Source organism: Herbaspirillum sp. Her3, assembly GCF_057961275.1.
This window is the reverse complement of record NZ_CM176328.1, coordinates 2,498,149-2,555,819: the sequence shown is the minus strand read 5'-3', so window position 1 is coordinate 2,555,819 and position 57,671 is coordinate 2,498,149. Positions and strand designations below refer to the sequence as shown.

Below are 57,671 nucleotides of genomic sequence, written 5' to 3'. Positions count from 1 at the left end.
GACCATGATCTGCTGTTCCTTGGCCGGATACATGTAGCCCTGGCAGCGCACCACCAGTTCCGCGCCCTTCATGGCACAGTCGCGCCAGATTTCGGGATAGTTGCCGTCGTCGCAGATGATGAGGCTGATCTTCAGGCCCTTGGGACCGTCGCACACATAGGTGGTATCACCCGGATACCAACCCTCGATGGGCGTCCACGGCATGATCTTGCGGTACTTCTGCACGATCTCGCCCTGGTCGTTGATGAGGATCAGCGTGTTGTAAGGCACCTTGCGCGGATGCTCTTCGTGGCGCTCGCCGGTCAGCGAGAACACGCCCCAGACGCCCGCAATGCGGCAGGCTTCGGAAAAGATGGCAGTCTCGTCACCCGGGATGGTGGCTGCCGTCTCGAACATCTCTTCACGGTCATACATGATGCCGTGCGTGGAATACTCCGGGAACACCACCAGGTCCAGCCCCGGCAGTCCCTGCTTCATGCCGACCAGCATGGCGGCGATCTTGCGTGCATTCTCCAGCACCTCGCCGCGCGTATGCAGGCGCGGCATCTTGTAGTTCACCACGGCCACGCCTACGGCGTCGCGGCTACTTGAAATGTCTCCATGTCGCATGGGCTTGCTCCTCTCAAAAGACGGTCAGATCAGACCGACAGATACTTGCTGATGGTGGGCGCATCGACGTTCTCGCGCGTGTCTTCGTAGACGAAGCGACCCTTGTCGATGACCAGGAAACGATCGGCAATCTCCAGCGTGAAGCTCAGCACCTGCTCCGACACCACGATGGTGAGCGCACGGATCTTGCGGATTTCCTTGAGGCTCCGGGCGATGTCCTTGATGATGGAAGGCTGGATGCCTTCGGTCGGCTCATCCAGCAGCAGCACCCGCGGATTGGTCGCCAGTGCGCGCGCAATGGCCAGTTGCTGCTGCTGGCCGCCGGAGAGATTGCCGCCCTTGCGGGTGCGCATGTCGTAGAGCACCGGGAACAACGAATACAGTTCATCGGGCACCTTGCCCTTGGCCGAGGCGGGCAGGCCGGTCTGGATGTTTTCCAGCACCGTCATGTGCGAGAAGATCATGCGCCCCTGCGGCACATAGGCCACGCCGCGCTCGACGCGCTGGTGGCTTTCCAGGCCGCCCAGTTCCACGCCATCGATGCTGATGCTGCCGCCGCGCAGCGGCAGGATGCCCATCAGGGTCTTGAACAGCGTGGTCTTGCCCATGCCGTTACGGCCCATGACGGCGACGATTTCTTCCTTGGCCACCGACAGATCGACGTCGTGGATGACCTTGCTCTGGCCGTAGCCGGAAGCGAGTTGCGAGACTTTGAACATGGCAGGCTCCGAGGGTGATGGGCGTTCAGTGACCGAGATAGACATCGATCACCTTGGGATCGGACTGCACCTTCTCCATGCTGCCTTCGGCCAGGATTTTTCCCTGGTGCAGCACGGTGACCTTGTGCGCGATGCTCTTGACGAAATCCATGTCGTGCTCGATCACCACCACCGAACGGCCCTGGCTGATGCGGCCCAGCAGCTCGGCAGTCTTCTCGCGTTCGGACACGCTCATGCCGGCCACCGGTTCATCCAGCATCAGCAGCTCGGGCTCCTGCATCAGCAACATGCCGATTTCCAGCCACTGCTTCTGGCCGTGCGAAAGCAGGTCGGCTTGGGTATGCAGTTGCTCTTCCAAAAAGATGTCGGCAGCCACCGCCTCCACCCGCGCCACCACATCCGGCGAACGCTTGAAGGTCAGCGCGCCGAACACCTTGCGGCCACGCGGGAAGGACATTTCCAGGTTCTCGAACACGGAGAGGTTCTCGTAGATGGAAGGCGTCTGGAACTTGCGCCCTACCCCCACGCGCACGATGGCGTGCTCGCTCATCCTGGTCAGTTCGTGGTTGTTGAACTTGATGCTGCCGGAGGTGGCGCGGGTCTTGCCGCAGATCAGGTCCAGCACCGTGGTCTTGCCCGCACCGTTGGGGCCGATCACCACGCGCACCTCATTGCGCTGCACGTAGAGATTGAGCTTGTCCACGGCCTTGAAACCGTCGAAGGAGACGGTCAGGTCTTCGATGGCCAGGACCGGGTGGGCATCCGATTCGAAACCGATGGGGTTCTCGCTCATTTGCTGGCCTCCATGGTGGCGCCGGGCTCGATGCCGTCGCGCTTGGTTTCAGGGGTGGATGGACGGGCCGCAGTCTTGGGCGGCTCGGCAGTAGCGGGCGCCACCGGCTTGGGTTCGCCACGCAGCTTCGCCATCAGGCGCTTGCCTTGGGTCTGCCAGAGACCCGCCAGGCCATTGGGGAAATACATCACCACCGCGATGAAGAGACCGCCCATCAGGAACAGCCACAGTTCCGGGAAGGTCTCCGAGAAATACGTCTTGCCGAAGTTCACCAGCAGCGTTCCATACACCGCGCCCAAGAGCGACATACGGCCACCCACTGCAGCAAAGATCACCATTTCGATGGAGGGCACGATCCCGACGAAGGACGGCGACATGAAGCCCACCTGCAGCGTGAACATGGCCCCGCCGATGGCCGAGAACATGGCCGCCGCGCAGAAGACGAACACCTTGAAACTGGCCACGTCATAGCCCGAGAAGCGCACCCGTTCTTCCTTGTCGCGCATGGCCACCAGCAGGCGGCCCAGCTTGGAACCCAGCACATAGCGGCCGAACAGGATGCAGCCGAACAGCAGGCCGGCATTGACGAAATACAGCACCAGCTTGGCGTGGTCGGTACGGATATCCCAACCCATCAGGGTCTTCAGGTCAGTGATGCCGTTCACGCCGCCGGTCAGGCCCTGCTGCCCAATGATGAGGATGGACAGAATGGCGGCGATGGCTTGCGTGACGATGGAGAAATACACGTCCCCCACGCGCCGCTTGAACATCGCCAGACCAATCAGCATGGCCAGCAGGGTTGGCACCACCAGCACCGCAAGGATCGTGAAGGCAAAACTGTGGAACGGCTCCCACATGGCCGGCAAGGCGGTGATCTGGTTCCAGTCCATGAAGTCGGGAATACCCGGTGTGGACTGGATCTTGGTGCTGATGGGGTCGGAGGCTTCGAGCTTCAGGAACATGGCCATGCAATAGCCGCCCAGGCCGAAGAACACGCCCTGCCCCAGGCTCAGGATGCCGCCGTAGCCCCAGCACAGCACCAGGCCCACGGCGACGAAGGCATAAGACAGGTACTTGCCCACCAGGTTGAGCCGGAACATGTCCAGCGTCAGCGGGAACACCACCAGCAGCAGCGCCGCCATCACCAGCAGGCCGAGCGCACCGGAGCGGCCGCCCAACAATTTTTCATAGGCTGCATTCATCATCGGACCTCGCACGTGTTGTTTGATCTGTAGGAAGCGGCCATCACTTGCGCACCTTCACCGAGAACAGCCCTTGCGGACGCAGCATCAGGATCACGATCACCGCCGACAAGGTAAGCACCTTGGCCATGGAACCGGTCAGGAAGAACTCCGCCGTGGATTGGGTCTGGGCAATCGAGAAGGCCGAGGCGATGGTGCCGATCAGGCTTTGCGCGCCACCGAAGACCACCACCAGGAAGGTATCGACGATGTAGAGCGAACCGCTGGTCGGCCCGGTGGAACCGATGGTGGTGAAGGCCGCGCCAGCCACACCGGCCACGCCGCAACCGAGCGCGAAGGTGGTACGGTCGACCTTGCGGGTATTGATCCCCACCGCTCCGCTCATGACCCGGTTCTGCATCGTCGCGCGCACCTGCAAGCCCCAGCGCGAACGGAACAGCAGCACGAAGATGGCACCGGTCAGCAAGACCGTCAGGCCCATCATGAACAGGCCGTTCAGAGGGATGTCGATGGCATCGGTAGGCTTGAAGGAACCCATGAGCCAGTCCGGCAAGGTGGCGCTGACTTCCTTGGCGCCGAAGATGGAGCGGAAGGTCTGCTGCATCGCCAGCGACAGGCCCCAGGTAGCCAGCAGCGTATCGAGCGGACGCTTGTAGAGGCGGCTGATGAGCAGCAGCTCGGTGAGATAGCCCACGCCATACGCCACCGCAAAGGACAGCACGATGGCCGCGAAGAAATAGAACGGCTGCAAGGCCGGTGCATAGGTGGTGGTCAGGTGCGACAGCAGGTAGGTGATGTAGGCACCGATGGTGAGGAATTCACCATGGGCCATGTTGATCACCCCCATCTGCCCGAAGATGATGGCCAGGCCCAGCGCCATCAGCAGCAGCACGCAAAAGACCGAGAGGCCATTGAAGCCCTGCATGGCGAAGATGGCGCCGAATTCGGATAGAGAAACCATGTTGACTCCCGACGGGGCAGAGTTGGAGAGAGGACGAAGGGGCGGCAGCGCCCGCATGTCACAACAGACGCCGCCGCTTTGCTGCACAGAAGGTCGAGGCAAGCCGCGACCGCTTGGGTCGGCATGGCAAAATCACACGCCCACCATTCGGACTGAGTAGCGGCACCAGCCGCGTATCGAAGACGAGAGAACGAAGCGCTCCTTCGACAAGCTCAGGACAGGCTTCGATACGGCCCTGCGGGCCTGCTCAGGACGAACGGGGATGCGACGATTCCACCCAGTTGCCGGACCGCCTTACTGGTAGCCCTTGGGGAAGGGGTTCGGCTCGATCAGCTCGGACTCGTAGACCACCTTGAACTGGCCATCCTTCTGCGCCTCGCCGATGCGGGTCTTGCTCCAGAGGTGATGGTTTTCGTGGACCTTGACGTAACCTTCCGGCGCGGTCTTGAGTTCGATGCCGGGCGAAGCGGCCACCACCTTGTCGACGTCGAAGCTGCCGGCCTTTTCCACCGCTGCCTTCCACAGCCAGGGGCCGAGATAGGCCGCCTGGGTGACGTCGCCAATGACCGAATTGGCGCCGAACTTGGCCTTGAACTCGGCCACGAATTTCTTGTTGTTGGGGTTGTCCAGGCTCTGGAAATACTTCATGGACGCAAAGAACCCTTCCACGTTCTCGCCACCGATGCCCAGCATTTCATCCTCGGTCACCGAGATGGTCAGCAGGTTCTGGGTCTTGGCGGTCACGCCGGCAGCCTTCAACTGCTTGTAGAAAGCCACGTTGGAGCCGCCCACCACGTCGGCGAAGATCACGTCCGGCTTCTTCAGCTTGATCTTGTTGATCAGCGAACCGAACTGGGTATTGCCCAGCGGGTAGTACTCCTCGCCCACCACCGAGCCCTTGAGCACGTTTTCGATGTGCTTGCGGGCGATCTTGTTGGAGGTGCGCGGCCAGATGTAGTCCGAGCCGACCAGGAAGAAGGTCTTGGCCTTCTTTTCCTTGGCCACCCAGTTCAGGCCGGCCAGCACCTGTTGTGTCGCCTCCTGCCCGGTATAGAACACGTTCTTGGATTGCTCCAGGCCTTCGTAGAAGGTCGGGTAGTACAGCAGGCCGTTGTCCTTCTCGAACACCGGCAGCACCGCCTTGCGCGAGGCCGAGGTCCAGCAGCCGAAGACAGCTGCCACGCGGTCGTTCTCCAGCAGTTTCTTGGCCTTCTCGGCGAAGGTCGGCCAGTCGCTGGCACCGTCTTCCTGGATGATCTTGATCTTGCGGCCGAGGATGCCGCCCATGGCATTGATCTGGTCGATGGCCAGGCGTTCAGCCTGGATCGAACCGGTCTCGCTGATGGCCATGGTGCCGGTAGCCGAGTGCAACTGGCCCACCGTGACTTCGGTATCGGTGATGGCCAGCTTGGTGGTATTGACCTTGGCGGTCGGATACTGCTGGGCCGAGGCCATACCCGGCAGGGCCGCTGCTGCCGCACCGGCGGCCAGGCCCATCAGGATCTTGCGGCGCGGGAACGAGGGAGGGTTGGAAGACGAGGAATGCGACATGCGGTACTCCTTTCGGGCGTTGTTGTTGGACTCGGTCTGGGCCATCGTGGCGTCATGCAAGCGATGAAACGAAGGCCCCGGCGAGGGACTGCCCGCAAGGTGAGAAAGATGCGTACCGCACCTGCCGTCTGCCCTTCGTTCTGGGAGGCAGAATAGGTTCGCCGGTGCAGCGCAACAATACGTTGTTTGACGTAAGCCCCCTACTGGTGCGGCACACCGGCCTGCACAGCTTTCGCCCATGGCTTGCCTGCTGTTGGTGCGCACTGCCGACGCACGGCGTCGGGATGCAGCGACAGCGCTTGCAAAGGTCGCTACGTTTTGGTGAATTCCCATGCGATGCCATGCGGCATCTACGTCATTTGACGTATGCCCTCGCGCTGCGAATGGTTTGAAAATTGCTTGACCATAAACACGTGCAACGCAGACCGTGTGCGCCGCAACGAGCCTGACAAGGCACTGACGACAACGACCTTCCGGATCCCTGACCTCACCAAGAGCCAACGTGACCCTTCCCGCCACACAACGCATCGTCAAGGTCCGGCGCGACTACAACACCTGGGTCGCCAACGAGACCCTGGAAGACTACGCGCTGCGCTATACGCCGCTGTCCTTCCGCCGCTGGTCGGAATTCCGCCTGGCCAACACGGCCCTGGGCGCGACCTCCTTCCTGGCGCTGGAAGCCATCAGCGGCGCCATCACCCTGAGCTACGGCTTCACCAATGCCTTCTGGGCCATCCTGTGCGTGATGGTCCTGTTCTTTGCCACCGGCCTGCCCATCAGCTACTACGCCGCCCGCTACGGCGTGGACATGGACCTGCTCACGCGCGGCGCCGGCTTCGGCTACATCGGCTCGACCATTACCTCGCTGATCTATGCCAGCTTCACCTTCATCTTCTTCGCGCTGGAAGCGGCCATCATGGCCCAGGCCATCGAGATCTATTTCGGCCTGCCGCTGGTGTATGGCTACGTGCTCTGTTCGCTCATCATCATTCCCATGGTGGCCTACGGCATCACCCTCATCAACCGCCTGCAAATGTGGACCCAGCCGCTGTGGCTGGTGCTGCTGGTGCTGCCCTACGCCTGCGTGCTGTACAAGGAGCCGGAAGCGCTCTCCAACCTGGTGAGCTTTGCCGGCCGTGCCGAGGAAGGCAGCTCCTTCAATCTCACGCTCTTCGGCGCGGCCGCCACGGTGGCCTTCTCGCTGATCGCACAAGTGGGTGAACAGGTCGACTTCCTGCGCTTCCTGCCACAGAAGACCGCCGCCAATCGCGGCCGCTGGTGGAGCGCATTGTTGCTGGCCGGCCCCGGCTGGATCCTGCTGGGCGGCGCCAAGATGCTGGGTGGCACGCTCCTGGCCTTTCTCGCCATCCAGCATGAGGTGCCGATGGCGCGCGCGGTCGAGCCCACCCAGATGTACCTGATCGGCTACCAGTACGTATTCGGCAACCCGGCCCTGGCGCTGGGTGCGGTGGTGCTGTTCGTGGTGGTCTCGCAGATCAAGATCAACGTCACCAACGCCTATGCCGGCTCGCTGGCCTGGTCCAACTTCTTTGCGCGCCTCACGCACAGCCATCCGGGCCGGGTGGTGTGGCTGGTCTTCAATGTGTTGATTGCCGTGCTGCTGATGGAACTGGGCGTCTTCAATGCGCTGGAACACGTGCTGGCGCTCTACAGCCTGGTGGCCATCTCATGGATCGGTGCGGTGGTGGCCGATCTGGTCATCAACAAGCCGCTGCGCCTGAGCCCGGCGCACATCGAATTCAAGCGCGCCCACCTGTATGACGTGAACCCGGTCGGCGTGGGCTCAATGGCCGTCGCCACCCTGCTCTCCACGCTGGCCATGTCGGGCGTGCTGGGCAAGACGGTGGCGGCCATGGCACCCTTCATCGCCCTGGGCACCGCATTGGTGACGGCCCCGCTCATTGCCTGGGCCACCGGCAGCCGCTACTACATCGCCCGCCGCGATACGCTGTCCGAACAGAACTATCGCCCCGTCACCCCCGGCCAGGCACAACCGGTGCTGGCCTGCGTGATCTGCGGCAATGCCTTTGAAACCCCGGACATGGCGCACTGTCCGGCCTACCAGGGCGCCATCTGTTCGCTGTGCTGTTCGCTGGATGCGCGCTGCAAGGACCGCTGCAAGACACCGCGCGCGCGACTGCCCAATCAGATCCTGCACACCCTGCGCCAGCTGATCCCGGCGCGCTTCGCGGTCAAGCTCAATACCCGCCTCGGCCATTACCTGAGCGTGTTCGGCCTGCTGGCGGGTGGCCTGGCGATTGTGTTGTGGATGCTGTATTTCCAGCAGATGGCCGATCTCTCCGGACTGACGCTCTCGGCCCCGGACTCGCTGCGGGGCGTCTTCATCAAGCTGTTCTGTCTTTTGCTGGTGGTGGTCGGCGTCGGTGCCTGGTGGCTGGTGCTGACCAACGAAAGCCGCGCCGTCGCCCAAGAAGAATCGGAACGCCAGACCAATCTGCTGCTGCAGGAAATCGAAGCCCACAAGCAGACCGACGCCGAACTGCAGCGCGCCAAGGAAGCCGCCGAGTCCGCCAACCTGGCCAAGAGCCGTTTCGTGGCCGGCATGAGCCACGAATTGCGCACCCCCTTGAACAGCATGCTCGGCTACGCCCAGATCCTGCACGTGGACGCCACCATTCCGCCCGCCCGCAAGGAAGCCATCGCCATCATCCGCCGCAGCGGCGAACATCTGCTGAGCCTCATCGACGGCTTGCTCGACATCGCCAAGATCGAGGCCGGCAAGATGCGCCTGGCCTCCGACGAACTGGCGCTGGAAGCCTTCCTGGAACAGATCGTCGGCATGTTCGCCCCGCAGGCCGAACAGAAGGGCCTGCAGTTCCGCTTCGAGAATAGCGGGCGCCTGCCTCAGATCGTCCATGCAGACCAGAAGCGGCTGCGTCAGATCCTCATCAACCTGCTGGGCAACGCCGTCAAGTTCACCGACCATGGCGGCGTCACGCTCAAGCTGCGCTATGCCCGCGAGATCGCGTATTTCGACGTCATCGATACCGGCATCGGCATTGCCGACGACGACCTGGAACGCATCTTCCTGCCCTTCGAGCGCAGCAGCGCGGCCAACCTGCGCGAAGACATCGGCACCGGCCTGGGCCTGGCCATCAGCCGCATGCTGGTGCACATCATGGGTGGCGAACTGAGCGTGCAGAGCCGGGTCGGCCAGGGCAGCAGCTTCCATCTGAAGATCTACCTGCCCGAGGTCCACGTACCGCGTCCACGGCTCAAGCTCGAAGACCAGATGTCCGGTTACACCGGCCCCTCCCGCCACATCCTGGTGGTGGATGACCAGGCCTCGCAACGCCGCCTGCTCAAGGACATGCTCATCCCCCTGGGATTTACGGTGAGCGAAGCCGACAGCGGCCTGGCCTGCATGGAGCGGCTGGCCCACGACGTACCGGATCTGGTCTTGCTGGACATCGCCATGCCGCAGATGGATGGTTGGAGCGTAGCGCGCGCCATCCGTGCGCGCGGACTCACGCAACTGCCCATCCTGCTGGTCTCGGCCAATGCCTTCGAGAACCTGCATGAGCGCAACGAACCGCCGCTGGTGAACGACTTCGTGGTCAAGCCGGTGTCCTACAACGAATTGCTGGCCAAGATCAGGCAGCATCTGCAACTGGATTGGGTGGCCACGGCCGAACCCGCCGCGCAAGCGGACACGGTACAGCCACCCGCCACACCAGCGGCGCAGCCACTGATGCTGGTACCCGCGCAAGACAAGCTGGCCGCCCTGCTGGAACTGGGCAGCATCGGCTACGCCAAGGAAATCCTGCGCCAGCTCGACGCCATGGAGCGCCAGCACCCCGCCTACCTGCCCTTCACCACCGAGCTGCGGCAACTGGTCAAGCAATTCCGATTGAATGAATACGTCACCCGCATCAAGGAGCTGATCCGACATGATCTCAACGACGTTCGATAGACACGTGGTGCTGATCGTCGATGACATGCCCGACAACCTGGCCATGTTGTCCGACGCGCTGGATGAAAGCGGCCACATCGTCCTGGTCGCCACCGATGGACTGGCGGCGCTGGAGCGGCTGGACCACATCACGCCCGACCTGATCCTGCTGGACGCCATGATGCCCGGCATCGACGGCTTCGAGACCTGTCGCCGCATCAAGCTGGTCAAGCGCGTGACGCACGTACCGGTGGTGTTCATGACGGGACTGTCAGAGACCGAGCACGTGGTCCGTGGCTTCGAGGTCGGCGGCATCGACTACGTGACCAAGCCGATCCGCCCGCAGGAGGTGGTGGCGCGCATCGGCGCCCACATTCGCACCGCGCGCATGATGACGCAAACGCGCGGCATGCTGGAACATGCGGCCCATGCAGTGATCGTGCTGGGCGGCAATGGCTTGCCGATGTGGCAGACCAGCAAGGCCTCGCAATGGCTGGAAAAATATTACGGCCCGGCCGCACCCACCAGCCACAAGCTGCCTGCGCCCTTGCAGGTCTGGCTCAACGAACAGCTGGTGCGCCAGCGCCAGGGCGAAAGCCTCGACCAGGTGCCGCCGCTGATCGTGCGGCACCAGCAAGATGCCTTGCACATCACCCTGTCCGGCCCCGGCCAGGGCCATGGCGTGAGCCTGGTGCTGGAAGAAAAGACCGCGAGCGCCGCCCTGCGTACCGACGAAGGCATAAGCCTGCCACCCACGCTGGAAAGCTGTCGCCTGACCCCGCGCGAGAGCGACGTACTGCTGTGGCTGGGCAAGGGCAAGACCAACCGCGACATCGCCGAGATCCTCGGCATGAGCCCGCGCACGGTCAACAAGCACCTGGAACACATCTTCGTGAAGCTGGGCGTGGAGACACGTTCGGCGGCAGCGGTGCTGGCCAGCGCGATGGCGAGCGCACCGGCCAGCGGCAGCCAGTTGCTGCAATAACGCATCTCTGCGGCTAGTGCTGGTTCAGGGCGGCACCTTGACCGCCCTGCCATCAATTGGCCGGTTTCTTGTCGGCCTGATGGGTTGCGGACGAAGCCTCACCGTCATCGGCGTGCCACCCGCCGCCCAGGGCGACGATCAATTGCACGCTGGTGGTCAGCTGCGTGCCCTTGAGTTCCCACAGGCTTTGCTGTGCCGAGAGGCTGGTGGCCTCGGTGGTGGCCACGTCCAGATAGTTGATCTTGCCCGCCTCGTATTGATCGCGGGTCACCCGGGCCGACACGATGGCGGCATCCGTGGCCGCCTGCTGGGCCTGCATTTCGGACTCCATGATGCGCATCTTGGCCAGGTAATCTTCCACCTGGCCCAGGGCCGTCAACACCGTCTGGCGATAGCTGGCCACGGCCGAATCGTAGCTGGCGCGGGCTTGTTCAACCTGGGCCTTGATGGAACCACCATCAAAGAGCGTCTGGCTGAACGAGGGACCGAGCGACCAGAAGCGATACGGCGTCGTGAAGAGCTTGCTGGCGCTGCTGTTCTGGAAGCCGGCACTGGCCGAGAGCGTCAGGTCCGGATAATAGGCCGCGATGGCCACCCCGATGGCCGCATTGGCCTTGGCCATGCTGCGTTCGGAGGACGCGATGTCGGGGCGCCGCTCCAGCAGCGTGGAGGCCAGCCCCACGGGCGTGACCGGCACCTGCATCTGGCCGCCGATAACAGCCGGCAGCGAAAACGCCGCCGGCGCCTTGCCCAGCAGGATCGCGATGGCGTGCTCGTACTGCGCACGCTGCCAGGCCAGGTCATGCATGGAGGCCTTGGCCGACTCCAGCTGGTTGCGCGCCTGCGCCACGTCCGCGCGGGACGACTGGGCCTCGGTGTACTGGTTCTCGACGATGCTGGCATAGCGGGTGTAGGCGGCCACCGTTTTTTCATACAGGGCGATGCGCTCATCCAGAATGCGCAGCGAGAAGTAATCCTGCGCCAGGCTGGACTGCGCGCTCAGCAATGCATTGGCCAGATCGGCCCGGCTGGCCTGGGCGCTGGCCACGTCTTCTTCGCGCGTGCGGCGCAGCTTGCCCCACAGATCCAGCTCCCAGCTCAGGCTGCCCGAGGCCGAGACCTCATTGCTCACGCCGCTGCGGGTAGTGCTGCTGGTGCTGGTAGTGGTCTTGCTACTGGTAGTGCCGGAGGCATTGCCGCTGCGCGTGCCGCTGGCCGTGGCCGTGACGGTGGGATAGAAGCTGGCATCGGCCTGGCGCACGACCGCCTGGGCCTGCGCATACTGGGCCGCGTATTGCGCCACGTTCTGGTTGGAAATCTCGACCTGGCGCATCAGGGCATCGAGCTGCTCATCGCCGAAGGCCTGCCACCAGGCGCTACGAGGCTGGTCATCGGACGGTGCAGCCTGTTTCCAGCCGGCGGCCTCCTTGTAGGCGATGGGCATATCCACGGCGGGACGATGATAGTCCGGACCGACGGCGCAACCGGCCAGCAGCGTGAGCAAGCAAGCCATGGCCAGGGGACGCAGGCGCAGTGATGGAGTCAAAGAAGGCATAGTGATCAATTCTCGCTTGCAGGGACGGACGGACGCGGCCGGCGACGACGCCATAAGCGCTTGGCCGCGCTGCCCATGCGGTCCATGTAGACATAGACCACGGGCGTGGTATAGAGGGTCAGAAGCTGGCTCAGGGCCAGGCCTCCGCAGATGGTCAGGCCCAGCGGACGGCGCAGCGCGGCATCACCACCGGTTTGCAACACCATCGGCAAGGCCCCGAAGAAGGCCGCCATGGTGGTCATCAGGATAGGACGCAGGCGCATGCGGCAGGCTTCCACGATGGCGCGCTCCGGTGTCCAGTCATGCTGGCGCTCGACGTGCAGAGCGAAGTCCACCATCAGGATGGCGTTCTTCTTGACGATGCCGATCAGGAGCAGCACGCCGATCAATGCAATCACCGTAAATTGCGTATTGGTCGCCAACAGCAGCAGCAACGCGCCCACACCGGCCGAGGGCAAGGTGGAGAGGATCGTGATGGGATGGATCCAGCTCTCATAGAGCATCCCCAGCACGATATAGACGGCCAGCAGCGCCGCCAGGATCAGCCAGGGCATGGCGCTGGCCATGGCCACGAAGGCTTGCGCCGTACCTTGCATGCCCCCATGGATGCTGCCGGGCAGGCCCAGGCTGATGACGGCCGCATCGATGGCCGCCTTGGCCTGTTCCAGCGAAACACCATCGGCCAGGTTGAAGGCAATGGTGGTGGTGGCGCTCTGGTTCTGGTGCGCCACCGCCAGCGGCGCACTGGCGCTTTGCAGACGCGCGAAGGCCGACAGCGGCACCGCATTGCCGGCGCTATTGAGCACGAACAACTGCTTCAGTACCTCGGGGTCCTGGGTGTACTGGGGTGCCAGGCCAAGAATGGTGTAGTACTGGTTCAGCGCCTGATACTGCGTGGCGATCTGGCGCTGGCTGAAGGCATTGTTGAGAAAATCATCGATGTTCGTCATTTCCAGCCCCAGCCGGCGCGCCGCGATGCGGTCGATCACCAGCTTGACGGCCTGGCCGCCGCTTTGTGCATCGGTGTCCACGCTGGTCAGTTCCGGCAGCTTGCGCAGGACGGCATAGACTTTCGGCGACCACTCCCGCAGCGTATCCAGCGAATCCGATTGCAGGCTGTACTGGTAGGTGGCATTGGCGCTGCGTCCGCCCATGCGCAGATCCTGCCCGGCCATCAGGAACAGCGACGCGCCCGGTACACCGCTGGCCTTGCGCGTGAGGCGGTTGGCAATTTCGGTGGCGGTGGATTTGCGCTGGCTGCTGTCCTTCAGGCTGACGAAGAAATTGGCCGTATTGCGCGAACCAAACGCCCCGCCCCCGGTGGAAGCCATGACCGAAGCCACGTCCGGGTCGCTCTGGATCAAGCGGCTGAAGGCCAGCAACTGCGGATGCACCGACTGGAAGGACGCGGCCTGGTCGGCCCGCATCTGGCCCATCAGCATGCCGGTGTCCTGGTCGGGGAAGAAGCCCTTTTGCACGGCGGTGAAGAGAAACAGATTCAATGCCACCGTCAGCACCAGGCTCAGCAAGGTCAGCCGCTTGTGGCGCATGACCCACTCAAGGCTGCTGGCATAGCCGTTTGATACCGCATTGAGGACGCGCTCGATGCCGCGATAGAGCATGTTGGACTGCACCGGCGCGCCCGACGCATCATGCTTGTGCGCGCGCAGCAGGCGCGAGCACAGCATCGGCGTCAAGGTCAGCGAAACGATCATCGACAGCACCAGCGACACCGACAGGGTGACGGCGAACTCGCGGAACAGGCGGCCCACGATGCTGCCCATGAGCAGGATCGGGATAAACACCGCAATGAGCGAAACCGTCATCGACAGCACCGTAAAACCGACTTCCTTGCTACCGTCCAACGCCGCCTTCAGGGGCGGCGCCCCCTCTTCCAGATGGCGGCTGATATTTTCCAGCACCACGATGGCATCATCCACCACGAAACCGGTGGCGATGATCAGTGCCATCAACGACAGCGTATCCAGGCTGTATCCAAGCAGATACATGGCCGCGCAGGTGCCGATGAGCGAAATCGGCAAGGCCACCGCAGGAATGAGCACCGCCCGTGCATTGCGCAGGAACAGGAAGACCACGGCAATGACCAGCAGCATCGAGATCAGCAAGGTCAGTTCGGTTTCCCGCAGCGAGCCTCGAATCGAGGGCGAGCGGTCCATCGCCAAATTGAGCTGCACTTCCTTGGGCAGCATCTGCTGCATGATCGGCAGCTGCGCCTTGATGGCATCGATGGTGGCCAGCATGTTGGCACCGGAGGAGCGCGTGATGCCCATCATCACCGAAGGTGAATCATTGAAGTAGCCCGCCACGTACTGGTCCTGCACCGAGTCATAGACCCGGGCCACGTCGGAGAGCTTGACCGCAGCGCCGTTCTGGTAGCTCACCACCAGGTTGGTGTAATCGCTTGCCCTGGTCAGCTGGCCGTTGGCATCCACCCACCAGTGCATGCCCTCGCCCTGCAGTTCGCCCTTGGGCAGGTTGGTGGTCGCATTGGCCACGACCTGGCGCACCGTATCCAGCGAGATCCCGTAGTGGCTCAGCTGTTGCGGCTGCAATTCAATGCGCACCGCAGGCAAGGCGCTGCCCATGAGCGAGACCTGCCCTACCCCCTGCACCTGGGCAATGGTCTGCTGCAGTTTGCTGGAGGCCAGGTCGTAGAGCTTGCCCTTGTCCACCGTCTTGGAAGTCAAGGCCAGCAGCAGGATGGGCGCATCGGCCGGATTGGCCTTGCGGTAGGTGGGCAAGGTCTTCAAGCTGCTGGGCAGCAGGCTGCGCGCCGCATTGATGGCAGCCTGCACATCGCGGGCGGCACCATCGATATCGCGCTCCAGGTCGAACTGGACGATCACGTTGGTAGAGCCCTGCGAACTGCTGGAAGTCATTTCGGTGATACCGGCGATCTGCCCCATGGCCCGCTCCAGCGGCGCGGCAATGGTCGCGGCCATGGTTTCCGGGCTGGCACCGGCCAGGCTGGCGGTGACCATGATGGTCGGGAAATCCACCTGCGGCAACGGTGCCACCGGCAGCATCCGGTACGCCAGCGCGCCCAGCAAGGTCAGCGCCAGGCTCAACAGCAGCGTGGCAACCGGGCGCAGGATGAAAGGACGCGACAGGTTCATGCGGACTCACCCAGGCTGGACGCACGGGCGGCCCAGCGGCGCTTGACGGCGGCGCTTGCGCGGTCAAAGAACAGATAGATCACCGGCGTAGTGAAGAGCGTGAGCAACTGGCTCAACAAGAGGCCGCCCACGATCACCAGGCCCAGCGGACGCCGCAGCTCGGCGCCCGAGCCAGTAGCCAGCATCAGCGGCACCGCGCCCAGCAGCGCGGCCATGGTGGTCATCATGATGGGACGGAAGCGCATGACGCAGGCCTGCTGGATCGCATCGAAGGCGCTCTTGCCTTCCTTCTGCGCCTGCAGGGCGAAGTCGATCATCATGATGGCGTTCTTCTTGACGATGCCGATCAACAGGATCACCCCGATCAAGGCGATGAGGCTGAAGTCCGAGCCGGTCAGCAACAGCGCCAGCAAGGCGCCGATGGCCGCCGACGGCAGGGTCGACAGCACCGTCACCGGATGGATGAAACTCTCATAGAGCACGCCCAGCACGATGTACATCGTGATCACTGCCGCCAGGATCAGCCACAAGGTATTGGAGGTGGCCGACGCAAACGCCTGTGCCGCGCCCTGGTAGCGCAGGCTGATGGTATCGGGCAGCCCGATCTCCTGCACCGCCTCGCTCACCGCCGCGCGCGCCTGCTCCAGCGAATAGCCCTTGCCCAGATTGAAGGACAGCGTCACGGCCGGCGTCTGGTTCAGACGCGAACGGCTCTGGTAGCCCACCCGCTCCTGGATACGCGCCACGTTGCGCAGCGGCACCATCGGCGTGAGCGTGGTACTGCTCGACGTCGATGTGCTGCTGGAGCTGCTGCTGGAGCTGCTCGAACTACTGGAACTACTGGAACTGCTGGAGCTGCTACTGGAACTGGAGCTTGAGGTACTGCTGGAACTGCTCGACGTGCTGTTGGCATTGGCCAGGTACAGCTGATCGAAGGCCGACACATCCTGGCGGAACTGCGGCGCCACTTCCAGCACCACGCGATACTGGTTGGCCTGGGTGAAGATGGTCGAGACCAGCCGCTGCCCATAGGCGTTATACAAGGCCGTATCGACGTCGGTGGCGGTGAGACCATAGCGCGCCAGGGCCATGCGGTTCATGTCGACGTAGGCCACCGGACTGCTGTTCTGCAGATTGCTGGTGATGTCGCGCAATTCGGGATGCTTGGCCAGTGCCGCCACCAGACGCGGGGCCCCGGTTTCCAGATCGGATTGGGTCGGCGTGGACAGGGTGAGTTGATATTGGCTCGGCGTGACCTGATCATCCACGCTCAGGTCCTGGCTGGCGGTCAGATAGAGCTTGATACCCGGCACTTGTGCCGCAGCCGCGCGCAGGCGCTCGATGATGGCCGGTGCCCGGTCGCTACGCTCATCGAAGGACTTCAGTTCGATCTGCAGACGGCCATTGGAGAGCGAGGTATTGTTGGCGCCATCCACCCCCACCACCGAGGAGATCGACTTGACCGCAGGGTCCTGCTGAATGACTGCGGCCAGCGCCTGCTGACGACGCGACATTTCCGCAAACGAGACATTTTGCGGTGCCGTGGTCACCCCCAGCAGTTGCCCGGTATCCTGGGTCGGGAAGAAGCCCTTGGGCACGGCCATGTACAGCAGTGCCGTCAACACCAGGCTGGCAGCCGCCACCAGCAGCGTCAGGCGCTGATGACCCAGCACCCAGCCCAGGCTGCGTTCATAGGCCTGCAACAGACGGTCGAAACGGCCGGCGCTCCAGCGGGCAAAGCGTCCTTCCTGCTCGGGCGGAATATGGCGCAGCAGATAGGCACACAACATCGGCGTGAGCGTGAGCGACACCAGCATCGACACCAGGATGGAAACGGCCAGCGTAATGGAGAATTCGCGGAACAGCCGCCCCACCACGTCACCCATGAACAGCAGCGGAATCAGCACCGCAATGAGCGAGAACGTCAGCGAGATGATGGTAAAGCCGATCTCGCGCGACCCCTTGAAGGCCGCCTCCATGGGACTGTCGCCATTTTCCAGGTGGCGCTGGATGTTCTCGACCACCACGATGGCATCGTCGATGACGAAGCCGGTGGCAATGGTCAGCGCCATCAGGGTCAGGTTGTTCAGGGAAAAACCGGCCAGATACATCACGCCGAAGGTCCCCACCAGCGACAGCGGCACCGCCACGCTGGGAATGAGCGTGGCCGACACCGTGCGCAGGAACAGGAAGGACACCATCACCACCAGCGCAATGGAGAGCATCAGCTCGAACTGCACGTCGGAAATGGAGGCGCGGATGGTCTGGGTGCGGTCGCTCAGGATTTCCAGCTTCACCGCACCGGGCAGGCTCTGCTGCAGCGAGGGCAGCAAGGCCTTGATGCTGTCCACCACCTGGACCACGTTGGCGCCCGGCTGGCGCTGGATATTGATGACGATGGCCGGCTTGTTGCCGGCCCAGGCTGCCTGGTAGACGTTTTCCGGGGCCTGGTCGATGCTTGCCACGTCGCGCAGGAACAGGGCCTGCCCGTTCTGGTAGGCCACCACCAGATTGCCGTATTCCTCGGCGCTGCGCAGCTGGTCATTGGCATCGATGGTCACCGAATGGGCCGGACCATCGAAGCCGCCCTTGGAACCGTTGACGTTGCCGTTGTTGATGACGTTGTAGAGGTTTTCCAGCGTCAGACCATGCGCCGCCAGCGCGGTCGGATTGGCCCGCACGCGAATGGCCAGCTGCTGGCCACCGGCCAGGGTCACCAGGCCCACGCCGGAAACCTGCGACAGCTTCAAGGCGATGCGGGTGTTGACCAGATCCTGCACCTGGGTCAGCGGCAGCGACTCGGAGGTGGCCGCCAGCGTCAGCACGGCGGTATCGGCCGGGTTGACCTTTTTATAGGTGGGCGGGTTGGGCAGCCCCGAGGGCAGCAGTGAATTGGCCGCATTGATGGCGGCCTGCACTTCCTGCTCGGCCACGTCCAGCGACAGCGCCAGATTGAACTTGAGCGTAATGACCGAGGCGCCACCGGCACTGGTGGAATACATCTGGGCCAGCCCGGCCATCTGGCCGAGCTGCCGCTCCAGCGGCGCCGTCACGGCGGTGGTCATCACTTCCGGGCCGGCCCCCGGATAGAGCGTAGTGACCTGGATGGTGGGATAGTCCACCTGCGGCAGCGCCGAAATCGACAGCGTGCGGTAAGCAAACATCCCCGACAGCACCACCGCGATCATCAGCAACAGCGTGGCAACCGGCCGCCGGATAAAGAGACTGGATGGATTCATCGCTTCAACGTCCCGGCGGGCCCATGTGCATGCGGCGTTGAGGCGCGTTCTCCAGCTCGCTGGCATCGACCTGGCGGGCCTTGACCAGCTTGACCTTGCTGCCGTTGGTGAGCGAATCGATGCCTTGCGTGACCACCTGGTCGCCCGCCTTGACGCCGTTGCTGATGACGATGCGACCGTCATCGGTCACGGGGCCGGTGCTCACCACCTGGCGCCGCACGGTATTGTCGGCATTGACCACGAACACGTACTTGCCCGAATCGCTCTGCTGCACCGACGCCGAGGGCACCAGCACAGCCTGCTTGAGCGTATCCACCTGCAGGCGCACGTTGACGAACTGGTTCGGATAGAGCGCATCGTCGTTGTTGTCGAACACGGCCTTGAGCTGCACGCTGCCGGTGGTGGAATCGACTTCATTGCTGATGAACATCAGCTTGCCGCTGGCGATGGTCTGCGTACCCTGCTGCTCCAGCGCCTGCACCGGCAAGGTCTTGCCCTGGCGCAAGGGCCCCAGGATCGACTTGAGGTTGGCCTGGGGGATGCTGAATTTCACCGCGATGGGATGGGTCTGGGTGATCGTGACGATACCGGTCGTATCGCTGGCGTGGACCACATTGCCCGGATCAACCAGGCGCAGGCCCACATAGCCGCTCACCGGCGCGGTGATGCGGCCGTACAGGATATTGAGCTGGGCGGCCTGGATCTGGCCCTGGGCGGCCTGCACGGCGCCTTCGTATTGCTGCACGGTGGAACGCTGGGTATCCAGGTCCTGGCGCGCCAGCGAGTCCTTGGCAAACAGGCGCTCGTAGCGCTCCAGGGTCTGCCTGGCGCTGACCAGCTGGGCCTGGCTCTGCGCCAGCGTGCCCTGGTACTGGACCACTTCAGCCTGGTAGGCACGGGTATCGAGCTGCGCCAGCAGCTGCCCCTTCTGCACGTATTGCCCCTCGGTAAAGTAGACCGCCTGCAGGTGCCCGTCGATACGGCTGGTCACGGTCACGCTGGCGTTGGCGGTGACCGTACCCAGGGCGGTCAGGGTCACCGACACATCCCCGGTCGTGGCCGCACCGGCCTGCACCGGGGTCGTCATATCCATGTTGGGGAAGGGTCGACGTCCGCCTATCTTGTGCGACAGGAACCAGCCCGCAGCGATGATCAGCAGCAGGACAACAAGGACAACGAGCCAGCGCAGAGGGCGGCGGACCGGCGGGGCAGAAGATTGGGCAGTCATGTGTAGGCGGCCTGGAATTGGATGGGTTCTGGTCAGTCGAACTCGTCCGCCCCTGACTGGCTGTCCGCTCGGGAGCGGCGTGGCTGAACGGACGGACGATATGAAAGGAAGGATGTCTTCCCCGGCCTGCGGCCGTTTCACATGCCATCCGGGAGTACGAGTGACCGTCAACCCTTGCCTGCCTCGTTGCAGCGCCGCGCCGGTGCGGTGTGGCGGCGAGGATCTGCGAGCATGGCAGGCCAGGTCTGCTGGCCGCTCCCCAAGGCGTAATCCCGGGAGAATGTGAACGGTCGCTAGTGTGGGGCCTGGGCACAAGCCGAGGCAAGTTTTTTACCATTCGTCGCACAGCGCTTACAGCAATTCAACATTTTCCTCATTATTCCCTCAAGATTTGCTGGGCTTAATGGCACACCTGCTGAGAAGGCCGGCGCGTACGGCGAAGAAAATTCCCCCAGGCCCGCTGGCTTCCCCTATCCTTGCAGAGGGCACTCACGCCCATCATCACCGAAGCAAGGAGGCATCATGGCCAAGAAAGAGAAACTGGATCCGGAAACCGAAGCCCTGATCCAGTGGTGTACCGAAGTCGAGCAATTCCTGGTCAAGGGCGGCGCCACGCTGGACCAGGCGCAGGAGCATATCGAGGAACAGGTTGAATGGTTTACCGACCTCTTCTACGATGGCCTGACGCCGGAAGAAGCGGCCAAGGAAGCATTGGCCTGATTTTCTTCAGTCGTTTTTCACCGTCCTCACATCTCCATCCATTACGCTGAAAACGGAAGTATAAGTTTGCCTTTTGGCGGGCTTATGCTTCCGTTTGGTTTTTGCGTTCATTGGCGATGGTCGATCTCGCGCATGCCGGAGGTTGAAATCAAACCATCAAGTAGAACGAGGCCATGCTGTTGAAGAAATCGATCAACGTAGGGCGTCCAGATAGGAATGCCTTCTGGCTTGAGAAAGAGTAGATGCCCTTCGCGGCCATACCAGATCCCCTGGATCAATTCTGCATTACCTCCGCGCCCGACAAACGCGTCAAGCATCTGTCTGGCTAACTCGATAGGTGAATAAGTATCGTTTTCAGCATAGATCCATAACATCGGTATACGTGCCGTCTGCCCAAAGCTGGCAGCAGCTCGCACTACCGAATCACTGTTTTCGAACTGAAGGTTTGGCTCAGACACACGGGTTGCACCGGCAAAATTGATGGCGGCCATTAAACCCTTCGGTGGATCTGCAGCTAGTGCCAGCTGGTAATAGCCACCACCGGAGTGCCCTATGGAAATCATTTTTTGATTGTCGACATAAGGCTGCTGACGCATGAAATCAATGACTGCATGGATATCGTCCAGCGGGGCTTTCGTCTGCCCGATATAGTCGTGGGTAGTCATGCGCAAGCCGCCATGGCCTTCCATAAAATCACCTTCGGAGTGACCGTAACCGCGCCGACTGAACACGACTGCTACCCAGCCACGCCGCGCCAATTCTATGGTTTGCTGTTTGAAGTCATCCACATAGCGGAGCTTGTAGTTGTGCGGATCGTGGCCGTGGTTGATCAACGCCAGAGGATGAGGACGATCATCATCCGGCCGGACAATGATGGCATCAAGGTGAATCACGTAAGAGCTGCCATCGTCCTTCCTGAATTTGGCAGGCAGCATCAGCCTCTCCAACACGAGGTGGCCGGTCGCTTTCGGCAATGGAACGGTCTCATCTGCCTTGGCCATGGAGCAGAGAAGCAGAAAAAGAATCCCGACGGTTTTGAGGAGCATGTTCATCTTGGTCATTCCCTCTTGGTCCCGTAGATAACGCGAATTCGGTTACCCGGAATTGGGTCATCCAAGGTCCGAACACCTACTTTTTTAAGAAATGGGCTGAGATATTTATCCCACGTAGATGAGCCTTTTTCAAACGGAAACCTATCATCAATCCCTACTGGCGATGTATGAAATAACTCAACATTACCACCGCTCTCGATGAATACCTTTGCCATCGCGGTACTGGTTTTTTGGGGGACTCGACGATCATTCGCATATATCCAAAGGGTTGGAATTCTGGACACCTCCCCAATTTTCGCCATTGAAGCAACCGGAGAATTGGGACCACAGATCCTTGTTTCCGATCTTGTTGTTATTTCCCCGTCAAAGCTAATGGCCGCGACCAAACCAGGAGGAGGGCTACCAGTGAGCGCGATTGATAGGAAACCGCCGCTTTGCCCACCGATAGCGATAATCTTGGTTGCGTCGACATAAGGCTTGAGCGAGATCAGACGGATGGCCTCACGCACGTCCTCCAAACTCTCATTGTTGAAGCGCGTGATGTCTGCGACGTTGCAAACACTGACTTCAGAGATCGCCTTCCCGCCAGAAAGTCCGAAGCCGCGTCTGGTAAAAGCAAATGTGGTTAATCCGCGGCGGGCGTATTCGACAGCTGGCAGGCGCATGAAATCTGCATAGATTCTCTTGGGATCAGAATGATAGGTATGACTAAACACCACCAACGGATGCGGCAAATCATCATCAGGCCGAATCACCTGCGCATCCAGCATGATCGTCTCCACAGAGCCGTCTGCACGCTTGAACTGGGCTGGCAACTGCATATTCTCCGCCACTAGCCCACTGGCGCGATGTGGCGACGCACTCGTCACTTCCGCGCAGCCAGCCAGGCATGCCGTCGCGATGATACCCACTGCGGCCAGCAAGCAGCCTGCGTATTTCCTCCACCCCTTCAACACGCACTTCCCCTGATTTAGTTTTTGTTAATCAAATAGCGAATGCATTTCCAACTTTTATTGCGCGACATTAATCAATGAAGCTGACAAAGTATTGACGAAAAATGAAGGAGCGAACGCCCGACTTAGCAACTCTTTACGAAAGAGCTGATTGACTATCTCTGTCGTACCTGGTCACGAATCGATATAAGCCGCAACCTTGCCAGCAGAGAAAAGATGATGCAGCAGGCGGTATCGCCGACTGCCAGAGGCTTTGCGCCTGTTCAGGAGGAATATTTTTCACCGCATCTCTTGTGCGGACCAGCCCGCACGATCAACACACGGCATCCGATATATTGGCGGAGACAACGGACATTGCCTTGCAAAAATTTACGAAAGACCGTTGTCCGCACCAACTGGATTTATTAGTTTTTATGTCCCACCGGCAGAGTCAAGACTAGAACCCATTTCAAAATAGGCGTGAGTGCGAGCGAGTCCCGTTTGGGATGAAGTGCAAGGCGCGAATTTGGGTCAAGACTGGACGTCTTGACCCAAATTCGTAACGCAGCAATTCGCCCAAACGGGCCGCTCCCTCCGGGTTCTGCCCAGAAAGGGCGCTGGCCGCGTTGCACTCCTTGCGTGTGGCGCCGCCACACGACGCGTCGCGCGCCTTGCCAGCGCCCTTTCTGGGCAGAACGCATCTCACGCCTATTGATGAAATGGGTTCTACTATCATTTCCCGCTCAAACGCTGGAATGACGATGGGCCCCACACCGTATTACGTCCGTCCAAACCTGGTCCGCACGCCCCGCAACGCCTCATACAAAGGCCGACAAGATTCCGCCAGCCGCTCCAGACTGGCTTCGCGCAACGCATCCAGGTCCACCGCTTCCACACCCGCCAGCCCCGCCCAGGCCAGCAGTGCGCCAAAGGCCTGCGGCGTATCGAACATGCCATGCAGATAGCTCCCCAGAATCTGCCCATCGGCCGATTGCGCCCCTTCGGCGCGCCCCTCGATGACAAAGGCCGACCGCTCCAGCGCCGCGCCCGCTGACACGCCCATGTGAATCTCATACCCGCGCACCGGGGCGGCCGTGTCACCGAAAGCGCAATGGCCGCTGACCTGCAAGAGGCGTTTTTCGCGGGTGAGTTCGGTGCGCATGGGCAGCAGGCCCAGGCCGGCACTGCTGCCGGGCGTGCCTTCCACGCCATGCGGATCATCGACGCTCTCCCCCAGCATCTGGAAACCGCCGCAGATGCCAATCAGCTTGCCGCCATAACGCAGATGGCGCGCAATGGCCTCTTCCCAGCCGTGTTCGCGCAGCCAGCGCAGGTCGCCGCGCGTGTTCTTGCTGCCGGGCAGGATGATGAGGTCGGCCGGCGGTACGGGCTGGCCCGGGCCGATGAAACGCAAGTCCACGCCGGGATGCGCACGCAGCGCATCGAAGTCGGTATGGTTGCTGATGCGCGGAAAGACCGGCACCACGATACGAAAATCCCCCCGGCTCTCCTGCGTGGCTGCTACGGCATCCTCGGCATCCAGATGCAGGCCATGCAGATACGGCAGCACGGCCAGCACGGGCTTGCCGGTGCGGGCTTCGAGCCAGTCCAGGCCGCCTTGCAGCAGGCCGATGTCACCGCGAAAACGGTTGATGACGAAGCCGATCACGCGCTCCCGTTCGCTCTCGGAAAGACAGTCGAGCGTGCCGGTCAGGTGCGCAAACACACCGCCCCGGTCAATGTCGGCCACGATGATGACCGGGCAATCCACCGCCTCGGCAAAACCCATGTTGGCAATGTCGCGCGCGCGCAGATTGATCTCGGCCGGACTGCCCGCGCCTTCCACGACGACGCAGGCATATTGCGCGCGCAGGCGCGCATAGGATTGCAGCACGGCCTGCATGGCTTCGGTCTTGTAGCGGTGATAGTCGCGGGCGTTCATGTCGGCGCGCACCTTGCCTTGCACGATGACCTGTGCGCCGGTATCGCTGGAGGGTTTCAGCAGCACCGGGTTCATATCGGTGTGGGGCGCGATGCCGGCGGCCTGCGCCTGCAGCGCCTGGGCGCGGCCGATCTCGCCACCATCGCTGGTAACCGCACTGTTCAGGGCCATGTTCTGCGGCTTGAAGGGGGCCACGTTGATGCCATCTTTCTTCAGCAGGCGGCACAGGGCGGCCGCCAGGGTGCTCTTGCCGGCGTCGGAGGTGGTGCCCTGGATCATCAGGGTATGAAAGGGAAACTCAGCCACGTTGGCTCCATGTGTTCAAGGCGTGTTGCAGGCGCGACCAGCCCGCTTCATCGGGCGGCAAGCCAAGGCGGATGCCACCGGCACCGCGCGTGAAGAGGCGGACCCAGACACCCTCGCGCGCCATCGCTTCATGAAACGCCACGGCCTCGCGCTCCGGCCACCACTGGAACAGCGGCGTGCCGCTGGCCTCGATGCCGTGCCGCGCCAGCAGCGCATGCAGGCGTTGGCCCTCGGCCAGCAGGGTCTGCTGCGTCGCCGCCTGCCAGGTGCGGTCACGCAGGGCCGCAGTGCCGATCTGCTGGGCCGGGCCGCTGATGGACCACGGGCCCAGCCAGTCGGCCAGGGCGTCCAGCAGCGCCGGTGCAGCGCCCACGAAGCCCAGGCGCAAGCCGGCCAGGCCGAAGAATTTGCCGACCGAGCGCAGCACGATCAGGCCCGGCTGGTCGCTCAGGGCAGCCACGCTGTAGCCGTACAAGGTGTCACCAAAGGCTTCGTCCACCACCAGCCAGCCGCCCCGGGCGGACAGCATCGCGGCCCAGCGCAGCAGCGTTTCGGGGGGGACCGTGGCACCGGTCGGATTATTGGGATTGCACAGCACCAGCACCTGGCAGCGGCCTTCGCGCAGGGCCGCGTCGAGTCCGTCATACGGCACCTCGCGCACGGCATGCCCGGCACGCCGCCAGCAGTGCGCGTGTTCGGCGTAGATGGGCGCGGCCACGATCACCTCGGCCGGGCGGCCATCCTGCTGCAGGCGCAGTTGCGGCAGCGCCTGGATCGCCGCCTGGGTGCCCGCCACGGCCAGCAGGCGGGGGGCGCCGTAGTAGTCGCAGGCGGCCTCTTCGAGTGCGAGCGAAGCTTCGGGCAAGCGATGCCAGGCGTCCGCAGAAGGTGCCGGTGCCGGATAAGGACGCGGGTTGATGCCCGTGGAGAGGTCCAGCCAGTCAGTGCGCGGGCGGCCGTAATGGCGGGCCGCGTCATTGAGATTGCCGCCGTGTTCAAGCATGGCCCACCCCCATTCTCGCTGCCAGCCACAGCAATGCCAGCGCCCACACCACGGCCAGCCACAGTGCGGTGCTCATGGCGACCAGGCGCCAGGCGCGCACGATGTCGGGCCCCTGCGGCGGCAGGCCCCGGCCCAATGGCGGGCGCTGCTCCAGTTCACCGTCATACACCGCCGGGCCACCCAGGGCCAGACCGAGCGCACCGGCACCGGCAGCCATCACGGGGCCGGCATTGGGGCTGCTCCAGGCCGGGGCCTGTTCCTTCCAGCAGGCCAGGGCCTGGCTGCGCTGGCCCAGCCAGGCATAGGAGAAAGCGGTCAGGCGCGCCGGCAGCCAGTTCAGGGCATCGTCGATGCGGGCGGCGGCCCAGCCGAAATACAGGAAGCGCGCATTGCGGTAGCCCCACATGGCGTCCAGCGTATTGGCCAGCCGGAACAGCAAGGCGCCCGGGCCGCCTGCCACCAGAAACCAGAACAGCGTGCCGAAGACGGCGTCGTTGCCGTTTTCCAGCAGGGATTCGACGCCGGCCTTGGCGAGGTCTTCTTCGCTGGCTTCGCGCGTGTCGCGGCTGACGATGAAGGAGGTCAGGCGGCGCGCCTGGGCCAGCTCGCCCTGCGCCAGCGCCTGGGCAATCGGCAGCGTGTGTTCGCGCAGGCTGCGCAGGCCGATGCAGAAATACAGCAGCCCCGCATGCAGCAGCGCCGCCAGCCAGCCGGGCAGCGCGGCTAGCAGCCAGGCGCTGGCCAGCACCGGTGGCAACACCGCCAGGCACCAGGCCAGCACGCCGCGCAGGCGCAAGCCCGGTTTGTGATTCAGCGCAGCCTCGATGCGCTTGGCCAGATGGCCGAAACCCACCAGCGGATGCCAGCGCCGCGCCTCGCCCAGCAGCAGGTCCAGCGCCATGCCCAGCGCCATCAGCAAGGCCAGCCAGGGCCAGGACAGGCCGCTCAGCATGAGATGTCCTTGAAGCTCAGCGGCAGGCCTGCGGCCACCCATTGCACCCGTTCGCACAAGGCGGCAACGGCTTGATTCAGCCGCCCTGCCTCATCAACGAACCAGCGCGAGATGGCCCCTTGCGGCACGATGCCCATGCCCACTTCATTGGAGACCAGCAGCACCGGTCCGGGCACTTCCTGCAAGGCCAGCAGGAAGTCCGCGCGCTGCTGTGCAAAGGCGGACGGCGGCGTGATCGGGCCCAGTTCGGGATAGTCCAGCCCCTCGGCAAAAAGCAGATTGGCCAGCCACACGGTGAGGCAATCGACCAGCACCACGGTATCGGCGCGGCTGTGTGTGCGTAGTGCCGCGCCAAGGGCCAGCGGTTCTTCCACGGTGCGCCAGTGGCCACCGAGGGCGATACGGCGCTGCTGGTGATGGGCGATGCGCGCCTGCATCTCGGCATCGTCCCGGCTGGCGGCGCGATTGGCGGTGGCCAGGTAGACGATCTCGCGCGCACCGGACTCCAGCGCGGCCAGCGCCAGACGCTCGGCATGGGCGCTCTTGCCGCTGCGGGCGCCGCCAAAGATGAGACTGCGGCGTGGCGTGGGGGATGGCGTGGTCATGCTTGCGGTTCTCCTTGCGCCGGCCAGCGGTCCTCGAAGACCAGATCCTGCAAGCGCTGGCGCTGTGCCCATTGCTGCTGTTCCAGCATGGGCTTGTCGTAGAAAGCGGGTACGTGGCCCAGGCACAGGACGGCGACCGGTTCGGCACCGGCCGGCAGGTGCAGCAGCTGCGCCAGCGCAGCCGGGTCGAACAGCGACACCCAACCCATGCCGAGTCCTTCGGCGCGTGCCGCCAGCCACAGGTTCTGCAGCGCGCACGAGAGCGAGGCCAGGTCCATCTGCGGCAGGGTGCGGCGGCCGAAGACATGGCGCTCGCGCTGGTCCATCAGCGCGGCCACCAGCAGCTCGCCGCACTCGCGGATGCCTTCCACCTTCAGGCGCATGAATTCTTCCTCGCGCTGGTCCAGGGCGCGGGCAGTGGCGATGCGTTCCTGCTCGACCAGGGCGTGGATCTGCGTACGCAAGCCGGGGCTGCGGATGCGCAGGAAGCGCCAGGGTTGCATGAAGCCCACGCTGGGACCGTGATGTGCGGCCTGCAGCAGGCGTTCCAGCAGTTCCGGTGCGACCGGATCGGGCAGGAAATGGCGCATGTCGCGCCGCTCGCGGATGACGCGATACACCGCATCGACCTGCTCCTGCGGATAGCGATGGGCCACGGGATCGCTCATGCGCCTGCCCCGAAAAGCGCCGCCACCGTGCGCGGCGCCGAGCGGAAATAGCCGTGCAGGTAGGTGGCCGTGACCTGGCCACGGCGATAGACCACCTCCCCTTCCGAGGAATCGAACAGGCGTTCGCCGCGCGCCATGAACTGGGCGCCAACCACCGCACGCGAATAGTGGAAGGTATGGCAGCGCAGATGCTCGCCAATCGCGCCCGGCAGGTTCAGTTGCAGGGTCTGGTAGCCCAGCCCTTGCAGGCGCGGCTGCACCGTGGCCTGGCCCGGCAGGATGCCGCACAGCTGGCCGCTGCTGCCATCGCCGTCGATGACGGTTTCCAGCAGGAAGAGCATGCCGCCGCATTCGGCATAGAGCGGCTTGCCGGCCTCGGCATGGGCGCGCAGGCTGGACTGGGTGCGCTGCGCGGCCTGTAGCACGGGCAGATGCAGCTCGGGATAGCCGCCCGGCAGCCAGACCGCATCACAGGCGGGCAAGGGCTCATCGGCCAGCGGCGAGAAGAAGGCCAGCGTGGCGCCCATCTGCGCCAGCAGATCGAGGTTGGCGGTGTAGATGAAGGAAAACGCCAGATCGCGCGCCACGGCGATGGTCTTGCCCTCCAATAGGCGCGGGAAAGCGCGTTCCGGCGGGGGCGTGCCGAAGTCCACCGGGGCGGGCAGATCGGCCAGTGAAGTGGCTGACATTCTTTCGGCAACGGCGTCCAGGCGCGCATCGAGATCGCCGATCTCGGGCGCAGCCACCAGGCCCAGGTGGCGTTCGGGCAAGGCGAATTGCATGTCGCGCTGCAGGCCGGTCAACAGCGGTACCGAGGGACGCGCATTCTGCAAGCCCTGGCGCAGCATCTGCGCATGGCGCGGACTGGCCACGCCATTGGCCAGCACGCCGGCGAACTGCAGCTCGGGGCGATAAGCCAGCAGGCCCTGGGCCAGCGCGCCGATGGTCTGGCCCATGCCGCGCGCATTGATGACGGCCACGATGGGAATGCCCAGCAACTGCGCCAGGTCGGCGCTGCTGGGCTCGCCATCGAAGAGGCCCATCACGCCCTCCACCAGCAGCACATCCGATTCGGCGGCAGCCAGCGCCACCTGGCGGCGGCAATGATCTTCGCCGCCCAGCCAGAGATCGAGATTGACCACCGGCTGGCCGCTGGCCTGCTCCAGCACCATCGGGTCGAGGAAGTCGGGGCCGGTCTTGAACACCCGCACGCGCTTGCCCTGGCGCCGGTACAGGCGGGCCAGGGCGGCGGTGATGGTGGTCTTGCCGTGGCCGGAAGCGGGGGCCGAGATGAACAGGGCCGGGCAACGGTAATCTGCGTTTGTCATCAGAATTCCACGCCTTTCTGCGCCTTCACGCCCTGCTCCTTGTAGGGATGCTTGAGCGGCCGCATCTCGCTGACCAGATCGGCCTGCTCGATCAGCGCCTCCGGTGCATGGCGGCCAGTGACGACGATGTGCAGCATCTCGCGGCGTGCGGCGAAGACGCGCAAGACTTCTTCCAGATCGAGGTACTGGTATTTGAGGACGATGTTGAGTTCATCCAGGATCACCATGTCATAGCTGGGGTCCTGGATCATGCGCACGGCCTCGGCCCAGCCGCGTGCAGCGGTGCGCATGTCGGCCTCGCGGTCCTGGGTGTCCCAGGTATAGCCTTCTCCGACCACGTGGAAGTCGCATTGGGCGTGGCTGCCCAGGAAGTCGCGCTCGGCGCTGTAGAGCGCGCCCTTGATGAACTGCACCACGCCCAGCTTCATGCCATGGCCGAGGATGCGCATGCCCATGCCGAAAGCGGCGCTGGACTTGCCCTTGCCGGTGCCGGTGTTGACGATCAGGAGGCCCTTTTCTTTCTGGGCGGCGGCCTTCTTCTTTTCGAAGCCTTCCTTGTGGCGCTGGGTCATGCGCTTGTGCGATTCGGGGTCGGTTTTCATGATGTGCTTCTTTCTGGATGCTGCTACGAAATCAATGCCAGTCGGTCGCCGTCAGCGAGGACAGCAATTGCGCCACGCGTGCGCGGCTGGGATGGTAGCCGATGAAGACCAGCTCCGACCGTCCCGCCTCCTTGCTGCCCTGGGCCTCGGCGACAACGGCGCGCGCCCGTACGGCTTGCAGCAACTGCGTGCGTCCCTCGCCGGTGGCGATGAAACCCTTGGTGCGCAGGATGGGCTGGTCCAGCGCCACGGCTACCACGGCGCGGCGCAATGCCTCGGCATCCTGGGTCGCGTCGCTGCGCAGGGTGAAGGATTGCCAGCCCGGGTCCTGCTCGTGGAAATGCTTGTGGGTGGACAAACCATGACTGTGCGCCCCCAGGCCGGAATGCGCATGGCCATTGAAGCGCCACTGGTCGGCCGCCACCGTAGCGCGCTCGCCCGGCATGCTCACCTGGGTGTAGTGATGATGCACGGCCGTGCCCGCCTGATGCAGCCGCAAGCCCAGCGCCAGGCGGATGTCCAGCCGGGCGCCATAGGCCAGTTCGAGGAAGCGCACGTTGGGTGCCAGCGCGCGCACGGTCTCTTCGGCTTGCAGCAAGGGCACTTCTTCCATGCCGTCGATCTTGTTCAGGACCACCACGTCGGCGCATTCCAGTTGCTGGCGGAACAGCTGCGCCGTGGCATCACGCACGGCGTCGCCGCTGGCAAAGGCGTCTTCCAGCAGCAGCGGTGTATCGACCACGGCCAATGTCGCGTCCAGCACGAAATGCGGCGCCAGTTCTGGCGATTGCAGCACTTCCATCACCGCGCTGGGCAAGGCCAAACCGGAGGTCTCGATCAGCACATGGTCGATCTGCGCCCGGCGCGCGGCCAGGGCCAGCATGGCGGGAACGAAATGTTCATCGTCGCCGTAGGCAATGAGGCCATGGGCGAAATCCTGGATCTGCACATGGCCCTGGGCATCGCCCTCGGCACGCAGCAGGTCGCCATCGATGGCGACTTCGCCGAACTCGTTGATGAGCAGCGCCAGCCGGCGCGATTGGCGGCGCTGCACCAGGCCACGCAGCAAGGTGGTCTTGCCGGCCCCGAGAAAGCCGGTGACCACCGTTACCGGGATCGGTGGCAAGGCGGGCTGAAGGCTGGCCATGCTCAGGCTCCGGCCAGCGCCGCCAGTTGCGCCTGCAGGCTCGCCACGTCATGCGCCACCTGCGGATAGGCCAGTTGCGGCCGGCGTACCGTCAGCAGCGGGATGCCCAGGGCGCGTGCGGCCTCGGCCTTGGCGCGATAGCCACCGGCCTCGCCGGAATCCTTGGTGACCACGCAATCGATGCCCCAGTCGCGCCACAGCGCTTCATTGAAGGCTTGCGAGAACGGTCCCTGCATGGCGCACAGGTGGGCGCGCGGCAGGCCAAGCTCCAAGGCGCGCTGGATGAAATCAGGATCGGCCGTGACGCGGGCGAACCATAGGCGGTCGGCCGCGCCGGGCGCTTTGAGGAAGCTCCCCAGGTCCTTGGAACCGGTGGCCAGGAAGATGCGGCGGCCCATGGTGATGGCGCGCCCGGCGGCTTCTGCCATGTCGGCGCAGCCATGCGGATCATCCACGGCGATCTCGCTGGGACGTTCATAGCGCAGATAAGGCAGGCCCAGCTCCTGTGCCAGCGTCATCAGTTGCTGCGACATCTGCACCGCAAACGGATGGGTGGCATCCACCAGCACCCGCGCCTGGCTGTCACGCAGCGCCTGACGGCGCGCTTCCACACCCTGGCGTCCGGCCCAGACGTGGGCGCCCGGACAATCCTGGCTGGCCAGCTCGCCGCCATAGGCGGTGGCGGTGGAGATCACCACGCGCTCGCCCTGCCCCGCCAGTTCGCGCGCCAGCAGGTTGCCGTCGCTGGTGCCGGCGAACACCCACACCGCCTGCTGCGGCAGTTGCGCCACTTCCGGTGCCTGGGTCTCTTCGCTCCAGTCGTTGTAGCCGCGCGGCGTGAAGATCCAGTCGCGCTTGCGCTGCGTAAAGCGGTTGCCGATGACTATCGAGGTCAGCATGTCGAACTGCAGGCCGGGCAATTCATCGAGACGATGGATGGAGACCTGCTGCCCCGGCCGATAGGCATTGCGCACCACGCCGCACAGGGTATGCGGGGCCTTATGTTCCAGCATCAGTTGCAGGATGCGGTAGACGCCCTCCTGCCGGCCCGCGCTCTGCACGTTGTAGAGCACGCAGGCCAGGTCGGCCTGGGCAATGTGGCTGGCGCGCTGCTCGATCCACGACCACGGGCACAGCAGATTGGACAGCGACAGCGTGGCGAAATCGTGCGACAGGGGAGAGCCCAGCAGCGAAGCGCAGGCATTGGCAGAGGTCACGCCGGGGATGACGTTGACCTCGTAAGTATCGTCCTCGCGCATGTCGTCGAAGGCCAGGGCGGCCATGGCATAGATGCCGATGTCGCCGCTGGAGATCAGCGCCACGCGCCGCCCCGCGCGGGCCTGTTCGATGGCCAGCAAGGCGCGCTCGCGCTCCTGGGTGAGCGGCGGGGTGTGGATTTCCTTGCCCTCGAGATGAGCGGAGATCCAGCGCAGGTACAACTCGTAGGCGACGATGACCTCGCTCTCGCGCAAGGCTTCGATAGCGCGCGGGATGATCATCTCTTCGAAACCGGGGCCGACCGAGACCAGGTTCAATACGCCTTTTTTCTTGACTGCTTCCATCGGGTTTCCTGCAAATGATTTACGTATTTTCCATGAAACTGCGCCAGCCATCGCCATCGTCGATGATGGCCACGGTCACTCCCTCCAGCGCGGTCTTGCCCAGCAACAGGCGTCCACGCGGACTGGCGATCAACGCCGCCGGTTCGCACACGCCCTCCACGCCCACGTTCTGGCGCACCCAGTCCGAGGGCTTGCCCACCCAGGCGCGCTGGGCGATCTGCTCGCGCGAGATCACGCGCAAGGGCAGGCCATGCGTGGCGCAGAAGGCCAGCAGGCCGGGTTCCCCGGCCTTGATGTCGATGGTGGCCACTTCGCGCACCTGGGCCAGCGCGGCACCGGGGCACTGTGCCAGCGCCTGCGCGACGGCACGGCCGATCTGTTCGGCCGAGGCCAGCTTGCGGCAACCGATGCCCAGCACCAGCGGCTTGACGGCTTCGGTCGCGGTGGTCACCACCGGCTGCGCACCCGTCAGCTGGGCCACGCGATAAGCCAGACCGTTGGCACCACCTTCGTGCCCGGCCAGCAAGGCAATGGCAAAGCGCCCTGCTTCATCGAGTACCACCACGGCGGGATCGCTGTGCTTGTCCTGCGGCAGGCCATCGAGGAAGCGCACGGCAATGCCGGTGGCGCCGATCATGATCCATTGCCGGTGGCGGCGATAGGCCAGCGCAAACTGCTGGCGCTGCGACAGGCCGCCTTCTGCATTGAGCCAGGGCTGGTAGAGTTCGCCGCCCAGGCTGTCCTGCAGGTGCATGGCCAGCGCCGCCGCCTCGGCGCGCACGGGCCACAGGCCCAGGTCTGCCGGGGCGACGGGCGGGTTCATGCGGCGTCCTTGTTCTTCTTGACCACGCGGAAGAGGTGCGTGAAGTCCTTGGAGTAGAGGCTGGATTCGGCCACCTGGTCCTTGTTCAGCGCGGCGCCGACCAGCATCATGGTGGTGAGATTCCACTCACCGCGCTTGTTCTCTTCCAGCACCTTGTCGAGCTGGCCCTGATAGACGCGCTGCTCCGGCCAGGTGGCACGATAGACCAGCGTGACGGGCGTCTCGGGCGGATAGTGCAGCAGCAGGTCGGTGACGATCTTCTTCAGGTGCGGCCCGGACAGGAAGATGCACATGGTCGCGCGATGCGCAGCCAGCGAGGCAATCGATTCCGATTCGGGCACCGCCGAGGCGCGGCCCGAGACGCGCGTGAGGATCACGCTCTGTGACACTTCCGGCTTGGTCAGTTCAGCCGACACGGCCGCAGCGGCTGCGGTAAAGGACGACACGCCCGGCACCACTTCATAGGCGATGCCCAGCGCATCGAGCCGGCGCATCTGCTCGGCCGTCGCACCATAGATGGCGGGGTCGCCGGAATGCAGGCGCACCACGTCGATGCCCTGTGCCTGCGCGCGTACGTAGCAGGCTTGCTGCTGCTCCAGGTCGAGCGCGGCGGTATCGATGATCTCGGCCTCGGGGTGGCAATGTTCCAGCAAGGCGGTGGGCACCAGCGAACCGGCATACAGCACCATGCGCACCTGGCCCAGCAGGCGCGCACCGCGCAGGGTGATGAGGTCGGCCGCACCGGGGCCGGCACCGACGAAATAGACTTTCATGGGTTTCCTTTCGAATTCTCCTTTGGCGCGCGATGGCGCTGCGCCTGCGCAGTCTTGCGGATCAGCAGCACGGCCAGGTAGCCGCTGGCTTCTGCTGCCTCCAGCGTGGTGAGGTCGCTGGCCAGCACTTCGCCATCCAGGCCGATGCGACGGGCAAAGCCGCAGTGCTGCGCAATGTCCATCTCGCGCAGCAACGCCAGCACCCACGGCAGGCGCGCGCCGACCTTCATCAGCACCACGATGTCGTGGCTCTCGATCTCGGCCCGCAGGGTCGCCGCATCTTCCGGGCAAGGCAGGATCAGCGTGCGCTCCTTGCCCACGCCCAGCGGCCATTCCAGCGCGGCGGCAGCAGCGGCGTAGCTGGTGATGCCGGGCAAGGTCACGCAGTCGCACTCGGGATAGAGATCGCGTACGGCGGCCAGTACGTAACCGTAGGTGGAATAGGTCAGTGCATCACCGATGGTGAGGTAGACCACCTGCAGGCCCTGCCGCAATTGTTCGGACAACTGCCGGCCGAGCTGGGCGTAATGTTCCTGCAGGACCTGGCGGTCCGGGTCCATGTTGAACTCGATCTCGCACAGGCGGCTGCGGTCGAACTCCACACCTTCCAGGCATTGCAGGGCCACCGACAGCTCGGCCCCCCGCGCACGCGGAATGTAGATCAGGTCGGCACTGCGCAGCGCGCCGATGGCCGCCAGCGGCAGGTAGCCTGCGGGGCCGGGGCCGACGCCGATGCCGGTCAGACGCCCGCTCATGCGCCCGCTCCCAGTTGCCGACCGTCGAGGTCGAACAGGCGCACTTCGATGCGTTCCACTGCAGGCACGCGGGCGTGCGCGAGCGCGGCGATGCGCGCTTCGATCTCGCACCAGAGGCGGCGCGACAGTCCGGCATCCTGCTGGCGGACCAGTTCTATGATTGCTTCCACCGTATTGGCTTCCTTCATCTGCTGCAGCAGGGTAGCGTCAAACAGCACGCCCTGCCCTGCCGCATTCATTTCTTCAGCCACGCGGGCCACGCCCTGCATGGCCATGTTGCTCTTGCTGGAGTGCGTATCCCACACCCCATCCAGTACCTTGGCCAGCTTGCCCGGATGCCCGGCCAGCCACAGCAGCGGCAGTGTCCGTCCCTCCTCGGCCAGGGCCTTCTGGGTGAAGTCCAGCGCATCGCCCAGGAAATTGGCGATCTGCACGCTGCGCTTGTCGGGCAGGCCCAGCGTCTGCGCCACGAAGACGCGGCCGATCTTTCCCGGCAGGTAGGCCACCGCATCGCCCGGTGCGCAGGCGGCCAGCGCCACGCGGATATAGACCTCGATGGAGGCGATCCAGGAGGCCATCGACATCGGTTCCACGATGCCCGAGGTGCCCAGGATGGAAATGCCGCCGACGATGCCCAGCTTGGGATTGAAGGTCTTGGGCGCGATGGCGAGGCCCTCGTGGCAGCCGATGGTCAGGTCGAAACCGCAGGCCGGCTCACCGGGCTGCAACTCGGCCAGCACCTCCGCCACCGCTGCACGCATCATGGCGCGCGGTACCGGATTGATGGCCGGCTCGCCCACGGCCACGCGCAGGCCCGGCATGGTCGCCGTACCCACGCCCTCGCCTGCAAAGAAACGGATCTCCCCGGCCGCATTGCGCCGCACCTGGGCAACGATGGTGGCGCCGTGCGTATTGTCGGGATCGTCGCCGCCATCCTTGAGTACTTCTGCCTGGGCTGTACCCGCATCGATCAGGGTGACCATCTTGATGGGCACGCTCAGGTAATGCAGGCCATCCGGCAGGCTGACTTCGGTGTATTGCACCGTCATGCCGCCCAGCAGGCGATAGAGCGCCGCACGCACCGCCGCCGTGGCGCAACTGCCGGTGCTGCGTCCACGGCGCAGGCCATTGGGGGCGAGCACGGCGAGATCATACTCGGCCCGTTGCAGCTCGCTGGCGGCCTGCATCACTGCACGCCTTCGCTCTGCGCTTCCTGCGCGACCAGCCAGGCGATGGCATCGATCATCAGGGCGTTGACCACGCTGGCCGCCCAGGGGGAGCCGCCGCGCGTGCCGCTGTTGGTGATGCGCGGCACCTGCAGGCAGCGGCGCAGTTCTTCCTTGCTCTCGCGCGTGCCGACGAAGCCGACCGGCAGGCCGATCACCAGTTGCGGCCGCCAGCCATGTTCGCGGATCAGACGCACCGCCTCGGTGATGGCGGTGGGAGCATCGCCAATGGCCAGCACCAGGTCATTGCCGAACTTCTGCCAGGCGCGGCGGATGCCGGCGGCCGAGCGCGTCATGCCCAGGTTCTGCGCCATCAGGTGCGATTCGGGATCGTGTACGCCACACCAGGTCTCTACGCCCAGTTGTTCCAGCACCGCGCGCTTGAGACCGGTTTGCACCATGGTCACATCCGTTACTACCCGCTTGGTGCGCAGAAGCGCCTTCATGCCAGCCTGTACAGCTCCAGCAGAAAAATAGATTTCATCAGCCGCGGCGAAGTCGCCACTGGTATGCACCAGGCGCTGCAGGACGGTCAGTTGCTCTGGCGGGAAGCCGCTCCAGTCGCGCCCGGCCTGGATGATTTCCATGCTCTCGGCTTCGATGGGATGCGGTACGTAAGGCGCAGTGCCCGCCACTGTCGAAGCCAGCTGCTCGCGTGCGGAAAGATCACGCACCTGCAGGTGATGCGCGCGTTGCGGCTCGCCGACCTGCTGCTCGAAACCGACGATCTGCACGCGGTACTTGCAGAGCGTGCAGTTCATGGCAGCACGGCCTTCGGCGGCATCGCGAGCGCGTTCCAGCATCACATCGGCCACGTGCGCATGCACGCCCAGGTAAGCGGCCTTGAGGACTTCCACGTCCGGTTCGCGCTGCGCCAGTTCGTCGGCGGCGGCATAGATGCGCTTGACCAGCACGCCATCGAAGAGGAAGAACGGCAACACCACCAGCCGCTCCCAGCCTTCTCCGGCGGCCTGCGCGAGGCCATCGCGCACCAATGGCGTCGCCGTGCCCGAGAAGCAGACCTTGACGCCGCCAAAACCCATGCCCTCCTGCACCATGCGCCCCAGCTTGGCGATCTCGCCATTGGCATCGGGGTCGGTGGTGCCGCGTCCGACCAGCACCAGGCAGGCATCCTGGCGATGGAGGATGTCCTCTGAATTGGCCTCGGCCTCCACCACGCGCTGCTGCACCAGTTGCAGCAACAGCGGATGCAGATCCATCGGTGCGCCGAAATGGAAATCGACCTGCGGGTAATCCCGCGCCAGCGCCAGCAGTTCGGCCGGCATGTCGTTCTTGGCATGGCGCGCACCCAGCAGTACGCCGGGCACCACGGCCACTTCAGTGGCGCCCTCTGCCACGCAGGCAGCCGCAGCCTCCGAGATGGTGGGCGCGGCAAATTCCAGATAGCCATGGCGCACGATGCGTCCGTCGGCGCGGTCACGCACCAGCGCTACCAGCGCCTCGAATTCGCGCAGGGCATCGGGATCGCGGCTGCCGTGGCCGGCGATCACCACGGCTGGCTTGCGGGGGCTATTCATGCCGTGGCTCCGCTGGCCACCTGCGGCGGCGGTTCGATCTGGCTGGCCATGGGCGTCAGGGTGCGGATGAGCATGATGCTCATGTCGCTGAATTCCTTGTCGGCGCAATCGGCCAGCTTGCCATGCCATTCGGCGTCGCCACGGGTGAGGTTTTCCCAGACCTCGGTCGGGTGTTCGGGGCTCACGCCCTGCTGCAGCAGATAGGTGGCGATGTGGCGCGGCATGAAGGAGCGCGCCGCATCCCACGGACAAGGAATGACGATGGCATTGCGCCCATCGTTCAAGACGTTCACCAGATGGCGCTTGAACGGCTCCAGATCGCCGCGCCGGTGGAAGGTGATGAAGGTCGTTTCATCAAAGCACACGCGCGCCTTCGAGGCGAGGATCTGGGCCGAAGAAATGCCGGGCAAGGTTTCCACGCGATGGCCGCAGGCACGCTCCACCCGCTCCAGATACTGGAAACCGCTGAAGTGGATATCGCCCATGAAGACCACCACGCAGCGTTTGCCGGCATGATGCAGGGCCGCCACTTCGTCCAGCCTGGCGACCTGGTCGCGGTAGCCCATCAACACCACTTGCGCGCTGGCAGGGATGAGGTCCTTGACCACATCGACCACGGCATTGAAGCCGGCCACCACGTCAGCGTTGCGGATCAGTTCCGCACCGCGCATCGTCAGGTAGGAATGGTCGCCGGGGCCGGCGCCGATGCAGATGATCATCTTCTTTCCTTTCAGCGTGCGCCCAGTTGCGCACGCACGGTCAACGCCAGGGCGTCGCCGGTCAGTTGTTCGAGAGTCAGGCAAGGCGCACCCAGTGCCTCGGCCAGTTGGGCCGCACGGCCCAGGCGCAGGTAGCCGGATTCAGTATCCAGCACCAGCGCGGGCACGCCCTGTGCAGCCAGGGTCTGTGCGGCCTGCAGGGTTTCGGTCCAGGGGTCGCCGCTGCTGCCGGGCAGGCTGACGTTGGCCTTGCCGTCAGACAGGATCACCAGCAGCGGCGGCGCCTCCTGCGACTGTTGTTGCAGCATCTGCGCCGCCAGTTGCAGCGCATGCGGCAGCGGTGTGCGGCCACCGGTGGGCAGTTCGCGCAGGCCCTGCTCGGCCAGGTCGGCACTGCGGGTCGGGGCCAGCAACAATTGCGCCTGCTCGCCACGGAAGGCGATCACGGCCAGTTGATCGCGGCGCTGGTAAGCATCGGTCAGCAAGGACAGCACCGCGCCCTTGACCGCTTCCATGCGGCGCTGTGCGGCCATGGAGCCGGAAGCGTCGACGATGAAGACGATCAGGTTGGCGCCGCGTCCGCTGCGGACCTGGCGATGCAGGTCCGCGCGGGTGATGCTCAGTTGCGCGCCCGCCTCACCGGCCAGGGCACCCCGCACGGCAGCGCTGCGCAGGGTGGCGCCGATGGCCAGCCGGTCCGGATTGGCGTCCGGTACCGCGCGCACTGCGCTGCCCCGGCTGGCATCGGCCACGACACTGCGGCGGCCGCTGGCCACGTTGGCCGATGCCTGGGGCGTGGTGGCGACGCTGATCTTGCGGGCCGTTCCGGTGGCAGCGACAGCGAAGGTCTGCTGGCCGCCCTCGCCTTCCTGTTCTTGCGAAGGGTCTTCAGAGGGCGGCGGCTCGGCGGCTTCATGATCCGGCGACTCGTCACCGGAAGCTTGCTGATGGGGCGGTTCAGGCTGGCGGGCCTGGTCGACCAGCTCATCGAGCTTGTCCTCATCCATGCCGGCCTGCTCGAAGGGCTTGCGGCGGCGGCGATGCGGCAGTACCAGCAAGGCGGCCTCGCGGACATCATCGGGCGTCACGCGCACACGCGCCTGCAAGGCCGCGATGGCGCGGGCGGTCTTGTGCATCACGATGTCCGCGCGCAGGCTGGCCACCTCGAACTCGCAGCAGAGATGGCTGATCAGTTCCAGCATGGCATCGTCCAGCACGACCTCGGGCAACAGGCGACGGGCCTCGGCCACCTGGGTGCGCAGGGCGTCCTGCTGTGCTTGCCAGCGGTTGGCAAAGGCGGCGGGATCGGCCTCGAAGGCGATGCGCCGGCGCACCACCTCGGCACGCACGGTCTTGTCGGTCGGCGCGGTCACTTCCACCATGAGGCCGAAGCGGTCCAGCAGTTGCGGCCGCAGGTCGCCCTCTTCCAGGTTCATGGTGCCGATCAGCGTGAAGCGCGCGGGATGACTGATGGACAGGCCCTCGCGCTGCACGGAATTCACACCCATTGCGGCCACGTCCAGCAGCACGTCCACCAGGTGATCGGCCAGCAGATTGACTTCATCGATGTAGAGAATGCCGCGATGCGCCGCCGCCAGCAGGCCCGGCTGGAACGCACGCTGGCCACCCTGCAGGGCTTGTTGCAGATCGAGCGAGCCGAGTACGCGGTCTTCGGTGGCGCCCAGTGGCAGGTTAACGAAGGGGACGGTGGCCTGGTACTGTACCGGTACAGTCTGCGCAGCATTACAGACTGTGCAGGCCGTGGCCGGCTGGCCCGGGGCGCAATGGAAGGCGCAGCCTTGGTTCAACGTGATCGAGGGCAGCACCTGAGTGAGGCCGCGTGCGGCCGTACTCTTGGCAGTGCCCTTGTCACCGCGCACCAGCACGCCGCCGATGCCGGGATCGACCGCGCACAGCAGCAGCGCCTGTTTCAGCAGGGGCTGGCCGACGATGGCCGGGAAGGGATAGGCATGTGCGGCCGTCATTGCATGTCCTTGGTGTGTTCACTGCCGCGCACCGTTTCGCCGCGTGCTTCCAGCAGGGATTCACTGTGCAGGTACAGTGTGCGCAACTGTTCGATGGTCTGTACTGGTGGTGTTTGCCACATGCCCCGGCTGGCGGCTTCCAGCAAACGCTCGGCGATGGCGTTCTGGGCCCAGGGATTGGCCTGCTCCAGAAACTCGCGCATGGCCGGATCGAAGCCATAGGTCTCGGCCAGTTGCTGGTACATCCAGTCCTCCATCACTTGCGCGGTGGCATCGTAACCGAACAGGTAATCGACGGTGGCCGTCAGTTCCAGTCCCCCCTTGTATCCATGGCGGCAGATGCTGGCCAGCCATTTGGGATTGACCACGCGGGCGCGGAAGACACGCAGGGTTTCTTCCTTGAGGTCACGCACGGCGGCGCGCTGCGGGTCGTGGCTGTCGCCGAAGTAATGGCGCGGCTGCTGGCCGGACAAGGCGCGGATGGTGGCGATCATGCCGCCGTGGTATTGCAGGTAATCGTCGCTGTCGAAGAGATCGTGTTCGCGGTTGTCCTGGTTGTGCAAGGCGACCTGCACGCCGGAGAGGCGCTGGCGGAACGCCTCGCGCTGGTCCGCGCCCTGCACCTTGCGGCCGTAGGCGAAGCCTCCCCAGTTGATATAGGCCTCGGCGAAGTCGGCCTGGTCCTGCCAGTTCTTTTCCTGGATCAGGGGCAGGATGCCAGCGCCATAGCTGCCCGGCTTGGCGCCGAAGACGCGATAGGACGCCTGCGCGGCGGCCTCGGCCTGGCCCAGTCCGCTTTGCATGGCCTGCTGCAGGTCGCGCAGGTAATGCTTGCGCACGAAGTTCATGTCTTCCGGTTCATCGGCGGCGATGGCCAGTTGCACGGCATCGTCGATCAGTTCGATGAGCTGCGGGAAGGCATCGCGGAAGAAACCGCTGATGCGCGTGGTGACGTCGATGCGCGGACGCTGCAATTGGTCCAGCGGGACCAGCTCGACACCGGCCACCTGCCGGTTGCCCTCGCGCCAGACGGGGCGTGCACCCATCAGCGACAGGATCTGCGCCACGTCGTCGCCATGGGTGCGCATGGCGCTGGTGCCCCAGATGCTGATGGCCACGCTCTCGGGATAGTCGCCGCTTTCGCGGTGGTGGCGCTGCAGCACCTCGCGCGCCAGTTGCTGGCCCACGCGCCAGGCCGATTGCGAAGGGACGCTGCGCGGATCGACCGAATAGAAATTGCGTCCGGTCGGCAGGATGTGCGCCATGCCGCGTGTGGGCGATCCGCTGGGACCGGCCGGGATGTAGCCACCGCGCAGGCCCTTGAGCAGGTTGCCGATTTCTTCGTGGGTACGTTGCAGGCGCGGCACCAGTTGCTCGCAGGCGAAGGCCAGGGTGCGGTGCAGGGCCTTGGTATCGGTCGCCTTGGTGGCTGGGGCCGGCGCTGGCACCGCACGCCTGGCCAGCGGCGCGGGACGCGCCATGGCGCGCATGCCGCCCAATACACTGCCGGTGCTCTTTTGCTGGGTTGGTTGCAGGCGTGGCTTCTCTTCGAGGGGCGCGGTGAACAGGGGTGCCAGCAGTGATTGGATCACGCTGTCGATAGCCTGCACGGCAAAGCCTTGCTGCTGCAGCGACTGCATCAGCGACAGGCACAGCGCATCGATGGCTTCCAGCGCATCGGCGCGGGTGACGATGGCGCGACCGGCAGTGCGTGCCAGCGCGTCATCGATGTTGAGGCGCCGGCCCTTGTGTTCCAGCAGCATGTCCAGCGAGAGGCCGAAGAGGCGCGCCAGTTCTTCCTGCAGGCCGGGCAGGTCCTGGTTGGGCAGGCGCGTGAGCGCCACCAGCATGTCGGGTAGCTGCGCGGCATCGGGCATGCGGCCGAGAATGTGCAGGCCGTCGCGGATCTGGGCCGCACCGAGTTCGCAGAGGTAGCCATCGAGATCCTCGATCAGGTGGGCTACGCCGGCGCCGTCCAGCTCGGTCAGGGCGTGCGGCAAGGCACCGTCTTCGTGCGCGTGGTCGTGATGCTCGTGGTCATCGTGGTGGTGATGGCCATGATGGTGATGATGGCCGTGATCGTGATCGTGGTCATGATCGTGATGCAGCAGCTTGTATTGCAGGTCGGTATCAAGATTGGTCTCGCGCACCAGCTCCCAGATCTGCTGCTGCAACAGCGGCAGCTTGGATGGGTCCAGCACCTCGACCTGGTAATACTCGTCCACCAGTTGCGTCAGCTGGGCCAGCGCGCCATAGCTGTCGGCGGTGGTCATCGGCGGGGTCAGGTGGTCCACCACTACGGCATGGGCGCGGCGCTTGGCCTGCGAACCCTCGCCCGGATCATTGATGATGAAGGGATAGAACAGCGGCACGTCGCCCAGCAAGGCATCCGGGAAACATTCTTCAGACAACCCCACGCCCTTGCCCGGCAACCATTCCAGGGTGCCGTGCTTGCCGACGTGAACGATGGCATCCGCGCCCCATTCTTCATCCAGCCAGCGGTACAGCGCATAGTAGTGATGCGTAGGCGGCAGGTCGGGCTGGTGGTAGATGGCGTCGGGGTCCATGCCGTAGCCACGCGGCGGTTGCAGTGCCACGAAGGCGTTGCCCAGGTCCAGGCCGGCAATGACCAGGTGCTGCTCGTGGACGTAAGCCTCGCCGGGCGCGGCGCCCCACTGGCGCTGCATGCGCGCCTGCAAGGCCGCTGGCAAGGCAGCGAACCACTGCGCATAACGCGCTGCGGGAATGCGCGCGGCAGCGCGGCGCAGCTGGTCTTCGGTGAGGAGGATGTCGTCGTAGGAACAGCGATCCACCAGTTCGTGGATCAGGGCCGTGCCGGTCTCGGGCAGCTCGCCGATGGCATAGCCGTCAGCAGCCAGCGCGCGCAGCACGGCCATCAGCGACTCGGGCGCATCCAGCCCCACGGCATTGCCGATCTGTGCGGCCTTGCTGTTGGAATTGGTGAAGATGAAGGCGATGCGCTTGTGCGCATTGGGCGTGGTGCGCAGACGCACCAGACGCTGCGCCAGTCCGGCGATGCGGCGCACGCGATCCGGCAAGGCCTGGTACTGCACCACGCCGGCATCGGTGGTGTGCTTGAAGGACAAAGGCACGCCGATGATGCGGCCGTCGAATTCGGGCAGGACCACGTTCATGGCGGCATCCAGCGGGTTCATGCCGCGCGTGGAATGCTGCCACTGGTCTTGCGTCATGCCGCTGGTGATGGCTTGCAGCACCGGGCGGTCCAGTTGCTCCAGCACCGAGACCGACCAGCCGGCCGGCGTGATGCCACCAGCGGTGATCTCGCCCATGGCGAAGCTGGTGGTATTGATGATGAGATCAACCCGCCCCCCGGCAAAATAAGCCAGCGCGGGCGGCAGCGCGCTGCCGCTGCCGGACGAGACCCGCAGCGAAGACGTGAAGACCGGCAGCACGTCCATGCCGCGCGCCTCCAGTGCGGCGACCAGCGCATCGATGAAAGCGGTATTGCCCGAGAGCCAGTGCGCGCGGTAGAAGATGATGCCCACGGCCGGCTTGCCAGCGGGTGCGCTGGCGCGCAAGGCCAGCCAGTCGTCGAGGCTGGCATCCTGTTCCAGGTCGGGATGATAGAGACCATGTTCCGGCAAGGCTTGCGCAGGTTCGTAACCATAGCCGGAGAAGAGCAGTCGATCCGACAGGCAGCGCAGCAGTTGCGCCAGATTGACGCTGCCACCACCGTTGAAATAGGCCAGCGCCTGCTGCTGCACGTCCGCTGCGGCGGTGGAGGCGGCGGCCAGTTCGGCATCGGGTTCGCCGGTGCCGGAGAGCACGATCAGGTGCCGCCCCTCGGCGCGTGCGGCCCGCAACAGTTCCGGGAAACCGGCCACCGCGCCCAGCCGCCCCAGCACGCGCAGCACGATCACCCTGGCATGGGCCAGCTCGGCACGCAGCAGGGTCGAGAGCGTACGCAGCGGCTGGCCTTGCTCATCGGTACGGGATTGCAGGGCTTGCAGATCATAGCCGGCCAGCGGTGGAAAATCCGCCGGCAACTGGCTGCGCGCAGCGGCCAGCAGGGCCAGGTCGGTCGGGGCATGCGTCAGCAGGACGATGCGGGCCAAGGATTCAGACATCGCTGGCCTCCGGTTCCGGCAGCACGTCGCCGCTGCCCAGGCGATGGAAGATCAGCTCGCTCACTTCGCGTCCCCCCTCCAGGTGTTCCACCACCACGCGCTCGATGGCGCTGGCATCTTCGCAGCGATACCAGACGCCCTCGGGATAGACCACCACCACCGGGGCCTGCGCCTTGCAGGCCACCATGCAGTGGGTACGGGTACGCTTGACGCGCAGTTCGGGGCGGGCGTCGATCTGCTCGCCCAGCACGCCGAACAGGGCTTCGGCCAGTACGCCGTTTTCGGTACAACGCGGACCCACGCACATGAGCACGTGACGATGATGGGTTCTCATGGCTTGGATAGCTTTACTTTCCCCGGCGCCGCAACGCCAGACAGAGGTCCGACACGTCAGGACAAATCAGCCGAAGCGGCGATAGAAGAAACCGGTCAGCCCGCCCAGCGCCAGCCAGAAGATGGCATTGGCGGCGGCGGTGGCACGGATGAAGGCCTGCGCCAGTTCTTCCGGCGCGACGCTGCCGTGGACCTCGGGCTGGGGCGCGCCGATGAAGTGCGGTGCCACCAGCAGCATCACGCCGGCCAGCTTCCACGGCCAGCCACGGGTAAAGACGAACAGGCCCAGGCTGGCGGCGGTCATGGCCGCGGTCATCACCCACCAGAGCTGGCGCGCATGCAGCGGCGCGGCCAGGGTGCCGGGGACTTCAGGCGGCAAGCCCAGCGACGGCGCGACGAAGAACACGCCGTAACCGGCCAGGCCCCACAGCAAGCCGCTGCGCCAGCTGATCTTGCGGCCGCTCAGGGTAAAGGCCGCCACCAGCATCAGCGCAAAACCGACCGCCATGCTGACGTTGGCCAGCACGGTGTAGCCGGTGCGTTCAGCGCCGTCAGCGGGTTCCCAGGCATCGGCGTCATGGGCGTGCTCGTGCTCATGGGCATGCTCGTGGGCATCGGCTGCGTGGGCAGCTGATTCACCGGCCTTTTCATATTCCTCTGCCTTGAGGATGATCTTCTCGACCTGGAATTGCTGTACCCCCGACAGCAGCACGCCCGACAAGGCGCCTGCAATGACCACCGCCGACGCCATGCGCCGCAAGACCGTCCAGTTCATCGTCCGCTCCTCAGTGGCAAGGGAAGCCGGCCGAGTGGCGGCCATCGTGGGCGGCATTGTGCAGCTCGACCTTGGAGGCGAAGCCGGCACCGTAGATCAGCGCCACGCCCAGCGCAAAGGCCAGCAGCGAAGGCGCGATGCGGTCGCGCCAGACCTGGCTGCCGGTGTGAACGGAGGGGGTGGAGTCGGCGACTTGGCGGGCATTCAGACCGGAGGGAGTGGACATGCGCTTTCCTTGGACAGGTGGATGAAACGAAGGAAGCCACGCGGCGAGCGCCCAAGCACGATCCCGCCGTCATCGGACGGCGCCGGTTCACACCAGCGGGAAATGATGGAAGCTTTCCGCATGATCGCCCTCCGCGATGCATTGAAGAAGTTGCCACTGGCCGGTCTCCGGGCTGGCGAGGGGAAGCCTGGGCTTCGGGACAGGCGCCTTCCCATGCGCGCGGCACAGTGGCGTAGTGCGTGTCCTTCCTCGCTTACCGTTGCGGGGGCAGCGCCGGCCTTGGCGCGGTGCTGTGGCACCGGCCGCACCGGCTTCCCGTTTCAATCCCTGGCGCGGCTGCGCGCGGGATACCAGAAGCAATGCTCAAGGCACGAAGTATAAAGGCGGGGACCGGCTTGGGCAACCGCGATTGTCAGCGGAAGTGGTCAAGCTGCCTGCTGGCGGCGGCTTTAGCGGGGGGTGTCGGGACGCGCCGGCAGGCCCGGCGAGACAGGCGCCGGCGAGGATGAGGACGGCACGGGCGATGCCGCCAGTTTGTAATACAGGGTCATTTCCACACCCATGCGGCTGGGGATGCGGGCCACGTAGGCCGAGCGCTGGCGCGTGCCGCCGCCCTGCCCGTGCATTTCCATCAGGCACAGGTAGCGCTCGCCCAGGTAGCCCAGCATGGCAAACAAAGCCTTGTGCGGGCGTTCCAGGCGGGGCGCGGCGTCCGGGCTCAGGCCCACGGCGCGGTCGAGGTAGCCCCGGTGCGAGTTGACGAAGAGGTAGTCGCGTCCGGGCGGCTTGCCACTGGCATAGCCGATGCGCAGCATGCGGTTGTCGCCATCGGGCAGGTACAGGCTGTACGGCGACGCCGGGCCGCCTTCCATGACCTCGACCCGGCCTGCGACGGGATCGATGCTGACCGCGCTCAAGGGCATCTGGTCCACGGCCAGGCAACTATCGAGCACTTCTTCAGGCGGTGCTGGCGGCCCTGGCAACGCTGCCAGGCAGACGAAGAGCAGGATCAACGGCAAGCAGCGCAGCATGTTTGCCTTGGAACGGTACAAAGGGGCAAGGAAGCGGTTCAAGGGCGGCTCCTTCAGGCAACAGGGATGGGGGCGGGCGCGGCGAGGATCAAACCTCACCCCCATAGTTGCAGAAGGGCAATGCAATGAATATGAGAAAACTCTCAATGACGACAGGAAGTCTCTTCTTACTGGCTTTTTGAATGCTTGGCCTGCCTGGTCGTCAACGGCAGACCGGAAGCTGTCGCCTCTTCAGCGCGTCTGGCCCGCCACGCTGGCAAAGAGATCCAGGGAGATGAAATGCCACTGCGCTGCTTCGGCGTCGTACAGCGCGAGCTGGTTGATTTCCTGGCCGGGCGCGGTCGTGGCGGGTACCCGCTCGATGGCGCGGGCGGCATGCCGGTGTCGCTCGGGCGGGCTCAGTCTCAGCAGGCGGGCATCGGTCTCGCAGCGGGCAAACAGGCCGGCGCACTCCCACAAGCGGGCCGCACACTCCAGATCGGCCAGCCCGATGTCCAGGGTGATGGTGTCTATCCGCTCCGACACCCTGGCCATCTTGGCCGAGAACAGCCGTACCGGTCCGCCCTGCTCACGCACTGCCAGGCAGCCTTCGTGGGCGCCCCAGGCGACGTGCAGGCAGTACGGCAGATAGCCGTGGTGGCGCGCGATCAACTCGTCCGGAGAAAATGCCGAGGCCGGCAGCACCCGGTAAGCCTCGGGCGACAAGCCCAGCCAGAGAGCATCCAGACTGGCCTCGAAGGGCGACAGATAGACCACCATCGCCTGGCTGCCGCTGGCCTCACCGGACATGACCGGCTCGCACAGTACCTGGGCGGCACCTCCGCCAGCGGGAGACTGGCGCACCAGCACATAGAGCGGCAGCGCCGCCACGACGCAATGCCGGCGACCGGCGGGAAAGCCAAGGGACTGCGGGGGATAAGGGAACACGGCGCCACTCCTCAGGGAAAACACGACCGTGGCGGCAGCCCTGCTCGATTCATCTGCTGTCGCCGAAAAAAAGACATGTTTTCACAGATACAAAGCGGCTTGAATGAGAAAAGTCTCAATCCACGCGGGAGAATGGTGCCGGGAGAATGGTGCCGGGAGAAGGCCGAGGATAGGCCGGTTCCGGCCCATGTGAAGGAAAACGCCATGCGCCTGCCGCCAAGCCAGTGCGCACGACTCGCACACCGCGACGCGTCCTCAGCGCATGAAAGGACAGGCAAAAAAACAGCCGGCCTGGCGCGCAGCCAGGCCGGACAGAGAGCGTACCGTTACATGCGCAAGGGCTGGTCGGTAGGACGGGGGCTCAGCGGCGGGTCTTCCACCGGTACCGGCTCATCATCGGGCAGCGGCGGCGGTGGCATGTTGGGTTCGTTGACGGGCGGGGTTTCCTGGGGGGTATGCAGGGTCTGGTTCAAACAGGCCTCCTCTGGTGCGGCAATTCCGGGCGCGGGCAGCAGCGCGCGCTCAGCGCTGGCCGCCCATGGGGTTCTGATGGGGGATGGGGTCCAGCGGCGGGGTCGGGTCCAGCGGCGGGACTTCCACGGGCGGGGTGTCCTGGGGCTTGTGCATGGTGTTCTCCTGGGCGGGTGGAAGGGGCGGGCTGACGCCGGGATGCGGCAGGATGCCGTCATCGGCGTTGGCCAGCGGGTCTTCGGTGCCATCGGGCTCGACCACGTGGGCCGGGTCGGTGTCGATGTGGTCCGGCACCGCTCCACGCGGCGGGACGGGCGGCGCGCCGGGCGGCCGCAGCAAGGCGGCAGCCGGTGGCTGGGACGATGCCGTATGCCGCGGCGAGACGGGATCCGGACGAGGCTGGTCCATGGCGGTCCTCCTTGGGGTGGTTGGAAGGCACACGCCATCTTACGAAGCCGCGCCCCTGCCCTCAGCCAGACATCGGCCCATTCGCCTGTAGGAAGAATGGAAAAAAACGCCGCCGTCCCCAAGGGCCGGCGGCGTCCTGTACGCGGCGTCGCGGCGACTCAGCCGGCCTTGAGCGCGCGAGTGACGATCTCTTGCGCCTCGGCAAAGATGCGATCCAGATGGGCCTGGTCGCGGAAGCTTTCGGCATAGATCTTGTAGATGCTCTCGGTACCGGATGGACGGGCCGCGAACCAGCCGTTGTCGGTGACGATCTTCAGCCCGCCGAAGGCCTTGCCGTTGGCCGGCGCCGTGGTCATCACTTCGCGGATGGTTTCGCCGGCCAGTTCGGTGGAGCTGACATCCTGCGGCGACAGCTTGGACAGGCGCGCCTTCTGCTCCGGCGTGGCGGCGGCTTCCTTGCGGCCATTGACGGGCGCGCCCAGTTGCCGGGTCAGGTCCTGGTAGATCTGGCCGGGGTCGTTGCCGGTGCGGGCGGTCATCTCGGCGGCCAGCAAGGCGGCGGTGATGCCGTCCTTGTCTGTGCTCCAGGGCTGGCCATCGAAGCGCACGAAGGAAGCGCCGGCACTCTCCTCGCAACCGAAGGCCAGGCTGCCGTCGTACAGGCCATCGACGAACCACTTGAAGCCCACCGGCATTTCCAGCAGCTTGCGGCCCAGGTGGGCAGCTACGCGATTGATCATCTGGCTCGATACCAGGGTCTTGCCCACGGCAGCATCGGCGCGCCAGGCCGGGCGATGGCGGAACAGGTAGTACACCGCCACCGAGAGATAGTCATTGGCCGGCAGCAGGCCGGTACTCCTGGCGACGATGCCATGGCGGTCGTGGTCGGTATCGCAGGCCATGGCCACGTCGAAGCGGTCCTTCAAGGCGATCAGCTCGCTCATGGCATAGGGCGAGGACGGGTCCATGCGGATCTGCGCGTCCCAGTCCAGTGGCACGAAGCGAAAGCTCGCATCGACGTCCGTGTTGACCACTTCCAGGTTGAGCTTGTAGCGGTCCGCGATGGCCGACCAGTAATGCAGCCCGGCGCCGCCCAGCGGGTCCACGCCGATCCTGACGTTGGCTGCACCGATGGCGGCCAGATCGATGATGTTGGGCAGGTCGCCGACGTAGTTGTCCAGATAGTCGTAGCGGCGCGTGGTCTCGGCCTTGAGCGCCTTCTCGAAGCTGATCCGGCGCACGCCTTCCAGCTTGTGCTGCAGGTAGCCATTGGCGCGCTGCTCGATCCAGCTGGTGACGTTGGAATCCGAGGGGCCGCCGTTGGGCATGTTGTACTTGAAGCCGCCATTGTCGGGCGGATTGTGCGAGGGCGTGACCACGATGCCATCGGCCAGCTTGTCCTTGTGCACGCGGTTGTGCGTGAGGATGGCGTGCGAGACGGCCGGCGTGGGGGCGTAAGGGCTGCCTTCGGCCAGCATGGTCACCACCTCGTTGGCGGCCAGCACTTCCAGCGCGCTATGCCAGGCCGGTTCCGACAAGGCATGGGTATCGATGCCCAAGAACAGCGGGCCCTTGAAGCCCTGTTCCTTGCGGTAGTCGCAGATGGCCTGGGTGATGGCCAGCACGTGCCATTCATTGAAGCTGTGGGCATTGGCATTGCCGCGATGGCCGGAGGTGCCGAAGGCCACCCGGTGGCTTGCCTCGGCCACGTCGGGACGCAGGCTGTAGTAGTTCGACAGCAGCACCGGCAGATTCACCAGGGCCGTCGGCGCGGCACGCTTGCCGGCGAGGGGATTGACGTTACTCATGATGTTTTCTTCTGGATGAATGGATACCTGAGGAAACGAAGGCGGCGGCCCGCTTGCACAGCTGCTGCAGTGTCTTGCCCATCCGGCAGGCGCGTTGCGCCCCTTCGCAACTTAATCTTTTTTCAACATCGCAAGTATTGTAACGCCAGGATGGCGCGCTGCAGCATCGATATGAAGATTCTTGCAAGAGTCTTGCCATAGGGCACTGCTCATGGGCTTGCGCGCAGGAAACCGGCGTCGCCGGCCGTGCTGGCATGAAGGGATGTGCTCAAAAACAAAACGCGCCCGGGCCGGGGCCCGGACGCATCGTGTCACGACAAGCAGCGCAGCCGGCGAGGCCACAGCCGCATGCCGCCCCGGTCAGGCTCGCCGGAAGGCGCGCACGATCACCAGCAGCACGATGGCACCCAGCGTGGCGGTGACGATGGAGGCCAGGATGCCGCCGCCGACAGCGATGCCCAGGAGGCCCGCCAGCCAGCCGCCGATGACCGCGCCGACGATGCCGATGAGGATGTCAGCCAGCAGCCCGAAGCCGCCGCCCTTGACCAGCACGCCGGCCAGCCAGCCGGCGACGGCACCAATGATCAGCCATGCGATGAGTCCGTGTTCCATGATGTTCCCTTTCACTCGTTCTGTCGTTCTTGGGTTGATGTCGGAAACCGACGGGCGGTCTCCTCTTCTCTGCAAGCGCTCGGCGAAACAGATGAGGTGATGATAGGAAAGCGCGCATCGGAGAACTATCGGACAGCGGCCCATTTCCCTGTAGGACAAGCCCGCCATGTGCGGAGACAAAGGCGCGCCGCTGCAGCGCCGGGCTGCGCCAACGCAGGCACTGCCGAGTCTTCCGCTTTTCCTACACAGCAAAAAGCGGCATTCCTATAGAGAGGAAGCGCGAGTTTTTTTACTCTTGCTTTCCATAGGCGCAGTGCAGCATTGACTTGCATGGCACAGCTTGCCGCAGCGCCGACAAGAACCCGTATTTGCCAGCCCGACTTTCCAAGAGAGCCGCCATCATGTCCGCCACCGAATCCAGCGCCCGCCCCTCGCCCGTCTTTGCCAATGCCTTTGCCCTGAATGCATTCGGCGGTGCACCGCAAGCCGCACAGGGCGCCGAGTTCGCCGAGCACTACGCACGCTACGCCCGGGAATCGGCACAGCTGCTGCAGCAGATTTCGATGAAGGCACCGCAACTGGCCTCGGTGCTGGATCAGCTCAATGAGGGCAGCCTGCCGCAGCCCATCGAACTGGCAACTGAGGAGACCACATCCCCGCTGCAGGAGCAGCGCCGCAAGCCGCGCGCCAGTCTGCTGGAGACGGCGACCAATGCACTGAGCCATGCTTTTCCGGGTGTGGCGCCGCTGTTTCACGGTTGCCGCGCTTTCCTGCAGCTGAAGATGATCAAGAACAACAGACAGGCATAACGAGGCGCATCCGCCACAGCAAGCCTGCATTGTGTGCATGAGGGCGCCACGCCCATCACTCAACCACAACCTGGACTCACCATGAAAAAAATCACCAAAGCCGTCTTCCCCGTCGCTGGCCTCGGCAGCCGCTTCCTCCCCGCTACCAAGGCGCAACCCAAGGAGATGCTGCCCATCGTCGACAAGCCGCTGATCCAGTACGCCGTGGAAGAAGCCGTGGAAGCCGGCATCACCGAGATGATCTTCATCACCGGCCGCAACAAGCGCGCCATCGAAGATCACTTCGACAAGGCCTATGAGCTGGAAAGCGAACTGGAAGCCGCCGGCAAGGTGAAGCTGCTCGAAACCATCCGCAACGTCATTCCCAAGCACATCAACTGCGTCTACGTGCGCCAGGCCGAGCCCCTGGGCCTGGGCCATGCCGTGCTGCTGGCCAAGCCGCTGGTGGGCGATGAACCCTTCGCGGTGCTGCTGGCCGACGACTTCATGGACGCCGAGCCCGGCCAGAAGAACGTGATGGCGCAGATGACCGAACTCTACGAGCGTGAAGGCAAGAGCCTGCTGGCCGTGCAGGACGTGCCGCGCCCGGACACCCGCCAGTACGGCATCGTCAGCGGCAGCGCCTATGGCGAGCGCACCGAACTGTTGAGCGGCATCGTCGAAAAACCGTCCCCCGAAGAGGCGCCCTCGACGCTGGCCGTCGTCGGCCGCTACGTGCTGACCCCGGCCATCTTCGAGCGCCTGGAAAACATCGGTACCGGTGCCGGTGGCGAGATTCAGCTCACCGATGCCATCTCTGCCCTGCTGGAGCACGAACAGATCCTGGCTTATCGCTACGAAGGCCAGCGTTTTGATTGCGGCTCCAAGCTCGGCTACCTGAAGGCTGCCGTGGCCATGGGCTTCAAGCACAAGGAAGTGGGCAGCGGCTTTGCCCAGTATCTGCAGGAATTCGCCAGCCAGCACGATCTGGCCCAGGCCGCCCAGCCCAAGGGACCGGCCGTCGTGACTCCCCTCAAGCCTGCCCATGTCGCAGCCACCACCGAAGATCTGCCAGCCGTCGCCCGTAGCATGTAAGTCCCCGTTGAACGTTGTTGATTGCAGTCCGTCCGCAAGGCCGGGCTGCTTTTTTTTATGCCAGTGTGCTTCTCGTAAATTGTTTTGACCTTTGTCACGGAGTTTTAACCTGGACTTGCTAGCATCGCGGCCATGAATCTGGAGAAGTTCATTACGCCCGGGACAAGGTAACTCGCCGCACATCCAGGCCAAGCAGCGTATGCTGTGGCCACCGCACACGGTCTGAAAACGTTTGCAAACCAGAAAAGCGACGATGAAATCGTTGCCAGACGGCAGGAATGTTGCGGCAAAGGCGCAAAAAATATATATTGTTTATATCAATTTTCAGAGGAGCGTTCATGGCCACCAGAGTTCAAGCCGCAGCAGCATCAACCGAAACGAAGAAACCTGTCGCCAAGGCGGCAGCCCCCAAGCCCGCCGCGGTGAAGAAACCTGCCGTCAAGCCCGCCACCCGTGCGGCCGCCAAGCCTGCTGCAGCCCCTGCTGCGGCCAAGGCCGAAAAGAAGGTGGAAAAGGTAGAAAAGCCGGTCAAGGCAGAGAAGGTCGAAAAAGCGCCCAAGACCAAGAAGGTCAAGCAAGTGCGCGACAGCTTCACCATGCCCGAGAACGAATACGCCGTGCTGGCCCAGGTCAAGAAGACCTGCCTGAAGTCCGGCGTGGAGATCAAGAAGAGCGACCTGCTGCGCATCGGCGTGTCGCTGATCAAGAACCTGACGATCACCGAATTGAAGGACATCCTGGGCAGCCTGACCCCGCTGAAGGTCGGCCGTCCTAAGAAGTAAGCACCCTCGATGCAGGCCATGCCCGGCATGGCTGACGCACTTGCAGACAATGCCGCCCGGTTCGCACCGGGCGGCATTGTTTTTGGTGCGGCTTCAGTGCTTGCCGGGAAGGCGCCCGCAGGAGGCGTTCAGAAATTGAATTCCCATTCGCAGGGCTGGCCGACCTCGATCACGCCGCCCTCCCCGCCGATGACGATGGCGTTCTGGCCGAAAGTAATACCGCCATCCACGCGTGCATTGGCACGGTAGGTCGCCAGCGTGGCCAGCGGTTCATCGGGCCAGTGCGGATCGCGCTGCCCGCTGCGCTGGTCAATGCCGGGCACCGGACATCTTGCACAAGGCTTCACCAGCTTCAGTTGCACACAACGGTCACCACTGCCCAGGCGCAAGGTATCGATGAAATCTTCTTCATAGGCCTCCAAACCGCTGATGACCAGGTTCGGGCGAAACCGCTCCATGGGCAAGGCCGGCGCACCCTTGGCCGCGAGCCGGGCGTTGAGATCATCCAGCGAGGCCTGGCCGATCACCAGCAGCGGATAGCCATCCGAGAACTGCGTGGTAGCGCGATGCTCGCCGGTCCAGCGGGCACTGCAGGCGCGCTCGACGGCCGGGTTGAAACGCACCAGCCGCGCGTCTTCCTGCAAGTAGTTGGAGAACCATGCCCGCGCCTGCTCGCCCTGGTCCAGCGCCTCCAGCCGGCTGCTCCAGACCTGCACGGTGAGCCTAGCGCCATCCTCGCCTGCGGCCGCCAGCCGCAGCGGGCTCATGCCGGGCGCGCGCAATACCAGCGTGTCGCCTTCGAAGGCCGGCGTGATGCAAGCCATCTGCGGGTGGCTGCGCTGGGTCAGGAACTGGCCCTGGCGATCCACCAGCATCCAGTGGCGGTCCAGCGCCAGGCCCAGCGGACCGATTTCGGCGCGCGTGAGCGAGAGTCCACCGCAGGACTTGACGGGATAGAAGTGGATGGCGCTGATGGTGCAGGTCGTGCTCGACATGGTGATAGCGTCCCTCGGATGGCGGCAAAATTGCTGATGACGTGTCGGCCGCGACATTACCACAAGCTGCGCCTTTCGCCCGACTCGCGATACGCCGTGTTCTGACTCATGCGACAATCCTGAAAGATTTTTATGAACATTTCTGCCGGGAGCGCCATGCTGTTTGCCAAATTCTTCCATCTGCTGGGACTGACCCTCTGGGTCGGCGGCATGTTCTTCGCCCACATGGCGCTGCGCCCCGCGCTCTCCGTACTGCACCCCGAGCAGCGACTGAGCCTGATGGCGGCGGTGCTGGCCAATTTCTTCCTCTGGGTCTGGGTCGCCATTGCGCTGGTGCTGGGGAGCGGCCTGCACATGATGATGGCCATGGGTGCCGGGGCCGCCAGACTGCCGCCTTACGTGCACGCCATGAGCGGCATCGGCGTGGTGATGATGCTGATCTTTGCCCACATCTTCTTTGCCCCCTTCCGCCGCCTCAAGCTGGCCACCGCCCAGCAGGACTGGGACCGCGCCTCGCGTGCGCTGCGCCAGGTGCGCATGTTGGTCGGCATCAACCTGTGCCTGGGCTTGCTGACCATTGCCATCGGCGCACTGGGCCCGTTGAGCGCCTGAATCAACATCTCTTTCTTGGGGGAAGACATCCGTGCTGACCGAATCACAATGCCAGGCAGCGGCCGACCTGCTCTGGGACTGCTGGGCCCACAACCGCCGCATCGAGCAATTGCCGGCGCATCTGCAACCGGCCGACCGGCGCCAGGCCTATGACATCCAGGGCCGTCTGGAAGCGCGCAGCTTCGCGCCGCTGGCCGGCTGGAAGATCGCCGCGACCGGCCCGGGCGGACAGCAACTGATCAACGTCGATGCGCCGCTGGCGGGCCGCCTGCTGGCCGAGCGCGTTCATCGCAGCGGTGCCCGCATCACCCTGGGCGACAACCTGATGAGCGTGGCCGAGGTCGAAGTGGCCTTCCGCATGGGTAGCACCCTGGCCCCACGCAGCACGCCCTACTCGCAAGACGAAGTGATGGCGGCGGTGGCGGCGGTGCACCCGGCCATCGAGATCCCGGATACCCGCTATGAGCAGTTCCGCCACGTCGGGGCCGCGCAAATGATCGCCGACAACAGCTGTGCCGACCAGTTCGTACTGGGTGCGCCGGCCAGCGCCGACTGGCGCAGCCTGGACCTGGCCGCCCTGGCGACCTCGGCGACCATCGAGGGCGGCGAGCAGCGCGCCGGCAGCGGTGCCCAGGTGCTGGGCGATCCGTGGGTGGCGCTGACCTGGCTGGCCAATGAATTGCGCGAGCACGGGCTGACGCTGGGCGCTGGCCAACTGGTGGCCAGTGGCTCCACCATCGTGCCGATACCGGTGCGCGCCGGACAGACGGTGCGCGCCGAACTGGGCGTCTTGGGATCGGTGCTGGTGCATCTGGATTAGCGCCTGAGCTGCACGCAATGCAAAAAGGGATGAGCGTGGGCTCATCCCTTTTTGCTATTGGGGCAATGGCCGGATCAATTCGCCTTGTCGGCGCCCGGCTTGAATTCCTCGTAGCGGCGCGCCAGTTCCTGGCGCAGCGACTTGCGGATCACGGCCGCATCGAAGCGGCGCTTTTCTTCCTGCGAGAACGGGCGCAGCGGCGGCACCGGGATCGGCTTGCGCTGGTCATCCACCGCCACCATGGTGAAGAAGCAGCTGTTGACGTGGCGGGTTTCCTGGGTGCGGATGTTCTCGGCGACCACTTTGATGCCAATTTCCATGGAGGACTTACCGGTATGGTTGACGCTGGCCAGGAAGGTCACCAGTTCGCCCACGTGGATGGGCTGGCGGAACATCACCTGGTCCACCGACAGCGTGACCACGTACTGGCCGGCGTAACGGCTGCCGCAGGCATAGGCCACCTGGTCAAGCAGCTTCAGGATGGTGCCCCCGTGCACGTTGCCGGCAAAGTTGGCCATGTCCGGGGTCATCAGGACCGTCATGGTGAGTTGATGAGATGGCAGATCCATGGTGCTTGGCTCTCTCTGTAGTGTGATGGCGATGGGTTGATCTTGGAATGGATGAAACACGGCGCCGGCCGCCTGCACGCTTCCCCGAGCGCGCAGGTGGCCGGCCAGGAAGCTTTCGTGGAGGAAAGCTTCCTGGCCGCGGCCGACATTATCGGCCAGCCAGCCCGGCTATGGCAAAAAAAACTCGCATCATGGGCGGGCCTGTGCCTGTTCAGGCGCGCAGTACCGGCTCGGCCGCCGCGAAATGCTCCTCGCAATTGCGCAGGAACTGCTGCACCGAGGCGCTGATGGCTTCCGGCGACCAGCCGGCGATATGCGGCGTCAACACCACGTTGGGCAGGCCGATCAGGGCCGCAGGCGGCTTGGGCTCGCCCTCGTAGACGTCCAGCGCGGCGCCGGCCAGGCGGCCCGACGACAGGGCTGCGGCCAGGGCGGCGGTATCGACGGTGCTGCCGCGGCCGATGTTGACCAGATAGCCCCGGGGGCCGAGTTCTTCCAGCACCCGCGCATTGATGAGGTGCTGGGTCTGGGCGCCACCGGGAGCGGCCACGATCAGGCAGTCGGCCCAGCCGGCCAGTTGGGCCACGTCCGGGAAATAGTGGAAATCGACGTCATCGCGCTTCTTGCGGTTGCAGTAGGCAATCTCGGCATCGAAAGCGGCAGCGCGGCGGGCAATCTTCCTGCCGATGTTGCCCATGCCGACGATGCCCACGCGCTTGCCGGCCAGTTGCGGCTGCAAGGGGATGGTCTCGCGCCATC

General features: G+C 64.5%; 49 protein-coding genes and 1 riboswitch (2 of these 50 only partly in view). Of the genes, 8 read left to right on the top strand and 41 right to left on the bottom strand.

Going from position 1 to position 57,671, the window contains the following annotated elements:
* The 6 genes from ACVC5H_RS11715 to urtA form a co-directional block, all read right to left on the bottom strand.
* Positions 1 to 609, bottom strand: the 5' portion of a protein-coding gene (locus ACVC5H_RS11715) for an aliphatic amidase (RefSeq protein ID WP_489622457.1). Its footprint begins 423 nt before the window's first position; 609 of the gene's 1,032 nt are visible here — the first part of the coding sequence; its start codon is at positions 607 to 609; the stop codon falls past the left edge of the window.
* 29 nt (positions 610 to 638) lie between these two features.
* Positions 639 to 1,328 (bottom strand): urea ABC transporter ATP-binding subunit UrtE, encoded by a 690-nt coding sequence (gene urtE, locus ACVC5H_RS11710; protein ID WP_008329487.1) that lies wholly within the window; start codon positions 1,326 to 1,328, stop codon positions 639 to 641.
* Between the two features lie 25 nt (positions 1,329 to 1,353).
* Complete coding sequence (gene urtD, locus ACVC5H_RS11705; protein WP_008329490.1) at positions 1,354 to 2,121, bottom strand: urea ABC transporter ATP-binding protein UrtD; 768 nt, start codon at positions 2,119 to 2,121, stop codon at positions 1,354 to 1,356.
* Entirely contained in the window at positions 2,118 to 3,323 is a 1,206-nt protein-coding gene (urtC, locus tag ACVC5H_RS11700) for an urea ABC transporter permease subunit UrtC (RefSeq protein WP_489622456.1), read from the bottom strand. Before urtC ends, urtD begins: the two co-directional genes overlap by 4 nt.
* Positions 3,324 to 3,366: 43 nt before the next feature.
* Positions 3,367 to 4,284, bottom strand: coding sequence for an urea ABC transporter permease subunit UrtB (gene urtB / locus ACVC5H_RS11695; protein ID WP_058895830.1), 918 nt, complete (start codon positions 4,282 to 4,284; stop codon positions 3,367 to 3,369).
* 294 nt (positions 4,285 to 4,578) lie between these two features.
* Complete coding sequence (gene urtA, locus ACVC5H_RS11690) at positions 4,579 to 5,835, bottom strand: urea ABC transporter substrate-binding protein (RefSeq protein ID WP_008329498.1); 1,257 nt, start codon at positions 5,833 to 5,835, stop codon at positions 4,579 to 4,581.
* Between the two features lie 502 nt (positions 5,836 to 6,337).
* Here urtA and ACVC5H_RS11685 point away from each other — a divergent pair.
* Entirely contained in the window at positions 6,338 to 9,790 is a 3,453-nt protein-coding gene (locus ACVC5H_RS11685; RefSeq protein WP_489622455.1) for an ATP-binding protein, read from the top strand.
* Positions 9,768 to 10,754: a response regulator gene (locus tag ACVC5H_RS11680; RefSeq protein WP_489622454.1), complete on the top strand. Its 987-nt coding sequence runs from the start codon at positions 9,768 to 9,770 to the stop codon at positions 10,752 to 10,754. The genes ACVC5H_RS11685 and ACVC5H_RS11680 overlap by 23 nt, the downstream gene beginning before the upstream one ends.
* Before the next feature lie 52 nt (positions 10,755 to 10,806).
* Here ACVC5H_RS11680 and ACVC5H_RS11675 read toward each other — a convergent pair whose 3' ends face one another.
* From ACVC5H_RS11675 to ACVC5H_RS11660, 4 genes are read right to left on the bottom strand one after another with little or no spacing between them, the layout of a single operon-like run.
* Complete coding sequence (locus ACVC5H_RS11675; RefSeq protein WP_489622453.1) at positions 10,807 to 12,309, bottom strand: efflux transporter outer membrane subunit; 1,503 nt, start codon at positions 12,307 to 12,309, stop codon at positions 10,807 to 10,809.
* Positions 12,310 to 12,314: 5 nt separating this feature from the next.
* Complete coding sequence (locus tag ACVC5H_RS11670) at positions 12,315 to 15,446, bottom strand: efflux RND transporter permease subunit (RefSeq protein ID WP_489622452.1); 3,132 nt, start codon at positions 15,444 to 15,446, stop codon at positions 12,315 to 12,317.
* Positions 15,443 to 18,685 carry an efflux RND transporter permease subunit gene (locus ACVC5H_RS11665; protein WP_489622451.1) on the bottom strand — a complete coding sequence of 1,081 codons (3,243 nt, stop codon included), beginning with the start codon at positions 18,683 to 18,685 and terminating at the stop codon, positions 15,443 to 15,445. The genes ACVC5H_RS11670 and ACVC5H_RS11665 overlap by 4 nt, the downstream gene beginning before the upstream one ends.
* A 4-nt stretch (positions 18,686 to 18,689) precedes the next feature.
* A complete protein-coding gene (locus ACVC5H_RS11660) occupies positions 18,690 to 19,913 on the bottom strand; it encodes an MdtA/MuxA family multidrug efflux RND transporter periplasmic adaptor subunit (RefSeq protein WP_489622450.1) in 1,224 nt (407 codons plus the stop codon).
* 522 nt (positions 19,914 to 20,435) lie between these two features.
* Between ACVC5H_RS11660 and ACVC5H_RS11655 the strand changes: the two genes are divergently transcribed.
* Positions 20,436 to 20,633 carry a hypothetical protein gene (locus tag ACVC5H_RS11655; RefSeq protein ID WP_489622449.1) on the top strand — a complete coding sequence of 66 codons (198 nt, stop codon included), beginning with the start codon at positions 20,436 to 20,438 and terminating at the stop codon, positions 20,631 to 20,633.
* Between the two features lie 107 nt (positions 20,634 to 20,740).
* Here the strand turns inward: ACVC5H_RS11655 and ACVC5H_RS11650 are convergent, their stop codons facing one another.
* From ACVC5H_RS11650 to ACVC5H_RS11515, 28 genes are all read right to left on the bottom strand, one after another.
* On the bottom strand, positions 20,741 to 21,685 hold the full coding sequence (locus tag ACVC5H_RS11650) for an alpha/beta hydrolase family protein (protein WP_489622448.1): 945 nt from the start codon (positions 21,683 to 21,685) through the stop codon (positions 20,741 to 20,743).
* Positions 21,686 to 21,690: 5 nt separating this feature from the next.
* Positions 21,691 to 22,608 (bottom strand): alpha/beta hydrolase family protein, encoded by a 918-nt coding sequence (locus ACVC5H_RS11645; RefSeq protein ID WP_489622447.1) that lies wholly within the window; start codon positions 22,606 to 22,608, stop codon positions 21,691 to 21,693.
* Between the two features lie 787 nt (positions 22,609 to 23,395).
* Positions 23,396 to 24,865 carry a cobyric acid synthase gene (locus ACVC5H_RS11640; RefSeq protein WP_489622446.1) on the bottom strand — a complete coding sequence of 490 codons (1,470 nt, stop codon included), beginning with the start codon at positions 24,863 to 24,865 and terminating at the stop codon, positions 23,396 to 23,398.
* Positions 24,858 to 25,868, bottom strand: a complete 1,011-nt coding sequence (cobD, locus tag ACVC5H_RS11635; protein ID WP_489622445.1) for a threonine-phosphate decarboxylase CobD — start codon at positions 25,866 to 25,868, stop codon at positions 24,858 to 24,860. Before cobD ends, ACVC5H_RS11640 begins: the two co-directional genes overlap by 8 nt.
* Positions 25,861 to 26,820, bottom strand: a complete 960-nt coding sequence (cbiB, locus tag ACVC5H_RS11630) for an adenosylcobinamide-phosphate synthase CbiB (protein WP_489622444.1) — start codon at positions 26,818 to 26,820, stop codon at positions 25,861 to 25,863. Before cbiB ends, cobD begins: the two co-directional genes overlap by 8 nt.
* Positions 26,814 to 27,425: a bifunctional adenosylcobinamide kinase/adenosylcobinamide-phosphate guanylyltransferase gene (gene cobU / locus ACVC5H_RS11625; protein WP_489622443.1), complete on the bottom strand. Its 612-nt coding sequence runs from the start codon at positions 27,423 to 27,425 to the stop codon at positions 26,814 to 26,816. The genes cbiB and cobU overlap by 7 nt, the downstream gene beginning before the upstream one ends.
* On the bottom strand, positions 27,422 to 28,093 hold the full coding sequence (bluB, locus tag ACVC5H_RS11620; RefSeq protein ID WP_489622442.1) for a 5,6-dimethylbenzimidazole synthase: 672 nt from the start codon (positions 28,091 to 28,093) through the stop codon (positions 27,422 to 27,424). Before bluB ends, cobU begins: the two co-directional genes overlap by 4 nt.
* Positions 28,090 to 29,421 (bottom strand): cobyrinic acid a,c-diamide synthase CobB, encoded by a 1,332-nt coding sequence (locus ACVC5H_RS11615; RefSeq protein ID WP_489622441.1) that lies wholly within the window; start codon positions 29,419 to 29,421, stop codon positions 28,090 to 28,092. The genes bluB and ACVC5H_RS11615 overlap by 4 nt, the downstream gene beginning before the upstream one ends.
* Entirely contained in the window at positions 29,421 to 30,023 is a 603-nt protein-coding gene (gene cobO, locus ACVC5H_RS11610; RefSeq protein WP_489622440.1) for a cob(I)yrinic acid a,c-diamide adenosyltransferase, read from the bottom strand. Before cobO ends, ACVC5H_RS11615 begins: the two co-directional genes overlap by 1 nt.
* A gap of 31 nt (positions 30,024 to 30,054) precedes the next feature.
* Positions 30,055 to 31,170, bottom strand: a complete 1,116-nt coding sequence (locus ACVC5H_RS11605; RefSeq protein WP_489622439.1) for a CobW family GTP-binding protein — start codon at positions 31,168 to 31,170, stop codon at positions 30,055 to 30,057.
* Positions 31,171 to 31,172: 2 nt separating this feature from the next.
* Entirely contained in the window at positions 31,173 to 32,732 is a 1,560-nt protein-coding gene (gene cobJ / locus ACVC5H_RS11600) for a precorrin-3B C(17)-methyltransferase (protein WP_489622438.1), read from the bottom strand.
* Positions 32,733 to 32,751: 19 nt separating this feature from the next.
* Entirely contained in the window at positions 32,752 to 33,555 is an 804-nt protein-coding gene (locus ACVC5H_RS11595; protein WP_489622437.1) for a cobalamin biosynthesis protein, read from the bottom strand.
* Positions 33,552 to 34,328 (bottom strand): precorrin-4 C(11)-methyltransferase, encoded by a 777-nt coding sequence (cobM, locus tag ACVC5H_RS11590; protein ID WP_489622436.1) that lies wholly within the window; start codon positions 34,326 to 34,328, stop codon positions 33,552 to 33,554. The genes ACVC5H_RS11595 and cobM overlap by 4 nt, the downstream gene beginning before the upstream one ends.
* Positions 34,325 to 35,083 carry a precorrin-2 C(20)-methyltransferase gene (cobI, locus tag ACVC5H_RS11585; protein WP_489622435.1) on the bottom strand — a complete coding sequence of 253 codons (759 nt, stop codon included), beginning with the start codon at positions 35,081 to 35,083 and terminating at the stop codon, positions 34,325 to 34,327. Before cobI ends, cobM begins: the two co-directional genes overlap by 4 nt.
* On the bottom strand, positions 35,080 to 36,270 hold the full coding sequence (cbiD, locus tag ACVC5H_RS11580) for a cobalt-precorrin-5B (C(1))-methyltransferase CbiD (RefSeq protein ID WP_489622434.1): 1,191 nt from the start codon (positions 36,268 to 36,270) through the stop codon (positions 35,080 to 35,082). The genes cobI and cbiD overlap by 4 nt, the downstream gene beginning before the upstream one ends.
* The gene (locus ACVC5H_RS11575; protein ID WP_489622433.1) at positions 36,270 to 37,847 is read right to left on the bottom strand and encodes a precorrin-8X methylmutase; all 1,578 of its coding nucleotides are present in this window, start codon (positions 37,845 to 37,847) and stop codon (positions 36,270 to 36,272) included. The genes cbiD and ACVC5H_RS11575 overlap by 1 nt, the downstream gene beginning before the upstream one ends.
* Positions 37,844 to 38,566, bottom strand: a complete 723-nt coding sequence (locus ACVC5H_RS11570) for a cobalt-precorrin-7 (C(5))-methyltransferase (protein ID WP_489622432.1) — start codon at positions 38,564 to 38,566, stop codon at positions 37,844 to 37,846. Before ACVC5H_RS11570 ends, ACVC5H_RS11575 begins: the two co-directional genes overlap by 4 nt.
* A gap of 11 nt (positions 38,567 to 38,577) precedes the next feature.
* Positions 38,578 to 40,551 carry a putative cobaltochelatase gene (locus ACVC5H_RS11565; protein WP_489622431.1) on the bottom strand — a complete coding sequence of 658 codons (1,974 nt, stop codon included), beginning with the start codon at positions 40,549 to 40,551 and terminating at the stop codon, positions 38,578 to 38,580.
* Complete coding sequence (locus ACVC5H_RS11560; protein WP_489622430.1) at positions 40,548 to 44,660, bottom strand: cobaltochelatase subunit CobN; 4,113 nt, start codon at positions 44,658 to 44,660, stop codon at positions 40,548 to 40,550. The genes ACVC5H_RS11565 and ACVC5H_RS11560 overlap by 4 nt, the downstream gene beginning before the upstream one ends.
* Positions 44,653 to 44,994, bottom strand: coding sequence for a (2Fe-2S) ferredoxin domain-containing protein (locus ACVC5H_RS11555; RefSeq protein WP_489622429.1), 342 nt, complete (start codon positions 44,992 to 44,994; stop codon positions 44,653 to 44,655). The genes ACVC5H_RS11560 and ACVC5H_RS11555 overlap by 8 nt, the downstream gene beginning before the upstream one ends.
* Before the next feature lie 66 nt (positions 44,995 to 45,060).
* Positions 45,061 to 45,768, bottom strand: a complete 708-nt coding sequence (locus ACVC5H_RS11550) for a CbtA family protein (protein ID WP_489622428.1) — start codon at positions 45,766 to 45,768, stop codon at positions 45,061 to 45,063.
* 10 nt (positions 45,769 to 45,778) lie between these two features.
* Entirely contained in the window at positions 45,779 to 45,994 is a 216-nt protein-coding gene (locus tag ACVC5H_RS11545; RefSeq protein WP_489622427.1) for a CbtB domain-containing protein, read from the bottom strand.
* Positions 45,995 to 46,135: 141 nt separating this feature from the next.
* A riboswitch (cobalamin riboswitch) is annotated at positions 46,136 to 46,364 on the bottom strand.
* A 79-nt stretch (positions 46,365 to 46,443) separates the two neighbouring features.
* Positions 46,444 to 47,067, bottom strand: a complete 624-nt coding sequence (locus ACVC5H_RS11540) for a hypothetical protein (RefSeq protein ID WP_489622426.1) — start codon at positions 47,065 to 47,067, stop codon at positions 46,444 to 46,446.
* 189 nt (positions 47,068 to 47,256) lie between these two features.
* Positions 47,257 to 47,952, bottom strand: coding sequence for a hypothetical protein (locus tag ACVC5H_RS11535; protein WP_489622425.1), 696 nt, complete (start codon positions 47,950 to 47,952; stop codon positions 47,257 to 47,259).
* A 326-nt stretch (positions 47,953 to 48,278) separates the two neighbouring features.
* The gene (locus tag ACVC5H_RS11530) at positions 48,279 to 48,425 is read right to left on the bottom strand and encodes a hypothetical protein (RefSeq protein ID WP_489622424.1); all 147 of its coding nucleotides are present in this window, start codon (positions 48,423 to 48,425) and stop codon (positions 48,279 to 48,281) included.
* Between the two features lie 49 nt (positions 48,426 to 48,474).
* Positions 48,475 to 48,831, bottom strand: a complete 357-nt coding sequence (locus tag ACVC5H_RS11525; RefSeq protein ID WP_489622423.1) for a hypothetical protein — start codon at positions 48,829 to 48,831, stop codon at positions 48,475 to 48,477.
* Positions 48,832 to 48,989: 158 nt separating this feature from the next.
* The gene (gene pgm, locus ACVC5H_RS11520; RefSeq protein ID WP_489622422.1) at positions 48,990 to 50,639 is read right to left on the bottom strand and encodes a phosphoglucomutase (alpha-D-glucose-1,6-bisphosphate-dependent); all 1,650 of its coding nucleotides are present in this window, start codon (positions 50,637 to 50,639) and stop codon (positions 48,990 to 48,992) included.
* A gap of 360 nt (positions 50,640 to 50,999) precedes the next feature.
* Positions 51,000 to 51,251: a GlsB/YeaQ/YmgE family stress response membrane protein gene (locus ACVC5H_RS11515; protein WP_017450312.1), complete on the bottom strand. Its 252-nt coding sequence runs from the start codon at positions 51,249 to 51,251 to the stop codon at positions 51,000 to 51,002.
* A gap of 401 nt (positions 51,252 to 51,652) precedes the next feature.
* Between ACVC5H_RS11515 and ACVC5H_RS11510 the strand changes: the two genes are divergently transcribed.
* From ACVC5H_RS11510 to ACVC5H_RS11500, 3 genes are all read left to right on the top strand, one after another.
* On the top strand, positions 51,653 to 52,060 hold the full coding sequence (locus tag ACVC5H_RS11510) for a hypothetical protein (RefSeq protein ID WP_489622421.1): 408 nt from the start codon (positions 51,653 to 51,655) through the stop codon (positions 52,058 to 52,060).
* Between the two features lie 81 nt (positions 52,061 to 52,141).
* A complete protein-coding gene (galU, locus tag ACVC5H_RS11505) occupies positions 52,142 to 53,134 on the top strand; it encodes a UTP--glucose-1-phosphate uridylyltransferase GalU (protein WP_489622420.1) in 993 nt (330 codons plus the stop codon).
* Between the two features lie 338 nt (positions 53,135 to 53,472).
* Entirely contained in the window at positions 53,473 to 53,916 is a 444-nt protein-coding gene (locus tag ACVC5H_RS11500) for a hypothetical protein (RefSeq protein ID WP_489622419.1), read from the top strand.
* 128 nt (positions 53,917 to 54,044) lie between these two features.
* Here ACVC5H_RS11500 and ACVC5H_RS11495 read toward each other — a convergent pair whose 3' ends face one another.
* A complete protein-coding gene (locus tag ACVC5H_RS11495; protein WP_489622418.1) occupies positions 54,045 to 54,911 on the bottom strand; it encodes an MOSC domain-containing protein in 867 nt (288 codons plus the stop codon).
* Between the two features lie 156 nt (positions 54,912 to 55,067).
* Between ACVC5H_RS11495 and ACVC5H_RS11490 the strand changes: the two genes are divergently transcribed.
* Together ACVC5H_RS11490 and ACVC5H_RS11485 are read left to right on the top strand one after the other, a co-directional pair.
* Positions 55,068 to 55,523, top strand: a complete 456-nt coding sequence (locus tag ACVC5H_RS11490; protein ID WP_489622417.1) for a CopD family protein — start codon at positions 55,068 to 55,070, stop codon at positions 55,521 to 55,523.
* Between the two features lie 31 nt (positions 55,524 to 55,554).
* On the top strand, positions 55,555 to 56,343 hold the full coding sequence (locus ACVC5H_RS11485; RefSeq protein ID WP_489622416.1) for a 2-keto-4-pentenoate hydratase: 789 nt from the start codon (positions 55,555 to 55,557) through the stop codon (positions 56,341 to 56,343).
* Positions 56,344 to 56,417: 74 nt separating this feature from the next.
* On the opposite strand, the gene ACVC5H_RS11480 is transcribed toward ACVC5H_RS11485, so the two are convergent.
* Both ACVC5H_RS11480 and ACVC5H_RS11475 read right to left on the bottom strand, forming a co-directional pair.
* The gene (locus ACVC5H_RS11480) at positions 56,418 to 56,912 is read right to left on the bottom strand and encodes an acyl-CoA thioesterase (protein ID WP_489622415.1); all 495 of its coding nucleotides are present in this window, start codon (positions 56,910 to 56,912) and stop codon (positions 56,418 to 56,420) included.
* A 211-nt stretch (positions 56,913 to 57,123) separates the two neighbouring features.
* Positions 57,124 to 57,671, bottom strand: partial view of a 2-hydroxyacid dehydrogenase gene (locus ACVC5H_RS11475; protein WP_489622414.1) — the 3' portion only. The gene runs 385 nt beyond the window's last position; the window shows 548 of its 933 coding nt (coding positions 386-933); the start codon falls outside the window, past its right edge; the stop codon is at positions 57,124 to 57,126.

Bases quoted from the DNA above. Each gene is read 5' to 3' on its own strand.
- ACVC5H_RS11660 (WP_489622450.1), bottom strand. From the start codon at position 19,913: ATGACTGCCCAATCTTCTGCCCCGCCGGTCCGCCGCCCTCTGCGCTGG.
- ACVC5H_RS11650 (WP_489622448.1), bottom strand. From the start codon at position 21,685: ATGAACATGCTCCTCAAAACCGTCGGGATTCTTTTTCTGCTTCTCTGC.
- urtB (WP_058895830.1), bottom strand. From the start codon at position 4,284: ATGGTTTCTCTATCCGAATTCGGCGCCATCTTCGCCATGCAGGGCTTC.
- ACVC5H_RS11545 (WP_489622427.1), bottom strand. From the start codon at position 45,994: ATGTCCACTCCCTCCGGTCTGAATGCCCGCCAAGTCGCCGACTCCACC.
- ACVC5H_RS11680 (WP_489622454.1), top strand. From the start codon at position 9,768: ATGATCTCAACGACGTTCGATAGACACGTGGTGCTGATCGTCGATGAC.
- cbiB (WP_489622444.1), bottom strand. From the start codon at position 26,820: ATGCTGAGCGGCCTGTCCTGGCCCTGGCTGGCCTTGCTGATGGCGCTG.
- cobJ (WP_489622438.1), bottom strand. From the start codon at position 32,732: ATGGAAGCAGTCAAGAAAAAAGGCGTATTGAACCTGGTCTCGGTCGGC.
- ACVC5H_RS11565 (WP_489622431.1), bottom strand. From the start codon at position 40,551: ATGACGGCCGCACATGCCTATCCCTTCCCGGCCATCGTCGGCCAGCCC.
- ACVC5H_RS11670 (WP_489622452.1), bottom strand. From the start codon at position 15,446: ATGAACCTGTCGCGTCCTTTCATCCTGCGCCCGGTTGCCACGCTGCTG.
- ACVC5H_RS11655 (WP_489622449.1), top strand. From the start codon at position 20,436: ATGGCCAAGAAAGAGAAACTGGATCCGGAAACCGAAGCCCTGATCCAG.
- ACVC5H_RS11490 (WP_489622417.1), top strand. From the start codon at position 55,068: ATGCTGTTTGCCAAATTCTTCCATCTGCTGGGACTGACCCTCTGGGTC.
- ACVC5H_RS11510 (WP_489622421.1), top strand. From the start codon at position 51,653: ATGTCCGCCACCGAATCCAGCGCCCGCCCCTCGCCCGTCTTTGCCAAT.
- ACVC5H_RS11570 (WP_489622432.1), bottom strand. From the start codon at position 38,566: ATGATCATCTGCATCGGCGCCGGCCCCGGCGACCATTCCTACCTGACG.
- cobM (WP_489622436.1), bottom strand. From the start codon at position 34,328: ATGAAAGTCTATTTCGTCGGTGCCGGCCCCGGTGCGGCCGACCTCATC.
- galU (WP_489622420.1), top strand. From the start codon at position 52,142: ATGAAAAAAATCACCAAAGCCGTCTTCCCCGTCGCTGGCCTCGGCAGC.
- ACVC5H_RS11555 (WP_489622429.1), bottom strand. From the start codon at position 44,994: ATGAGAACCCATCATCGTCACGTGCTCATGTGCGTGGGTCCGCGTTGT.
- ACVC5H_RS11560 (WP_489622430.1), bottom strand. From the start codon at position 44,660: ATGTCTGAATCCTTGGCCCGCATCGTCCTGCTGACGCATGCCCCGACC.
- urtD (WP_008329490.1), bottom strand. From the start codon at position 2,121: ATGAGCGAGAACCCCATCGGTTTCGAATCGGATGCCCACCCGGTCCTG.
- ACVC5H_RS11550 (WP_489622428.1), bottom strand. From the start codon at position 45,768: ATGAACTGGACGGTCTTGCGGCGCATGGCGTCGGCGGTGGTCATTGCA.
- cobD (WP_489622445.1), bottom strand. From the start codon at position 25,868: ATGCTTGAACACGGCGGCAATCTCAATGACGCGGCCCGCCATTACGGC.
- urtC (WP_489622456.1), bottom strand. From the start codon at position 3,323: ATGAATGCAGCCTATGAAAAATTGTTGGGCGGCCGCTCCGGTGCGCTC.
- urtA (WP_008329498.1), bottom strand. From the start codon at position 5,835: ATGTCGCATTCCTCGTCTTCCAACCCTCCCTCGTTCCCGCGCCGCAAG.
- ACVC5H_RS11675 (WP_489622453.1), bottom strand. From the start codon at position 12,309: ATGCCTTCTTTGACTCCATCACTGCGCCTGCGTCCCCTGGCCATGGCT.
- ACVC5H_RS11500 (WP_489622419.1), top strand. From the start codon at position 53,473: ATGGCCACCAGAGTTCAAGCCGCAGCAGCATCAACCGAAACGAAGAAA.
- ACVC5H_RS11480 (WP_489622415.1), bottom strand. From the start codon at position 56,912: ATGGATCTGCCATCTCATCAACTCACCATGACGGTCCTGATGACCCCG.
- cbiD (WP_489622434.1), bottom strand. From the start codon at position 36,270: ATGCAGGCCGCCAGCGAGCTGCAACGGGCCGAGTATGATCTCGCCGTG.
- urtE (WP_008329487.1), bottom strand. From the start codon at position 1,328: ATGTTCAAAGTCTCGCAACTCGCTTCCGGCTACGGCCAGAGCAAGGTC.
- cobO (WP_489622440.1), bottom strand. From the start codon at position 30,023: ATGAAAACCGACCCCGAATCGCACAAGCGCATGACCCAGCGCCACAAG.
- ACVC5H_RS11575 (WP_489622433.1), bottom strand. From the start codon at position 37,847: ATGAATAGCCCCCGCAAGCCAGCCGTGGTGATCGCCGGCCACGGCAGC.
- ACVC5H_RS11525 (WP_489622423.1), bottom strand. From the start codon at position 48,831: ATGGACCAGCCTCGTCCGGATCCCGTCTCGCCGCGGCATACGGCATCG.
- ACVC5H_RS11605 (WP_489622439.1), bottom strand. From the start codon at position 31,170: ATGGCCAGCCTTCAGCCCGCCTTGCCACCGATCCCGGTAACGGTGGTC.
- ACVC5H_RS11495 (WP_489622418.1), bottom strand. From the start codon at position 54,911: ATGTCGAGCACGACCTGCACCATCAGCGCCATCCACTTCTATCCCGTC.
- bluB (WP_489622442.1), bottom strand. From the start codon at position 28,093: ATGAGCGATCCCGTGGCCCATCGCTATCCGCAGGAGCAGGTCGATGCG.
- ACVC5H_RS11615 (WP_489622441.1), bottom strand. From the start codon at position 29,421: ATGACAAACGCAGATTACCGTTGCCCGGCCCTGTTCATCTCGGCCCCC.
- ACVC5H_RS11515 (WP_017450312.1), bottom strand. From the start codon at position 51,251: ATGGAACACGGACTCATCGCATGGCTGATCATTGGTGCCGTCGCCGGC.
- cobI (WP_489622435.1), bottom strand. From the start codon at position 35,083: ATGAGCGGGCGTCTGACCGGCATCGGCGTCGGCCCCGGCCCCGCAGGC.
- ACVC5H_RS11595 (WP_489622437.1), bottom strand. From the start codon at position 33,555: ATGAACCCGCCCGTCGCCCCGGCAGACCTGGGCCTGTGGCCCGTGCGC.
- ACVC5H_RS11665 (WP_489622451.1), bottom strand. From the start codon at position 18,685: ATGAATCCATCCAGTCTCTTTATCCGGCGGCCGGTTGCCACGCTGTTG.
- pgm (WP_489622422.1), bottom strand. From the start codon at position 50,639: ATGAGTAACGTCAATCCCCTCGCCGGCAAGCGTGCCGCGCCGACGGCC.
- cobU (WP_489622443.1), bottom strand. From the start codon at position 27,425: ATGACCACGCCATCCCCCACGCCACGCCGCAGTCTCATCTTTGGCGGC.